Below are 56,698 nucleotides of genomic sequence, written 5' to 3'. Positions count from 1 at the left end.
CGCCACCTGCGCGGCCTGACCGCGGCGGGCCGCCCCCCGCGACGGGAGGCGGCCCGCCGGTCTCAGGACAGGTCGGCCTCGGCCAGCAGCAGCGGCACCGCCTCCGGGTCGCGCAGCAGCGCGGCCACGGCCAGCCGGTCGTTCCACTGGCCCGTGGCCCAGGCCAGCCCGCGGGCCAGCCCGTCGACGCCGGTGCAGTGGACCGCGCCCTCGAAGAACCGCCACGTGCAGGCGACGCCGTCGACCAGCAGCTTCTCGTGCTCGACGTACGTCTCGGGCGCAGTGGGCAGCAGCGAGCGCACCTGCGGCGGCACCGCGCGCACCTCGCCCTGCGAGGTCACCTCACCGCTGGCCAGCTCACCGGCCAGCGGCAGGTCGAGCAGCTCCGACAGCGCCTCGGCCAGGTCGTAGGAGGCCAGCACCAGCGGCCGGTCGGTGACGAGCTGCAGCAGGTCGGGGGCCTCGACCACCACGGCGTCCTCGGCGGCGGCCACCACGATGTCGCCGCCGAGCACCGCGCGCACCCGCGAGGGCGGCTCGACCCGGGCCGGATCGACGGCGGCCAAAGCGATCCACAACGCCCGCAGCTGCGCCCGGTCGACCTCGATCGCCGGGTCGGCCATCAGCTCCAGCAGCTCCTCGGGGCCGCCGTGGGCGGCCAGCAGCTCGGCGAGCGTGGTGCGCACGCCGAGCATCGACAGCGCCGCCGCGTCGAGCCCGGCCGGCGCGTCGGCGTAGAGGCCCTGCAGCAGCGGGTCGGCGCCGGGCAGCCGCAGCTCAAGCGGCTTGCGGCCGCCGAGCACCGGATGGTTGGCCAGCCACCACGCGGTGTAGGAGGGCACCTCCACGCCCTCGACGCGCAGCGGGTGCAGCGCGGCCCGCAGCGGCGGCCGGGTCAGCAGCGGCAGCGCGGCTTCCCAGTCGGCCACCAGCTCAAGGTCGCGCACCGCCGCGAACTCGGCCACCACCGGCGGCACCGCGAGGTCGGGCAGCAGGTCGAGCACGTGGTCGAGCCAGTCGGTCTCGCCGTCGAGGTCGTGGTCGCAGTCGTCGGGGTCGAGCAGCACGTCGGAGTCGTGGGCGACGGCGAACCCGTCGAGCACGCCCGCCGCCGCCAGCACCCGCGCCCCGTAGGTCTCCTCCAGCTCGGGCGCGGCCACGCCGAGGTGGGTGTCGGGGGCCAGCAGCCCGGCCAGGGCGCCGTCGGCGAGCATCAGCTCACCGGCCGCGTAGAGCTCGCCGTCGGCGCCGCGCAGCGCCAGCTCGGCCAGCCACGGCGCCTCGCCGGGAACCAGCCCGGACGCCGCCACCAGCGACAACACCGCCTGCGCGACCGGCTCGGGGTCGGCGCTGTCGAGGGACTGCGCGACGGCCGCCTTGGTCAGCGGGTCTTCGAGCACCGTGCGCGGGGTGGCCTCGGCGGCGCCCAGCCGCAGCAGCGCCGGATGGGCCGCCTCCGGATGCACGATGCGCAGCCCGAGCGGGGTGAGGTCGAGGTCGGCGCCGCCGTCGGTGAGGATCAGCGTGCCGCGCGGGCCGCGCACCACGCGGCCGTCGGTCAGCGGCACCGGCAGCGCGCCCAGCGACTCGGGGTCGTCGGCGGGCAGCACCGCGTACAGGGAACGCCACCAGGACGGCTCACGCGCCTCCACGGCCTCCCCGGACAGCAGGTCGACCACGTCGGCCAGCTCCACCCGGCGCACGCCCAGGGCGACCATGGCCGGATGCCTGGCCGGCCACCCGGCGGGCAGCAGCCCCGGCACGAAGTCGGCCACGGTGTCGAGCAGCTCGGCGGTGGCCCCGGCCACGACGGCCGCCTCCCGGCCCGCGACCACCCAGCCGTCGCCCTCGGGCTCGCGCGCCGGATGCTCGACCCGCCACTCGGCGTCGGGCTCGTAGACCTCGGCCTCGGCGAAGGACGGCGTCTGGACCGCGGGCGCGGGCGCCGACAACGCGGGCAGCAGCGGCGCGGACGGCAGGCGTTCGAGCACGGCCTGCCGGACGCGCGCGTCGAGCTCGCCCTTGCCCATGAGCGACGGCACCAGGTCGAGCAGCCTGGACGTGCGAGGCAGCTCGCCCAGCAGCCGGACGTAGGCGTCGGCCACCCGCTCGACCAGGAAGTCGGTGAGCGGCCCCTTGGCGACGTGCCGCCGGTCGGTGGCCATCGGGAAGGACGCGATCAGCAGCGCGGGCAGGTCGATGGGCTCGTCGCTCGGCGTCGGGGCGTGCACGACGGGCGGCACGGCGGCGGGCAGCGGGCCGGGCTCGCCGGTGCCGGTGACGGGCACCGCCCAGCGCAGCGACCAGAAGGGCCGCGCCCGCTCCTCGGTGGGCCGGTCGGCGAACAGCCTGGCGACCTCGTCGGGGGTGAACTCGCCGGAGTCCGACACGACGTGCCAGCCGTCGGCCACGACCGTGCGGGTGGCGCCGTCGAGGTCGATCTCGATGGCCTCCAGCGCGGGCAGGCCGAGCAGCAGCGCCGGGCTGGTCTCGGCCAGCATGACGCGGACGGCGTCGACCGCCGCGGCGTCGCGCAGCGGCAGCCGGACGAGCGTGTCGAACCCGCCCGGCACCTCCAGCGGCGGCGCGTCGAACGGCAGCCTGAGCAGCGGCACGTGGCCCGCCCGGTCGGCCAGCTCGCCCGCCAGCACGGGGATGCCCGCGACCAGCTCGGACGTGCCGGCCCGCGACCAGCGCACCGAGCCGCCGCCGCGCGAGCCGATGGCCGGCTCGTCGCAGACGGAGACGACGGCCGCGAAGCCCACGCCGAACCGGCCGGCCGCGCCGATCTCGTCGCGCTTGCCCGACACGCGCAACGTGGACAGGCCCTCCACGCCGGTCGCGTCGAGCGGGGCGCCGGTGTTGGCGGCCGTCAGCACGTCGCCGCGCAACGTCAGCCGCAACACCCCTGGCACCCCCGCGCGCAGCGCCGCGTCGGCGGCGTTCTGGGCGAGCTCGACGATCAGCCGGTCGCGGTAGCCGCCGAGCGCGAAGTCCTCCTCGGCGTTGGCGTCCTCGCGGAAGCGGGCGGGCGAGGCCGTCCAGGCGGAGAGGACGGCGGCTCGCATCCGGTCAGTGCCAAAGGTGTCGGTCATCGATCACGATCCTGGTCGAGTGAAGAGGGGCCAGGGTAGGTTAGCCCCCCTGACCGACGAAACCGCCGTGCTCGCGCCCGTGCTCCGTCAGGAGTGGCCGAGCTCCTCGGTGGCGGATCCGTCCACCGAGCCCTCTTCCTCCTCGATCAGGTCGTAACCCAGGTCGTCGAGGATCGGGATGGCCTGCTCGACCGGCGGGGGCAGCACGGCCGCCTCCGAGTGGGCGCCGCAGCCGTGGTCGGCGGCGACGACCTTGCCGTCGTCGGGGGCGTACTCGTTGGCGCAGACGCCGAACGACAGCCGCAGCTCACCGGAGAGCAGCCAGTAGAACCCGCAGGTGGAACACTGCGCGGGCGCGGCGTGTGCGATCGGAGTGTGCGGCCCGTGCTCGCCCGCGTGCCAGCGTCTGGCAGCCCGGTCTCTGCCGATGGCCGAGAGCACACGGGCTCGGCCCAGGCCGTACTCGAAAACCATCTGACGGTCGGCATCTTCGTCGAGCTCGGTGAAACCGGGCGCCAGCCTGTCGTCGTCGTCGGGGGACGGCAGCAGGTCGCCGACGCCCAGGTCGCCCGGCCGCAGCCGCTCGCTCCACGGCAGCCACTCGGGGGCGAGCAGCGCCCCGGAGCCGGGCAGCAGCACGGCCTCGCTGACCGTGACGTTCTTCGCGCGCGAGGCGCGGGTGACCGTGACGGCCCACCGCCAGCCGCGATAGGCCCGATCGAGGCAGGCGAAGTAGTGGGTGACGATCCGGTCGCCCTCGCTCTCGAAGCCGAGGTGCTCGCCGGCCTCGCCCGGGTGCGCCAGCTCCTGCGCCGCGGCGCGCGCCAGATCGACTGCGGCGACGCAGGCCTGGTCGGGAGCGGGGACGCGGGCCCGGGTGCGGCTCATCGGGCCGCCTCCGCCTGAAGGTGCTGTTCGCTCACACTTCATTCTCACCCATAGGCGGACCTGGCAGACCCACAACCGCCGATCCGAAGCTGAGAAGAGGGGTGAATCGGGTAAGACTGGTAGGCGTGGGGGGTGGCTGGGAGCAGGCTCGGGACATCTCGCGGCGGATGGGCCAGGCCATCGGCGGCGCGGGACGCGCCGGCGTGCGCGCGGGCCGGGCCACCGCGAGCGGCGCCGTCCGGGCCGGCCGCGCCACCGCCAGGGGGGCGCGCAAGGCGGGCAGGGCGACCAGGAAGCTGACGTACGCGGGCGGCGCGGGCCGTACCGGGCTCGGCCGGCTGATCGAGCTGTCGGCCGGCAACAGCGCCGCCGACGCGCTGGTCACGGTGGCCCTGGCCAGCACGGTGTTCTTCGGCGTGCCGGTCGGCGAGGCGCGCGGGTCGGTCGCGCTCTACCTGGTCATCACGATGTTGCCGTTCGGGCTGCTCGCGCCGTTCGTGGGCCCGATCCTCGACCGGTTCAGGTCGGGGCGCCGCTACGTGATGGCCGGCACGCTGTTCGGCCGGGGGCTGCTCTGCTTCGCCATGGCCGCCGCCGTGGGGGCGGGCGACCTGCCGACGCTGTTCATCGGCGCGCTGGGCGTGCTGGTGTTGTCGAAGGCGTACAACGTGTCCAGGGCGGCGATCATGCCGAGCGTGCTGCCCGCCGACATCACCCTGGTCTCGGCCAACGCGCGGGTGGCGCTGTTCACGCTGGTGGCGGCCGGGGTGGCGGTGCCGGTCGGGGCGGGCCTGACCGCGTGGCTGGGCAGCGCCGTGGTGCTGCGCGTGGCCATGCCGGCCTTCCTGCTGCTCGGCGTCGCCGCCGTACGCCTGCCGCGGCACGTCGACTCGCCCGATCAGGAGGAGGAGGGCGTGGCGCCGCGCTGGCGCACCCTGCTCAAGGTGGGCCCGGCCGTGGCCGAGGCGGTCTGGGCGAACGTGGCGCTCCGGATCTTCTCCGGTTTCCTGGTGTTCTTCCTGCTCTTCCTGGTCCAGGACAAAGCTGTGCCGTGGCTGGCCGCGCCGGCGGCGGCCGCCTCGTTCTTCGACGTGCCGAGGACGATCGCGCTGCTCGCCCTGGCCGCCGGGCTGGGCGGCCTGGCCGGGGCCGCGGTCGCCAACTGGACGCGCAACCACTCCCCCCAGGTGATCGTGCTGGTCACGCTGGCGGTGACGGCCGCGACCACGACCGCCACGGCCGTCCTGTTCGGCCTGTGGACCGCGCTGGCGGTCTCGCTGGTCACCGCGTTCGCCCAGGAGCTGGGCAAGCTCGCGCTCGACGCGATCGTGCAGCGGGAGATCGGCGAGGAGGTGCGCTCGTCCACGTTCGGGGTGGTGGAGGCGGTGCTGCAGTTCGCCTGGGTGTTCGGCGGCCTGCTCGGGCTGGTGTTGTCGCTGACCCGCAGCTCCCTGGCCGGCTTCGTCGCGCCGGCGGTCGCGCTGACCGGCGCGCTCGGCTGGCTGCTGGTCACCAGGCGGGGACGGGTGCGAGCGGCCGAGGCCAAGCTGGCCAGGCAGCGGGCCGAGGACCCCGATCAGCAACGGACCGAGACCCTCGACCGCACCAAACCCCTGACGAACCCGGGCGGCGGTTAGGCGTCGAGGTCGTCCGCGACGGCCCTGAGCACCTGGGCGATCTTCTTGGCGTGCGCCGCCTCGGGGTGCTTGCCCCGCTGGTAGGAGGTGGAGACGCCGTCGAGCAGCTTGATCAGGTCTTCGACGATGACGACCATCTCGTCGGGCGTCTTCCGCTTGCCCTTGGGCTTCGTCTTGGCCAGGGTCGGCGGCTGGTCCAGGATCCGGACCGACAGCGCCTGCTGGCCCCGGCGGCCCTCGGCCACGCCGAACTCCACCTTCTGGCCTGGTTTGAGCGGGCCGGCGTTTGTGGGAAGCGCGGAGGAATGCACGAAGACCTCACCGCCGTCGTCACGGGTGAGGAAGCCGAAACCCTTGTCGGCGTCGTACCACTTGACCTTGCCACTCGGCACAGGAGGACCTCGTTCAAACAGTCGAAAAGGATGAATGGATGTAGGTTATGCCCCGAAGCGCGCGGAGGCGACCGGGAAAATGCCCGGCAATTACCGTAGTTCGTCGCGCGCACGCCATCCGGCGAACCAGTCGGCGAATTCGGTCAGGTCGGCGAGCGCCACATCGGCTCCGTGCTCACGCAGCTCTCCCACCGTGTAAGGGCCCGTCGCGACGGTCACGCTCATGGCGCCGCCCGCGCGTGCCGCCTCGATGTCGGCGACATGGTCACCAACATAAGCCGCCGCGCCGAAGCGCGCGAGTGCCGTTCCCTTGGCGGCTCCGAACACCGATCCGACCACTTCGTCCACGGCCAGCCCGAGCAGTTCGACGGTGCCGGCGGCGTCGCGCGGGTTCTTGCCCGTCACCACGATCACCCGGCCGCCGCGGGCCCGTACGGCGGCGATGGCCTCGTACGCGCCCGCCATCGCGGTGTGCACCGGAACGCCCACCGCGGGATAGATCTCCCGGAACAGCTCGGCGGCCGCGGGAATGGCCTCCGCCGGCATCCAGTTGGCCAGCTCGAACTCCAGCGGCGGCCCCAGCCGGGTGACGATCTCACCGCTGTCGATGTGCACGCCCAAACGGCTTGACAGCTCGTCGTAAACGGCCGCGATGCCTGATCGCGTGTCGGCCAATGTCATGTCCAGGTCGAAACCCACTGAGGTAGTCACCCGTGCAGGATGCCAAACGCCGCATCCACGTCGGTAACGACCCTTGTTGTGGGACTCTGGGAATGGGCAGAAAGGAATTACTTATCGGAGAGGAGCGACCGTGTCAGAGACCCCCCGCACGCCCGGCGCGGAAGACCGGCTCGTCGCCGCCGCTCCCCGTCCCCATCGGCCCGCCCGGCCGCGCGGCACGCCGGTGACGGCCCGGCGGCGGGTCGTGTCGCTCGTGGCGTACGCGGTGCGGCTCGCGTCCAGGCTGGCGGCGCTCTCCTTGGCGCTGCACGGCGTCTTCACGGCGTTCCGGGCCAATCCGGCCAACGGCTGGTACCAGCTCGTCGAGTCGCTGGCCTCTGGGCTCTCGCTGGGCCTGGCCGACCTGTTCCAGCTCGCCGACCCGCGCTGGACCACGCTCGTCAACGACGGGCTGGCCGCGCTGGTGTGGCTCGTGGCCGGTTCGGCGCTGGCGGGCCTGGTCAGGCGCACCGCGCCCTGACGACTACTCTCGTTGCGGAGGTATCTGCACAGACATGACCAGATCGACCCGTGAGCGGATCATCGACGAGGCCCTGCGGCTGTTCGCCGAGCGTGGCTACGCCGCCACCTCCGTGGCCGAGATCGAGGCCGCCTCAGGGCTCTCCCCCGGCGCGGGCGGGCTCTACAGGCACTTCAAGTCCAAGTACGAGGTGCTCGCGGCGGCGATCAACGAGCATGCCGCCCGTACCAGGAGCCAGGTCGCCGAGAGCCTGGCCGAGCTGAGCACCATGGAGGCCGCCGCCGGCCTGGAGGACCGCCTGTCGCTGCTGTGCCGGGCGGGCCTGGCCAAGGTGCGGGAGGAGTCGGAGCTCACCCGGGTGTTCTTCCGGGACCTGAGCCAGTTCCCCGAGCTGGTCGCGGTGGTCCGCGAGGGGCTGCTGCAGCCCATGTTCGACGCGATCACCACCTGGTTCCGCGCCCAGCCCGAGTACGCCGACGCCAAGGTCGACTGGACGGGCATCGCCGCGGTGCTCGGCGGCTCGGTGGTCCACTACCGGCTGTTCCAGGAGACCGTGGGCGAGATGCCGGGCCACGCGGAGAAGGACCAGTTCGTCGCCGCCTGGGTACGTCTGGCCGTCGGACTGCTCCCCAGCCCCGCGCCGGTCAGCTGACGTCGAGCAGCCGGTAGGCCAGCCAGGCGACGCCCAGGGCCGTACCGATCATGAACATGACCCCGCTGACCTCGAAGAACCGGACGACGAACGCCGCCGGCCCCGGCTCGGCCGCCTGGAACCCCCCGACGAGCACGCCGCCGACCGTGTAGCCGAACAGCGGCGCCCCGGCCCCGGCCAGCTTGTCGCCCGCCGTCCACGTGTCGCTGAACAGCACGGCAGCCGCCCCCCGCCGCCCACACCAGCACCGGCACCTGGAAGATCGCCACGGCCGGCAGCCCCACCGGCACCAGCAGCGCGGCCAGCGCCAGCACCACGAGGGCGGCGAGGTCGCGCGGCCGCCCCCTGACCACGCTCCCGACGCCCCTGTGGCCGGTCGCCGCCGGACCGGTCGCCGCCGGACCGGTCGCCGCCGGACCGGTCGCGGCCAGGCGGCGGGCCTCGTGTTCCACCAGGGCCACCGGGTCGCCGAAGCGCGTCAGCACCCTGGCGACGTCCCGGGCGTCCTGGCTGCCCCGCCGCTCCGCTTCGATCCTGGCCCGCAGCCGCCGGGCGAAGTCGAGCCGCTGGTCGGGCCTGAGCACGCCGTGCGCCGCGTCGGCCGCCCTGCTGACGTAGTTCAGCACCATTTGGTCCGCGCGCTCTATCACGTCTGGCAATGCTGCCCCGATCAGGCGGGACATACCATGGCAACGATGGAGTTCACGGAGTGGATCAGGGGGCGCACCGACGAACAGCTTCGGGCGCTTGTCTCCGCGCGGCCTGAGTTGATCACTCCGGTGCCCGCGCATCTGGAAGGGCTGGCCGCGCGGGCCGCCAGCCCTTCGGCGATCGGCAGGGTGCTCGACCGGCTCGACCGGTTCACGCTGGCCGTCGTCGAGACGCTGGCCGTACAGGACGGGCCGGTGACGAAGGCGGCGCTGCGCGGCTTGATCGGGCGGGCGCTGGCGGCGGGCAGGCCCGAGCCCGCGCTGACCGCGGCCCTCGACCGGCTGCGTGACCTGGCGCTGGTCTTCGGCCCCGACAACGCGCTCGACCTCGGGCCGGGCGTGCGCAAGGTCCTGGAGGAGCCCGCCGGGCTCGGCCCCAGGGTCGTCGACGTGTTCCGGCACCACCCGCCCGAGCAGCTCGACGAGATGGCCGACGACGTCGCGCCCGGCACCGACGGGCCCGGCAAGGAGCGGCTGGCCGCCGCGCTGTCCGCGCCCGAGGCCCTGGTGGCGGCGGTCTCGCCCGAGGCCAGGGGCGCGCTCGACCAGCTCGTGTGGGGGCCGCCGACCGGACGGGTGCCCAATGCCAGGCGCGAGGTGCGCGTGGCCTCGGCCCGTTCGCCCATCGAGGAGCTGCTGGCGCGCGGGCTGCTCGCGGCCACCGGCGAGGAGAGCGTGACGCTGCCCCGCGAGGTGGGCCTGCACCTGCGCGGCGGGCGCGTCCACCGCGACCTGCTCGCCGTGCCGCCCGCGCTGGGCGGGGCCGCGCGCGACCGCCAGCTTGCCGACCGTACGGCGGCGGGCCAGGCGTTCTCGTTCGTCAGGTCCGTGGAGGAGCTGTGCGAGCGCTGGAGCATCGATCCGCCGGGGGTGCTGCGCACCGGCGGGCTCGGCGTACGCGACATGAAGCGCACCGCGACCGACCTCGACCTGCCCGAATGGGCGGCGGCGCTGGTCGTCGAGGTGGCGCACGCGGCGGGGCTGGTCGCCGCGGGCGGCGGCGTCGACGGCGAGTGGCTGCCGACCTCCGGCTACGACCTGTGGCGGGTCAGGGCCACCGCCGACCGCTGGGTGACGCTCGCCGCGACCTGGCTGCACATGGACCGCGTGCCCGGCCTGGTCGGCGAGCGCGACGACCGCGACCGGCCGCTCAACGCCCTGCACACCGACCTGCGCCGGGCCTCCGCGCCGGGGGTGCGCACGGCGGCCCTCGGCGTGCTGGCCGCCGCGCCGGGCCTCGCGCCCGACCGCGACTCGGTGCTCGAACGCCTGGCCTGGGAGCAGCCGCGCCGGCGCGGGCCGCTGCGCGAGCAGCTCACCGAGTTCGCGCTGCGCGAGGCCGAGCAGATCGGCGTGACCGGGCTCGGCACGCTGTCCGGCCACGGACGGGCGCTGCTCGACGGCGGCGACGCGGCCGGCCTGCTCGCGCCGCTGCTGCCCGAGCCGGTCGACCACGTGCTGCTGCAGGCCGACCTCACCGCCGTCGCCCCCGGGCCGCTGACCAGCGAGCTCAACCGCTGGATGACGCTCACCGCCGACGTCGAGTCCAAGGGCGGGGCGACCGTCTACCGGTTCGGCGAGGGCTCGATCCGGCGCGCGCTCGACGCCGGGCACGGCGGCGAGGAGCTGCTGGCGATGCTGGCCCGCCATTCGGCCACGCCGGTGCCGCAGGCCCTGTCGTACCTGGTGACGGACGTGGCCCGGCGGCACGGGCGAATCCGGGTGGGCACGGCCAGTGCCTACGTCCGGTGCGACGATCCGGCGCTGCTCGACCAGATCACCGCCGACCGCCGCGCCGCCGCGCTGCGCCTGCGCCGGCTGGCCCCCACGGTGATCGCCTCGCGCTCGTCCAGGGCTGCGCTGGTGGACTCGCTGCGGGCCATGGGGTACGCGCCGGTCGCCGAGTCACTCGACGGCGACGTGATCATCTCCCAGCTCGACAGCAGACGCACCGAGGGGGTGGCGCCCGTACGCGCCGTGGCCTCGGTCAGCGGGCTCGATCCCGAGGTGGCCTCGGCGGCCGTCCGCGCGCTGCGCGCGGGCGACGCGGCTCACCTGGCGCGGCGCGAGCCGGTCGACGCCCCGGGCGGCGCGGTGCCCCGGGGCCCCGCCACCGCCACGATCTCGGCCCTCCAGGACGCCATCAAGCAGGGCGTACGGGTGTGGATCGGTTACCTCGACTCGCAGGGCAACGCCACCTCGCGCATCCTGGAGCCGGCCCGGATGGAGGGCGGCTACCTGACCGCGTACGACGAGACCAGGGCGGCCGTCCACCGCTTCGCCCTCCATCGCATCACCGGCGTCGCCGGCCTCTGATCCGCCTTCCCGGCCCGCGCCCGGGTCAGGGGTGGCGGGTGAGCGCGTGGGCCGCGAGCCGGGCCGCGGGGCCGTCCCCGGCGGCCAGGCGGCGCAGGTGGGCCGCCGCGTCGGCCGGGTAGCGCAGGGACAGCCCGCCGCACAGCCCGGCGACCGCCGCGGCCGCCCGCGGGTCGGCCGGGTCGCGGGCCCAGGTGAGCGCCAGGCGCAGGGCCTCGGGGGCGAGGGCGTCGTCGGCGCACATGTACGACAGCGCACCGCCCGCCGCCAGCCGTTCGCCCGCCCGCCCCCGGGCCCACACCTCCAGGAACTCCTGCCGCGCCTCCCTGAACGACCAGGCGGCCAGCAACGCCACACCCTCGGCCGCCCGCGCGCGCACGTCGTCCCCCTGGAGGGCCAGCGAGCGCACCCACTCGCGCAGCGGCTGCCACAGCCAGTAGCCGTACCGGGCGACCAGCTCGCCGAGCACCTGGGCGCGGTGGTCCGGAACGCGGAAGACGACCAGACCGTCGTGCACGGCGATCAGCGGGTGCGGCGCGCCGGTCGGCCCCGGCCCCGGCTCGTGGGTCTCCCGGCTCCGCTCGAACGCGGCCAGCCGGCGGGCGAACTCCGGCTCGGGCAGCCCGTGCGCGAACGCGAGCGCCGCCACCGCCCGCACCTCGCGCATCGGCGGCTTGGTGTCGAACCAGGCGGCCACCTCCTCGCCCGCGGGCTCGTCGTCCCGCACCAGGCGCGTGGCCAGGCGGACGACCTCGGCGGGCGTGCGCAGCGCCAGCGCGCGGACCCGGGCCGTGGCGGCCCCGGCCGGGGCGCTCCGGCCGCCGAACGCGCTCAGGTACAGGTCGAACAGCTCGCCGGGGTCGGGCGCGCACCACGGCTGCTCCACCTCGACCGCCTGCGACGGGACGCCGTTCCGGGTGATCACCAGGTACGACCCCAGCTCGGCGAGCTTGCGGGCCAGGTCGAGCAGCTCGCCGGGGTCGGTGCTCCCGGCGATCCAGTCGTGCAGCAGGTACGCCCGCCCCGGCCCGTACTCGGTCCTGGCGAGCAGGTCGGCGGCGCTGCCGGCCGGCGAGAGCATGGTGATCCTGCCCTCGGCCAGCGACATGCGCGACAGCAGGGCGATGGCGCCGAGCCGCTTGCCCATGTCCGCCTCCCCCACCAGGACGAGCAGATGCCGCATGGACAGCCGGCGCACCGCGTCGGCGAAGCCGGCGGGCTCCAGGTAGGAGCGCAGCAGGGTGTCGGCCGCGCGCCGGTCGAGGTCGCGGGCCACCGGGACGACCAGAGGCCGGAGCTGCTCGTTGACGGCGATGACAAGCTCGGTGAGCGTTTTGTCGTCGAGGTCGCTCTCGCCTGCTTCAGGCGTGTCGATCACGAAGTCACCTCGGGCCTGACTGGGACGTTGACTGTGGAAAATGTCTTTCGCGAACTTCTTTGTCCGGCGACTTGTTTCCCCGGCTTATGGATTGACCGTGCGCCGCCCGGCAGCCACCGCTCTGACCAGGCATTCCTCGCGAAGCTCGCGGCCACGGCCGCCGGCGCGCGCATGTCGATCATGTCCTCCATTGCTCTGGGCGACGGGCCGGTGACAAGAATCGCGACAGGCCATCTGGTAGCACGGAACCCTAGTTGTCCCACCAATACACGATCTAGCGCCACCCGAAAACTCGAATGACCTTCTAGGCCGATATTGGACATTTACTCGGCATGAGAGCATCGTCCACAATCGTCAGTCAAGGGTGGACGTGAGAACGTTCAGGGTTGACTGCGCGCGGCGCCTCCGATCAGGTTGTGCATGTGACCGAGCAAACGCTGGGCCAGCTGGCCGAGGAGTCATGGAACCGCTTCGACGACCACGACTCGGTGTTCTACGAAGGGGTCTGGCACCGCAGCCACGCGCTGGCCGGACGCGCGCGCCGGATGTGCGGCGGGTTCGTCGAGGCCGGGGTCCGGCCGGGCGACCGGGTGGTCGTGATGATGGCGACCTCCCCCGAGGTCCCGATCGTCTACCAGGCGTTGTGGGCGGCGGGCGCGGCGGTGACGCCCGTGGTCTTCCTGGTGGGGGCCGAGGAGCTGCGGCACATCCTGCTCGACAGCGGCGCGGCCGCCGTCGTCACCTCGCCCGAGCTGGTGGAGACCGTACGGGCCGCCGCGGTGGACGTCCCGATACATGTGGACACGGCCGAGCTGGAGAGCGCCACCGAGCACGGACCGGTGCGAAGGGACCCCGGCGACCTGGCCGCGCTCATGTACACCGGCGGCACCACGGGCGTCGCGAAGGGGGTCATGCTGAGCCATCGCGGACTCTGGCAGGTGGCCAAGGACGCGTACGAAATATCCCATCAAGAGGGGAAAAATCGTGCGATCGTGCCTGTGCCGCTCTCGCACGCGTACGGGTTGATCATCACCGTGGCCGGCCTGCACGCGACCGAGCCCCAGCAGGCCGTGCTCATGCGCTGGTTCGAACCGGAGGCGTTCCTGCGACTGGCCGCCGAGCAGCACGTCCAGTACGGCACCGTGGTGCCCGCCATGATCCACATGCTCCTGGCCCAGCCGCTGGAGTCGCACCCGCTCCCCGACCTGGCCTACCTGACCTGCGGCGCGGCGCCGCTGGGCCGGGAGGCGCTGCAGGAGTTCGAACGCCGGATGCCGGGCACGCAGATCCTGGAGGGCTACGGCCTGACCGAGACCAGCGCCGTCACCACCTTCAACCCGCCGGGCAGGCGCCGGCCGGGCAGCGTCGGCCTGCCGCTGGCCGGCTACACGATCACCATCCGCGACGCCGCGGGCGAGGCGGTGGAGTGCGGCGACGTCGGCGAGATCTGCGTCAGCGGCGACTCCCTGATGCTCGGCTACTGGGGCGAGCACGAACCCGACCCCGAGGGCACCGCGCTGGTCGGCGACGAGCTGCGCACCGGCGACATCGGCTGCGTGGACGACGACGGCTACCTCTACATCGTCGACCGCAAGAAGGACCTGATCATCCGCGGCGGCTTCAACGTCTTCCCGCGCGACGTCGAGGACGCGCTCAACCAGCACCCCGACGTGGTCATGTCGGGCGTCGTCGGCCGTCCCGACCCGCGGCTGGGCGAGGAGGTCGTGGCGTTCGTGCAGCTCAGACTAGGGGCCGAGGAGAACGCCGAGGAGCTCATCGAGTGGGCGCGCGACCGGGTCGGACGGGTGAAGTACCCGCGCGAGGTGCGTTTCGTCGAGTCGATCCCGGTCACCAGCGTGCTCAAGCTCGACAGGAAGGCCCTGCGCGAGCGGTTGTGACCGTCCGCGCACACCGGGTCGGGCGCGCCCGTATTCCGTGATAAACGTTGACCTGTCTGGAGGTGAACGTGAGTCAAGAAGATCCGTCCGGCTACCCGCAGCTGCCTTACGGGGCGCCCTACGGCGAGCAGCCGCCTCCGCAGTACGGCTACGGCTACGGCGTGCCGCCGCGGCGCGACGAGGGCCCGCAGGCCGCCGCGATCGTCGCCGTCGTGCTCAACTTCCTGTCCCTCGCCTCCTGCCTCAACGTGCTGGGGCTGCCCGGCGGCATCCTGGCCGCCGTGGCGCTGACGCGGGTCCGCGAGCAGCCGAGGAGCGCCCGTTCGCTGCTGGTCTGGAGCTGGGTGCTGTTCGGCGCCGGTTTCGTGCTGAACGTCGGGCTCTTCCTCTTCCTGGGCCTCACCGGCCGCCTGGACGACTGATCGATTACCCGTTCCGGGACTGTTCCTGCCGTCGTGTGTGTTGGATAAGGGTCAACCGTAGGAAGGGATGTCCGTGAACGACGGCCCGCTCATCGTCCAGTCGGACAAAACGCTGCTGCTCGAGGTCGACCACGAGAAGGCCGACGCGTGCCGCAAGGCGATCGCGCCGTTCGCCGAGCTCGAACGAGCGCCTGAACACGTCCACACCTACCGCGTCACGCCGCTCGCCCTGTGGAACGCGCGTGCCGCCGGCCACGACGCCGAGCAGGTCGTCGACGCGCTGATCGGCTTCAGCCGCTACCCGGTGCCGCACGCGCTGCTCGTCGACATCGCCGAGACCATGGCCCGCTACGGGCGCCTGCGCCTGGAGAAGGACCCGGCCAACGGGCTGGTCCTGACCTCGACCGACCGCGCGGTGCTCGAAGAGGTGCTGCGCTCGAAGAAGATCCAGCCGATGCTGGGCGAGCGCCTCGGCGCCGACTCGGTCATCGTGCACCCGAGCGACCGCGGCAACGTCAAGCAGGCGCTGCTCAAGCTGGGCTGGCCCGCCGAGGACCTGGCCGGCTACGTCGACGGCGAGGCCCACCCCATCAAGCTGCTCCAGGACGGCTGGGAGCTGCGCCCCTACCAGCGCGAGGCGGCCGACGCCTTCTGGCACGGCGGCTCCGGCGTGGTCGTGCTGCCCTGCGGCGCGGGCAAGACCATCGTGGGCGCGGCGGCCATGGCCCACGCCCAGGCCACCACGCTGATCATGGTGACCAACACGGTCAGCGCCCACCAGTGGAAGACCGAGCTGCTCAAGCGCACCTCGCTGACCGAGGACGAGATCGGCGAGTACTCCGGCAACAAGAAGGAGATCCGCCCGGTCACCATCGCCACGTACCAGGTGATGACCACCAGGCGGAAGGGCGTCTACAGCCACCTGGAGCTGTTCGACGCGCGCGACTGGGGCCTGATCGTCTACGACGAGGTCCACCTGCTGCCCGCGCCCATCTTCCGGATGACCGCCGACCTCCAGGCCCGCCGGCGGGTGGGCCTGACCGCGACGCTCGTGCGCGAGGACGGCCGCGAGGGCGACGTGTTCTCCCTCATCGGCCCCAAGCGCTACGACGCGCCGTGGAAGGAGATGGAGAACCAGGGCTGGATCGCGCCGGCCGACTGCGTCGAGGTGCGGGTCACGCTGACCGACGAGGAGCGCCTGGCGTACGCGATGGCCGAGGCCGAGGAGCGTTACCGCTACTGCGCCACCACGCCGTCCAAGACGTACGTGACCGAGGCGCTGGTCCGGCGGCATCTGGGCGAGCAGGTGCTGGTCATCGGCCAGTACATCGACCAGCTCGACGAGCTCGGCGAGCATCTCAACGCGCCGGTCATCAAGGGCGAGACCAGGGTCAAGGAGCGCGAGCGGCTCTACCAGGCGTTCCGCGACAAGGAGATCCAGGTCCTGGTGGTGTCGAAGGTGGCGAACTTCTCCATCGACCTGCCCGAGGCGGCCATCGCGATCCAGGTGTCCGGCACGTTCGGGTCGCGGCAGGAGGAGGCCCAGCGGCTCGGGCGGGTGCTGCGGCCCAAGGCCGACGGCGGTGGCGCCCGGTTCTACACGGTGGTCAGCAGGGACACCGTCGACCAGGAGTTCGCCGCCCACCGGCAGCGATTCCTGGCCGAGCAGGGATACGCCTACCAGATCATCGACGCCGACGACGTGCACGGCGAGGTGTGACCGGTTGAATGCCCGGCCGCTCGTTGCCTGAGCGGCCAGGCACGGCGTTTATGTCACGTCCACGAGACTCCACGGGTCGTCGACATCGAACCACCCCCCTCACCTGCGTACTATCACGCCGCCTGCGACATACCCCCATGATCCGACAAACGCACCTGAAATGCCCGACTTTTTCGGTATTCCCACGTTCACTCAGAGATACGGTCTTTGCCGGGTTCGCTAGCCGGCCAGCAGGCCGCCGAGGAACAGCACCGCGCCGGCGACGATCCACGCGGCGACCCCCGTCCCCATGAGGCGGCCGAACGTGCGCGGGTCCTGCCGGGACGCCGGCACCAGCCAGGCGGCCAGCGTGGCGCCGGCGGCCGGCACGGCGAACACCCCAGACACCGCGCAGACCGCGCCGAGACGCCGGGAGCACGCCGCCGGGGACTCGCCGCCCGCGCAGAACGCCTCCAGCCCCCAACCGGCGAAGACCGACATCCCCCAGAGCGCCGCCAGCAGGAAGCTCGCGACCGTGGGGATCATCGGCGAGAGGACCAGGCGAAGCCGCGCCACCTTCCCTCCGTACCCCGCCGCGCGCCGGTAAATGCTTTGGAGGCGCCGCGCGGCCGCCGTTAAACTAGTCGATTCGCTGCCTTGACCACCTCCGTTTTCCAGCATGGGAGGCGCTTTCGCATGCCCACACATCAACTGGCTCCCGACATACCCTCCGACGTGCTCGCCGCCGAGCAGGCCCACCTGGCCGAGTCCAGGGCCGCGCTCAAGGCGATGCGGGCCCACGCCCAGTCGTTGTCGGCCGACGCGGCCGGCGACTGGGTCTCGCAGCAGATCCTCCAGTCGCTGCTGGACCAGCGCGTGGCCGCCCTGGCCGACCATCCGGACACCCCGCTGTTCTTCGGCCGCCTCGACCGCGAGGGCGGCGACGACCTGCCGGGCACCCTCTACGTCGGCCGCCGCCACGTGCACGACGGCACCAGCCGGCCGCTGGTCATCGACTGGCGCGCGCCGGTGTCCCGCGCGTTCTACCAGGCCAGCCCGGCCGACCCGATGGGCGTCGTCCGCCGCCGCCGCTTCGGCTACCACGGCGGCGCGCTGACCGCGTTCGAGGACGAGCCGCTCGGCGAGGGCGGCGAGGTCGGCCCCTCGAAGATCCTGACCGAGGAGATCGAACGCCCGCGCACCGGCCCGATGCGCGACATCGTGGCCACCATCCAGCCCGACCAGGACGAGATCGTCCGCGCGACGCTGGCCCAGACCGTGTGCGTCCAGGGCGCTCCCGGCACCGGGAAGACCGCCGTGGGCCTCCACCGGGCCGCGTACCTGCTGTTCACCCACCGCGAGCGGCTGGCCAGGTCGGGCGTGATGATCGTGGGCCCGAACCGGGCGTTTTTGTCCTACATCTCCTCCGTCCTGCCCGCGCTGGGCGAGGTCAAGGTCGACCAGACCACCGTGGCCGGGCTGCTCGGCGAGCACGCCGCCGAGGAGGACCCGATGGTCTCCGCGGTCAAGGGCGACGCCCGGATGGCCGCGGTGCTCGAACGGGCGCTGTGGATGCACATCGTCAAGCCCGAGGACGGCCTGGTGTTCACCAAGGGCGCCTACCGCTACCGGGTCGCCGACCACGAGGTGCGCGAGATGGTGGCCTCCCTGCGCGGCACCACCCGCTACTCGCCGGGGCGGGCCGCGCTGGCCCAGCGCCTGGCCCACCAGGTGCTCGTCCGGATGGAGCAGCGCGGCGAGTCGCCCGACGACCGGGTCCAGGACGCGGTGGCCAGGTCGAGGCCGGTCAAGCAGCTCGTCGACGCGGTGTGGCCGAAACTGACGCCGGAACAGGTCCTGCACCGCCTGTTGTCCGATCCGGAATTCCTCACAAAAGCTGCCAAAACTGATTTGTCGCCTGACGAGCAGGAAATGCTGCTTTGGCGGAAGCCTTATCGGAGCTGGAAGTCCGCCAAATGGTCGGCCGCCGACGCCGCGCTCCTCGACGAGCTGCGCGACCTCATGGAGCGCACCCCGTCCCTCGGCCACCTCGTCGTGGACGAGGCGCAGGACCTGTCCGAGATGCAGCTGCGGGCGCTCGGCCGGCGCTGCCGCAACGGCTCGGCCACCGTGCTCGGCGACCTGGCCCAGGGCACCACGCCGTGGTCCACCACCTCGTGGGAGACCGTGCTGAAGCACCTCGGCCAGGACGAGGGCGAGGTGACCGAGCTGACGCTCGGCTTCCGCGTGCCGCGCGAGGTGCTCGACTACGCGGCCCGCCTGCTGCCCTCGATCGCCCCCGCGCTGGCCGCCCCGCGGTCGCTGCGTCCGGGCGCCGGCTCGCTCACGGTCCGGCCGGGCGCCACGGTCGCCGAGGCCGCCCGGGAGGTCCTGGCCAGGGAGGGCTCGATCGGGGTCATCGTCCCCGACGCGATGGTGGCGGCGGTCTCCGAGTCGCTGTCCGGCCTGCCGCACGCGGTGCTCGACCCCGACGCGACGCAGGAGCACCGCCTGCTGATCGTGCCCGCCACGCTCGCCAAGGGCCTGGAGTACGACCACGTGATCGTCGTGGAGCCGGCCGCCATCGTCGAGGCCGAGCCCCGCGGCCTGGCCCGCCTGTACGTGGTCCTGACCCGCGCGGTCACCTCGCTCACGGTGCTGCACGACAGGCCGCTCCCGGCGCAGCTCGGAACCTGACGGAGGGCGGGCACGGCCGCTTCTAGGATGGCCTGAAGGAGCTGTCAACCTAGGAGGATGCCGTGCCCGCACCGCTTCCGCATGAACACCTGCCCCCGGTCCCCGCGCTCGTGGTGGAGAGCGACGACATCCGCGACGGCGAGCGGCTGAACGACCTCCACGTCTTCGACGACTGGGGGATGACCGGCGGGAACGTCTCGCCCCAGCTGCGCTGGTCGGGCGCGCCCGAGGGCACCCGCGGCTACGCCGTCACCTGCCACGACCCCGACGCCCCCACCGGCAGCGGCTTCTGGCACTGGGTGCTGTTCGACCTGCCCGGCGAGACCACGGAGCTGCCCAGGGGCGCGGGCACCGGCCCCGACTTCAAGGGCCTGCCCGCCGGCGCGGTCCACGCCCGCAACGACTACGGCACCAAGGACTACGGCGGCGCCGCTCCCCCGCCCGGCGCCCCTCACCGCTACGTCTTCACGGTGCACGCGCTCGGGGTCGACGAGCTGGGCGTCGGCGGCGACGCGAGCCCGGCCGTGGTCGGCTTCAACATCACCGCCAACACGCTGGCCCGCGGCCACATCGTCGCGCACTTCGGCGTCTGAGACCGGCACAACACCGCGGCGAAGGCGCCCCGTTCGCGTTCGGGGCGCCTTCGCCGTGGTGCCGCGTCGGGTTCCGTACGCCCGGCGCCACCAGACGGGGTTCAGTCGCCCTGCACCAGCTCGTCCGCGAACGTGAAGTCCCCGGGGGCGTTGGACGACAGGTCCTCGCTCTCGCCGCCCGACTCGCCCTCGAAGGCGTCCGAGACGTCCTCACGCTCGCCCGACATGTCCTGCCCCTCCTCCGAGACGTCCTCGCGCTCGCCGGACATGTCCTGACCCTCCTCCGAGACGTCCTCGCGCTCGCCGGACATGTCCACGCCCTCCTCCGAGGCGTCCCCGCGCTCGTCGGACCTCTCATCGGCCTCGTCCGACGACCGCTCGTCGGCCTGGTCCGACGACCTGTCCTCGGCTTCCTCCGACGACCTGTCCTCGCCCTCCTCCGACATCTCCCCGCGCTCGTCCTGCGACGTCCACCTGGACGGCGAGGCGCAGTAGTCGCGGTCGTACAGTTCCAGGTAGCCCGCGCAGTAGGGCACGTCGACGTACTCCAGGGCCTCGTCCAGGTAACCGTGGTCGTCTGCCTGGGCGGGCATCGTCATGGCGGCCGCGGCGGCCAGCATGACGGCTCCGAGCCCGAGAACGCGCGCGGTGCGGGAATTCATGTAACTACTCCTTTGTGCGGTGAATCGTCACTTCGTTTCGTTACTGTCCGTAGTCAATAACTACTAAACGTGACGGGACCGGACACAACAAAAGGCGGCCGGATCCTTGGAGATCCGAACCGCCTTCTGATGCGTCAGCGACCAGGCGAGGCCTAGAAGTCCATGTCGCCGCCGCCGGGCATGCCGGCCGGAGCAGCAGGGGTCTTCTCGGGCTTCTCGGCGATGACGGCCTCGGTGGTGAGGAAGAGCGCCGCGATGGAGGCGGCGTTCTGCAGCGCGGAGCGCGTCACCTTGGCCGGGTCGATGATCCCGGACTCGAACATGTTGACGTACTCGCCGGAAGCGGCGTTGAGGCCCTCGCCCGGGGTCAGGTTGCGCACCTTCTCCACAACGACGCCGCCCTCAAGACCGGCGTTGACCGCGATCTGCTTGAGGGGCTCCTCAAGAGCCTTCTTCACGATCGCCGCGCCGGTGGCCTCGTCGCCGTTGAGCTCGAGCTTGTCGAACGCCTTGGCGCCGGCCTGCAGCAGCGCCACGCCACCGCCGGGGACGATGCCCTCCTCGACGGCCGCCTTGGCGTTGCGCACGGCGTCCTCGATGCGGTGCTTGCGCTCCTTGAGCTCGACCTCGGTCGCCGCGCCGGCCTTGATGACCGCCACGCCACCGGCCAGCTTGGCCAGGCGCTCCTGCAGCTTCTCACGGTCGTAGTCGGAGTCGGTGCGCTCGATCTCGGCGCGGATCTCGTTGACCCGGCCGGAGATCGCCTCGGCGTCACCGGCGCCGTCGACGATGGTGGTCTCGTCCTTGGTCACCACGACCTTGCGGGCGCGGCCGAGCAGGTCGAGGGTGGCGGTCTCGAGCTTGAGGCCGACCTCCTCGGCGATGACCTGACCGCCGGTCAGGATCGCGATGTCGCCCAGCATGGCCTTGCGGCGGTCGCCGAAGCCCGGGGCCTTGACGGCCACGGAGCGGAACAGGCCGCGGATCTTGTTGACCACCAGGGTCGCCAGGGCCTCGCCGTCGACGTCCTCGGCGATGATCAGCAGCGGCTTGCCGGACTGCACGACCTTGTCGAGCAGCGGCAGCAGGTCCTTGTTGGCCGAGACCTTGCTGTTGACGATCAGGATGTACGGGTCTTCGAGAACGGCCTCCATGCGGTCGGAGTCGGTCACGAAGTACATCGACGTCATGCCCTTGTCGAAGCGCATGCCCTCGGTGAGCTCAAGCTCAAGGCCGAAGGTGTTGCTCTCCTCGACGGTGATGACGCCTTCCTTGCCGACCTTGTCCATCGCCTCGGCGATGAGCGAGCCGATCTCGGGGTCGGCGGCGGAGATGGAGGCGGTGGAGGCGATCTGCTCCTTGGTCTCCACGTCCTTGGCCAGCTTGGAGAGCTCCTCGCTGACCCGCTCGACGGCGGCCTCGATGCCCTTCTTCAGGGCCATCGGGTTGGCGCCGGCGGCCACGTTGCGCAGACCTTCGCGCACCAGAGCCTGGGCGAGCACGGTGGCCGTGGTGGTGCCGTCGCCGGCGACGTCGTCAGTCTTCTTGGCGACTTCCTTGACCAGCTCGGCGCCGATCTTCTCCCACGGGTCCTCGAGCTCGATCTCCTTGGCGATGGAGACGCCGTCGTTGGTGATCGTGGGAGCGCCCCACTTCTTCTCCAGCACGACGTTGCGCCCCTTGGGGCCCAAGGTCACCTTGACGGCGTCGGCGAGCTGGTTCATACCGCGCTCGAGACCGCGCCGGGCGTCCTCGTCAAACGCGATCATCTTGGCTGCCATAAGGCTAGACCTCCCAGATGCAGGGTGGCGTGTCCTGGACCGAGCCGACGCCCGCGACGGCATAGGCCTGCATCTCCGTTCGGCAGACCCCATCGTCTCGATCCGAGTTGTTGGCACTCTGCCACACAGAGTGCCAACGAACTGTTTAGCACTCTACCCTGCCGAGTGCAAGCCACGGGCACCCCACCCCAGCTCATCGGGCAGGTCATCGGGTGCGCCGGTTCGCACGGCGAGCCGCCCCTGAGGCGCGGCCCGCCGTGCGAAGCCGACGGAGGAAACAGTGGCGAGCCCGTACGGACTGCGCTGCCGCACGTCCCGCCTTGGTGCATACCAGCGAGGGTGAATCAGACCGTGCGGACGGACTCCGCCTGCGGCCCCTTCTGGCCCTGCGTGATCTCGAACTCGACGCGCTGTCCCTGTTCGAGAGAGCGGTACCCGTCCATCATGATCGCTGAGTAATGGACGAATACATCCTTACCACCGTCTACCGCGATGAAGCCGTAGCCCTTGTCCGCGTTGAACCACTTGACGGTGCCCTGCGCCACTTCCGACTCCTCTTACTGGGCTCGCAGATCTCGCCCATTCCTTCGCGAGACCCGTAATCGCATGACTTTTGGGAAAATCAGCCAGACGATCGCCCTCGACCATACCTGTGGCACGGGGTTTGGCAACAGAGTCAACCGACAAAACGCTAATTTCATCGAAGGCTGAGTCGTTCGAGGTTGAATTTGGTTCTAAAACAAGAAGGCGCCCACAAGGGGCGCCTTCAAGAGTCGGTGGTCCGGCGGTCAGCCGCCCGCGACGGCGGGGATGATGGAGATCTGAGTGCCTTCAGGGGCGGGAGTGTCCAGGCCCTCGGCGAAACGGACATCCTCATCACCAACGTATACGTTGACAAAACGACGAATCTTGCCCGATTCATCCAGAATTCTCGCGCCGATCCCCGGGTAGTCGGAGTCAAGCCTGGCGAGAACGTCACGAAGAGTCGCCCCTTCGCCACTCACCTCGGCGTTACCCCCGGTGTAAGTGCGCAGAATGGTGGGAATCCGCACAGAAACGCTCATGGTTTTTGTTGCCTTTCCTGGATTGTCAGACAGTCGCGCGGAACGCGTCGAGAGAGGGCCGGATCACGGCGGTGGGCCGCGCGTCGTCGCTGATCGCGTCGAGCGTCTTCAGGCCGTCGCCGGTGTTCAGGACCACCGTCTCGGCCTCGGGGTCGAGCCTGCCCGTCTCGACGAGCTTCTTCAGCACGCCCACCGTGACGCCGCCCGCGGTCTCGGCGAAGATGCCCTCGGTGGAGGCCAGGAGCTTGATGGCGGCGACGATCTCGGGGTCGGTGACGTCCTCGACGCCCCCGCCCGTGCGCCGGGCGATGTCCAGCACGTACGGCCCGTCGGCGGGGTTGCCGATGGCCAGCGACTTGGCGATCGTGTCCGGCTTGACCGGCTGGACGACGTCGTGCCCCGCCTTGTACGCCGTCGAGACCGGCGAGCACCCGGCCGCCTGGGCCCCGAACACCTTGTAGGGGGTGTCCTCGACCAGCCCGAGCGCGATCAGCTCCTTGAACCCCTTGTCGATCTTCGTGAGCTGGGAGCCGGAGGCGATGGGGATGACGATCTGCTCCGGCAGCCGCCAGCCGAGCTGCTCGGCGATCTCGTACGCGAGCGTCTTGGACCCTTCGGCGTAGTAGGGCCGCAGGTTGACGTTGACGAACCCCCACCGCTCGCCCAGCGGGTCGCCGATCAGCTCCGAACAGAACCGGTTGACCTCGTCGTACGTGCCGTCGATGCCGATCAGCCGGCCGCCGAACACCCGGGCCATGGCGATCTTGGCCGCTTCGAGGTCGGCCGGGATGAACACGCACGCGTCGAGGCCGGCCCGCGCGGCGGCGGCGGTGACCGCGCCGGCGAGGTTGCCCGTGGAGGAGCAGGAGAGCGTGTGGAAACCGAAGTTCCTGGCCGCCTCGACGGCGATGGCGACCACCCGGTCCTTGAAGGAGTGGGTGGGGTTGCCCGAGTCGTCCTTCACGAACAGGGACCGGATGCCGAGCGCCTTGCCGAGGTTGCCGGCCTTGACCAGCTTCGTCCAGCCCGGGTTCATGTTGGGCTTGCTCGCCACGTCGGCGGGGACCGGGAGCAGGGAGCGGTAGCGCCAGATGTTGGCGGGGCCGGACTCGATGTCCGCGCGGGTCACCTGGCCGAAGGAGTAGGCCGCTTCGAGCGGCCCGAAACACTCCAGGCAGGCGAAGCTGGGACCCAGGGGGTAGCGCGTGCCGCACTCGCGGCAGGACAGGGCGACGGCAGGACCAAAGTCGAGCGACATGAAGCGAGGCCTTCCCTCATCTTCGCCCGCGGCCACCTTGACCGCGAACCGGAATTGGCACCTTGTCCCGGTCGGCCTCGCCAGGTCGCGAGCACAAGCCGGGAGGGTTGCCGGGGCTTCGCAGGGCCGGTCCCTCCACCCCTCTGGATGAGCAATATGCAGTTGTCGAAAAGGACTCTACCTTCTCAAGTGGCGGAAACAACCACCCGTCTCACCATGCGAGAGGACACGTCTCACCGATAGTCCTCCCCGAGGACTCCCTGCACGTACTTGCGGGCCTGGTGGATGCGGGACTTGGCGGTGCCGAGCGGGATGTTGAGCTGCTCGGCCACCTCGTTGTAGTCGAGCTGGACGATGTCGCGCAGCACCAGCGCCTGGGCCAGGTCGGGCTTGTCGGCCTCCAGCGCCTCCATCGCGTCGAGCAGGTCGAGCCGCGAGCCGGCGATCACGCTGACCCGCCGCGCGTCGGGCTTCTGCATCGGCAGCTCCTCCGACGTCTGCTCGGCGGCCCTGCGCTTCAGCGAGCGGTACGTGGTGCGCGCGCAGTTGGCGGTCACGATGTGCAGCCAGGTGCTGAACCTGGCCCGCCCCTCGAACCGGCCGATGTTGCGCGCCACGGCCAGCAGAGTGTCCTGCGAGGCTTCTTCCGCGTCCTGGTGATAGGGCAGGATCCGGGCGCAGTGGCGCATCACGTCAGGCTCGATCCTGGCCAGGAGCTCGCCGAGCGCGCGATGGTCTCCGGCCGCGGCCGAGCGGGCGAGTTCCTCGGTTAGCTCATCTAGCGCCATAGCTGGGATCCTATGGGCGAAGGGAGCCCAAATGAACAGCGTTCTCGTGGCGTCCAACCGCGGGCCGGTCTCCTTCACCGTCGACGACGACGGTGAGCTGACCATGAAACGCGGTGGCGGCGGCCTCGTCTCGGGCCTGTCGGGGGTGGCCAAGGAGCACGGCGTGCTGTGGGTGTGCGCCGCGCTGTCCGACGGCGACCGCAGCGCCGTGCGCCTGGCCCCGGGGGGCCGGCTCGACCGCTGCGGCTACGACACGGGCGCCCTGCGGATGCTCGACATCCCCGCGGCCACCTTCCACCGCGCCTACAACGCCGTGGCCAACTCGACCCTGTGGTTCGTCAACCACCTGCTGTACGACATCCCCAACTCCCCCAGTTTCGGCACCAAGTTCCGGCGCGAGTGGGAGTCCTACCGCGACTACAACGGCGCGTTCGCGCTGGCGCTGGCCGAGGAGGCCGGGCACGGCGCGCGCGTGATGGTCCAGGACTACCACCTGACGCTCACCCCGGCGATGCTCCGCGCCGAGCGGCCCGACCTGCGCATCGCCCACTTCAGCCACACGCCGTGGGCCCCTCCCGAGTACTTCTCCCTGCTGCCCGACGCGGTGACCAGGGAGGTGCTCGACGGCATCCTGGGGGCCGACCACGCGGGCTTCCTCACCGCCCGGTGGGCGGCGGCGTTCATGGACTGCTGCGAGGCGCTGCTGGGCGCGCGGGTGGACCGCGCGGCCGGCACGGTCACCCACGAGGGCAGGACGACCCGCGTCGGCGTGCACAGCCTGGGCGTGGACGGCGCGGCGCTGTGGGCGCGGGCCTGCGAGCCCGACGTCGAGTCGCACATGGCCGCGCTGGCCGAGCAGGTGGCCGGACGCCGGCTGATCGTCCGCATCGACCGCACCGAGCTGTCCAAGAACATCGTGCGCGGGCTGCTGGCCTACCGGGAGTTCCTGGCCGCCCATCCGGAGTGGCACGGCAAGGTGGTCCACCTGGCCTTCGCCTACCCCAGCCGGCACGACCTGCCCGAATACCGCGAGTACACCGCGTCGGTGCAGCGCTGCGCGCGCGAGATCGAGGACGAGTACGCCACCGAGGACTGGGACCCGGTCATCCTCAACGTCAACGACGACTACCCGCGCTCGCTGGCCGCCTACCGGCTGGCCGACGTGCTGCTGGTCAACCCCATCCGCGACGGCATGAACCTGGTCGCCAAGGAGGGGCCGGTCCTGTCGCCGCGCTGCGCCCTGGTGCTCTCGCGCGAGGCGGGGGCGGCCGCCGAGCTGGGCCCGTACGCGCTGGTGGTCAACCCCTACGACGTGAGCGGCACGGCGGACGCGCTGCACGAGGCGCTGGTGATGCCCGAGGACGAACGCCGGCGGCGCCGCGACCGGCTGCACGAGGCGGCCACCGCGCTGCCGCCGCACAAGTGGCTGGAATCCCAACTCGACGCCCTGCTTTAACATGAGAAGTCGGGTTCACTGCCAATGACGGAGGCTGCCGGGTGTCGACGGTCTCAGTGCCCATCAGACTCGTCCGGGACCGTCCGACCTGGCTCATCTACTTCCTGCTCGGCACGTTCGCCACGTTTGTGTACGGCCTGAGCGCCGCCCTCCCGCTGCTGCGCGCCGACCAGCGCACCACGGCCACCGTCGCCGGGCTGCACGGCACCGCGATGGCGGTCGGGACGATCGGCGCCGGGCTCGCGCTGCCCCTGCTCACCAGGCTGCTCGGCCGGCGCTCGACGTGCTGGCTCGGCCTGGCCGGGATGAACGCCGGCGTGCTGCTGGTCATGGCCGGCTCCGCGCTGCCCCTGACGCTGCTCGGCTACGGCGTGGCCGGCGGCTTCGGCTCGGTCATGCTCTACGCGGCGATGGCCGAGCTCAGCGACCACCACGGGGCCGCGGGGCCGGCCGCGCTCAGCGAGGCCAACGCCGTGGGCGTGCTGGTGGGGATGGTGGCCACGTTCGTGCTCAGCCAGGTGGCGCAGAGCGCGCTCGGCTGGCGGGCCGCCCTGCTGGTCACCCCGGCCGTCAGCGCCCTGCTGGCGCTGTCGCTGGGCCGCTCCTGGCCCGCGCCCCGGCGGGCCGGCGGAGGGCGGGCCGGCGCGGTCGCCGGGGAGGTCGTCCCGGCGCGGGAGGGCGGCGGGTGGCGCTTCCATCTGGCCGGGGGCGTGCTGTTCTGCTGCGTGGCGCTGGAGTTCACGTTCAACCTGTGGGCCGCCGACCTGTTCGCCCTCAGGACGGGCGTGCCTGCGGCCGTCGCGGCGACCGGGCTGACGGCGTTCGTCTGCGGCATGGCGGCGGGCAGGTTCGCGGGCGCGCAGCTCGCGCTGCGGCTGCCGGCCACGCCGCTGCTGGCCGGCGCTCTGGGGCTGATGGCCTTCGGCTGGGTGCTGTTCTGGGCGAGCACCGCGCCGATCCTGTCGTACGCGGGGCTGGCGCTGAGCGGGCTGGGCGCGTCGCTGCAGTTCCCGCTCGCGCTGAGCACGTTGATCGCCGCCTCCGGCGACCGGGCGGACCGGGCGGCGGCCGCCTCGCCCGTGTGGGCGGGCGCCGCCATGGCGATCGGCCCGCTGCTGCTCGGCGCGCTGGCCGACGGCTACGGCACCGGGAACGCGTTCCTGCTGGTGCCCGTGGTCATCGGCCTGGCGGTCGCCGGGGTGCTCATCTCCAGTCGGCGTACTTGAGCGTGTCGGCCAGGCCGGGGGTGTCCCACTGGTCGACGACGAGGATCCCGCTCTTCGGCAGGTACCACTCGCGCTGCGTGAAGCGGGCCTTGACGCCGCCGCCCGAGTAGCTGACGCACGTGGCCTGCCAGGCGTTGTAGGCGGCCTTGTGCCCGGCCCCCATCTGCCGGTAGCCCCTGGTGACCTTGGGGCCGACGACCTCGCCCCACTTGCGGTTGATCGGGCAGGGCTGCACGTCGCTGGCCGGATAGTACGGGTCCTTGCCCGTGTAGGGCCCGAACCCCTCGGCGCCCCGCTTGATCGCGGCGGGACCGAGGACGTAGAACGCGTCGCACTCCGGCGAGCCCCAGCCCTGCGGCTTGGCGCACCGCCCGGTGACCACCTGGACGACGTCGCCGCCCCTGCGGTGGACCACCCACTCGATCGGGATGTAGAGCGTCAGGCCGCCGCGCAGCCTGAGCTGCTGGGCGGGGGCGGCGGAGGCGGCGCCGGGGACGGCGAGCACGGCAGCCAGGGTGGCGAGAGCCGCGGCCGAGGCGGCGGCGAGAGATCGTCGTGACATGCGCACCAACGTAGGACCCGCCACTTGCAGCCCAATCACGAACGGCTGAAAGCCGCGAGCCGGCCCAGACGGCGCAAGGCCGCGAGCCGGCTCACGAACGGCTGGACCCTAGGGACGGGTGAAGGCCGTCGTCAGCTCCCGCAGCAGCGCCACCACGCCGTCGGGCCCGTCGACCACGATGTCGGCCCGCTCGGCCAGCGCGGTCACCTCGGCCGAGCCGCTGCACACGGTCACGCCGGGCAGCCCCGAGGCGCGTACGGCGTCGAAGGCGGCCAGGTCGCCGAGGTCGTCGCCGACGAACATGACGGACCTGGCGTCCCGCTCGGCCAGGAACAGCCCGAGCGCGTGGCCCTTGTCCATGCCGGGCGGGCGCAGCTCCAGGACCATGCGTCCCGGCTCGATCACCAGGCCGTGTCTCCCGGCCAGCTCGGCCAGCGGCTCGCGCAGCGCGGCGAGCGCGCCCTCGGGGTCGGGGGCGCGCCTGGTGTGCACGGCCACCGCCCTGCCCTTGTCCTCGATCACCACGCCGTGCAGGCCGAGCGCGTCGAGCAGCAGGGGCAGCTCGGCCCGCACGCGCGGCACGCCGGGCGGCGGCGGCGGCGCCGAGACGCGTCCGTGCTCCCACCGTTCGAAGCCGTAGTGGCCGAGCACCACGAGGCCGGGCACGTCGGCCAGGCCGGGCCCGAGTTCGAGCGCGGTGGCCGCCGGCCTGCCGGTCACGATGGCCACGGCGCCGACGTGCGCGCCCAGGTCGGCGAGCACGGCGGGGGCCTCGGGGTGGATCTTGGCGGAGGCGGGATCGGGCACGATCGGCGACAGGGTTCCGTCGAAGTCGAGCCCGATCACGGCGCCGGACGGATCTTTAAGGATCGCTTCCATACCAGGGATGTTCCTCACGCGGCTGCCGTACCCAGCCGGTCAGGGGCGCATGCCGAGCCGTCTCGCCGCACGGTCGCGCTGACGGGTTGAGCGCAACCTTCGCAACCGTTTGACCAGCATCGGGTCCTGCTCCAGCGCCTCCGGTCTGTCGATCAACTCGCCGAGCAACTGGTAGTAGCGCGTGGCCGAGAACCCGAAGGTCTCCTTGATGGCCTGCTCCTTGGCGCCCGCGTGCCGCCACCATTGGCGTTCGAAGGCGAGGAGTTCGAGATCGCGGTCGTTGAGGGATGTCCGGGACGGTTCCTGGGCAGCACTGTCACCGCTGAGCGGTGCTCCCATGATGTCCTCCTCGGGAAGGGGCGTGCGACGATCACATCGCACGCTTCGCGGCCCGTGGCCAATCGTAATGTGCGATCTGCGGCTGTTCACGGCGGATTGCCGGACGTACAGTCACGAAATGTGACCCCAGTCATCACGCTCCTCACGGACTACGGGCTCGAAGACGGCTATGTGGCCGCCTGCCACGGAGTGATCGCCGGGATCGCGCCCGAGGCGCGGGTGATCGACGTGTGCCACCTCGTCCCGTCCGGCGACGTACGGCGGGGCGCGGCGATCCTCGCCCAGACCATCCCCTACCTGCCTGAGGGCGTCCACATCGGCGCGGTCGATCCCGGCGTGGGCGGCGCGCGGCGGTCGGTGGCGGTCGAGGCGGGCGGCCGGGTGTTCGTCGGCCCCGACAACGGGCTGCTGTCCTGGGCGGTGCACGCCAGCGGCGGCGCGCGGGCCGCGTACGCGCTCAGCAACGAGGAGCTCTTCCTGCGGCCGGTGTCGCCGACCTTCCACGGCCGGGACGTCTTCGCGCCGGTCGCCGGGCGGCTGGCCGGCGGCCTGGACCCGGCCGAGCTGGGCCCCCGGGTGCCGGTCGAGCGGCTGGTCACGCTGCCCGCGCCGACCTCGCTGCTGCGGGAGGGCTCGGTCGAGGGCGAGGTCGTCTCGGTCGACCGCTACGGCAACACGCAGCTGTCGATCGCGGCCGGCGACCTGCAGGCGCTGGGCGTCCAGGTGGGCGACACGCTGGGGGTGTGGCTCGGGCGGCGGCAGCTCGCGATGCCCTTCCGGGCGACGTTCGCGGCGGTGCCGCCGGGCGAGCTGGTGGCGTTCACGGACTCGGCGGGGCTGATCGCCATCGCGGTCAACTACGGCGACGCGGCGCAGCGGCTGGGGCTCCCACCTGGGGCGCATGTCCGACTTTCGCCGACACCCTAGGGCGAATAGCCGCATAACGTCAATTACTCCGCGTATCGGCCTGTTTACCGAAGCGTCGGAACGAATCATCGTCGGCGTGCCAGAATGCACGGCAGATCGGGCGTCCCTCCCCTCCCGTTCGAGGTTGACGTGTACCAACTGTCCGTCGTGCTGCTCTCCATCCTGTCCGTGTTCTGGCCGCAGGCCGACGCGCCCGTGCCGGAGCGCTGGCACGCCTGGCCGGTGACGCGGATCTTCCCCCTGGTCGTGCCGGGCCTCAGCCCGTCGGGGGCCAGGGTGACGTACGTGCTGGCGGGCGTGGCTCCCGAGGCGCCGTGCCGGGTGGCGTTCCAGCCCGCCGCGGTGCGGCCCGGCTGCCTGACCGCCCTGCGGGCCACGTACGCCGACAGCACCCAGACGTACGTGGCCACCGTCGGCATCGCCGTGCTCGGCGGGCCGGGCCCCGGGACGTACCGCGGGGCGCGCCCGGCCACCGTGCGGCCCGTCGCCTTCCCCGGCGGGCCTGCCGAGCGGTTCGGCCGGCGGCAGTACGTCACCGGGGCGGTGGCCGGGACGGGTGACCCCTACCTGGTGGCGACGGCCGCGGGGTACGCCGACGGGCGGGCGTACCGGCCGGGCGACCGCGCCGCGCCGCGGCTGCGCGCGGTCGCGCGGCAACTCGCCGAGGCGTTGTACCGGGCGCTGACCCGATGAGGGTGCTCGCGTCCCTGCTGCCGGCTCTGATCCTGGCGGCCGGGGTCGCGGGCGTGGCGTCCAGCGCCACCGACGACGTGCGGACGGCGGCCTCCCCGAGCGTCCCCGGCGGTGTGGGGGCGGCCGCGCGGGCCCGGCAGTGGCAGCTCGGAGCGCTGCGCGCGCCCAAGGCCTGGAGGGAGAGCCGGGGCGCGGGCGTGCTGGTGGCCGTGCTGGACACCGGCGTGAACGGCCGCCACCCCGACCTGCGGGGGGCCGTCACCCAGGGCCCCGACCTGACCGGCGCGCCCCCGCGGCTCTGGGGGCACCACGGCACCGCCATGGCCGGCCTGATCGCCGGCCGCGGGCACGGCCGGGGGCGCGCGGAGGGCGTGGTCGGCGTGGCCCCCGCGGCGCGGGTGTTGTCGATCAGGGTCACACTGGAGAACACCGACCCGCTGCGCGCCGAGCAGCGCGCCGGCCGCCGCGACGCCCTGGCCGCCGGCATCAGGTACGCGGTCGACCACGGCGCGGACGTGATCAGCATGTCCCTCGGCGGCGGCAGCGGCGCGTGGGAGGGCTCGGCGGCCGAGGAGGAGGCCGTGCAGTACGCGCTCGCCCGCGGCGCGGTCCTGGTGGCCTCGGCGGGCAACGACGGCGACACGGCCAACAGGAAGAACTTCCCCGCCGCCTACCCGGGCGTGATCGCCGTGGGCGCGGTGGACCGGCGGCTCAGGGTGGCGCCCTTCTCCAACCGCCAGGACTACCTGTCGGTGGTCGCGCCGGGCAAGGACGTCGTCACGGCCGACGGCGGCGACGGGTACGTGGTGGGCGACGGCACCAGCTCGGCGGCGGCCATGGTCGCGGGCGTGGCGGCCCTGGTGCGGTCGGCCCGCCCGGAGCTGTCGCCGTACCAGGTGCGCACGGCCATCGAGCGCGGCACCAGGAGACGGCCCGCGGGCGGCCACAGCCCCGCCTACGGGCACGGGGTGGCCGACGCGCCGCTCGCCCTGCGGGAGGCCCGGCGGCTGGCCCACGGAAGGGTCTCACCGGCCGCCCGGCCCGGCCCGTACTTCGGGCGGGGCCCGGCCCGGCCGCCCGCCTCCAGGGCGCCGGTCGTGGCCGGGATGGTGGTGCTGGCGGCGGCCATGTCGGCACGGGTGGTCGCGACCCGGCGGCGCCGGAGGGATTCACCCTAGCAAGCGCTTGTGTAATACTCCTGGCTATGACCTTAGCGATCGACGGCTGGTTCGCCATCGACGGGGACGGCGCCACCCACCTCATCGGCACGGCCTGCCTGACCTGCGGGACCGTCGCCTTCCCGCCGCAGCCCGGCCTGTGCCGCAACCCGCGCTGCGAGGGCGAGGAGACGGCCGAGGTCCGGCTGCCGCGGCGCGGGCGCGTCTGGTCCTACACCGAGGCGTGTTACCCGCCGCCGGAGCCGTACGTGGCGGCGGAGCCGTACCGGCCGGTCACGCTGGCCGCCGTCGAGCTCGACGACGCCGGGCTGGTGGTGCTCGGCCAGGTCAGGGACCTCACGGCCGGTGACCTGGAGGTGGGCATGGAGCTGGAGCTGGTGCACGGGCCGCTGGCCGACGGGCCGCTGGTGTGGATGTGGGGGCGGACCTCGTGAGCGCGGTGGTGGTGCTCGGCGCGGGCATGCACCCGTGGGGCAAGTGGGGACGCCCCTTCGCCGAGTACGGCGTCGCCGCCGCCCGCGCCGCCCTCCGCGACGCCGGCGTGGCCTGGACCGACGTCCAGTACGTGGTGGGGGCCGACACGATCAGGAACGGCTACCCCGGCTTCGTCGCCGGCGCCACCTACGCCCAGGCGCTCGGCTGGACGGGCGCCAGGATCGCCTCCTGCTACGCGGCCTGCGCGTCGGGGGCCCAGGCCGTGGACATCGCGCGGACCAGGATCATGGCCGGGCTGTGCGACGTCGCGCTCGTGGTGGGCGCGGACTCCACCCCCAAGGGCTTCTTCAAGCCGGTCGGCGGCGACCGGCACGACGACCCCGACTGGCTGCGCTTCCGCCTGCTCGGCGCGACCAACCCCGCCTACTTCGGCCTGTACGCCCGCAGGCGCATGGCCCTGTACGGCTCCACCGCCGACGACTTCGCCGCCGTCAAGGTCAAGAACGCGCGCGCCGGCTCGCTCAACCCCATGGCCCGCTACCGCCGCCCGGTCACGGCGGAGGAGGTGCTCGCCTCGCCCATGGTGGCAGACCCGCTGCGCCTGATGGACATCTGCGCCACCTCCGACGGCGGAGCCGCGGTCGTGCTGGCCTCGCGGGCGTACGCCAGGCGGCTCGGCGCGACGGCCCCGGTGCGCCTGGCCGCCGTCTCCACGGTGACCCCGACCTTCCCCAACACGATCCTGGAGCTGCCGAACTTCGCCACCGAGTCCTGCGCCGCCGTTCCCGCGCCCGAGAGGCCCTTCAGGGCCGCGATCGCGCACGCGGCCTACGAGGAGGCCGGCCTGGGCCCCGAGGACGTCTCCTTCGCCGAGGTGTACGACCTGTCCACCGCCCTGGAGCTGGACTGGGTCGAGGACGTCGGCCTGTGCCCGCCGGGCGAGGCGGACAAGCTGCTGCGGGCGGGCGAGACCGCGCTCGGCGGCCGGGTGCCGGTCAACCCGTCGGGCGGCCTGGCCTCCTTCGGCGAGGCGATCCCGGCCCAGGCGATCGCGCAGCTGTGCGAGCTGACGTACCAGCTGCGCGGCGCGGCGGGCGGGCGGCAGGTGCCGGGCGCGCGCGTGGGCCTGGCGGTCAACCAGGGGCTGTTCGGCCACGGCTCGGCGATCGTGGCCACCACGTGACGAGGCCCTCCGGGAGCGTCTCCCGGAGGGCCTCACGATCGCTCGCGGTCAGCCCGCGTGCACCACGTCGTGCGTCTCGGCGAAGTGACAGGCGCTCTCGTGCCCGGTCCCCGTCCGGATCTGCAGCAACGGCTCCTCCTCCGCGCAGATCTCCTGCGCCTTCCAGCAGCGGGTGCGGAAACGGCAGCCCGACGGCGGGTTGGCGGGCGAGGGCGGGTCGCCCTGCAGGATGATCCGCTCGCGCTGCTCCCGGCCCTCGGGGTCGGGAACCGGCACCGCCGACAGCAGCGCCTGCGTGTACGGATGAGCGGGCTTGTCGTAGATCTCGACGTCCTTGCCGAGCTCGACGAACTTGCCCAGGTACATCACGCCCACCCGGTCGGAGATGTGGCGGACCACCGACAGGTCGTGGGCGATGAAGATGTAGGCCAGGTTGAACTCGTTCTGCAGCCGCTCCAGCAGGTTGATCACCTGGGCCTGGATCGACACGTCCAGCGCCGAGACGGGCTCGTCGCAGACGATGATCTCCGGCTGCAGCGCCAGGCCGCGGGCGATGCCGATGCGCTGCCGCTGGCCGCCGGAGAACTGGTGCGGGTAGCGGTTGATGTGGTCGGGGTTGAGCCCGACGACCTCCAGCAGCTCCTGCACCTTGCGGCGGCGGTCGCCCTTGGGCGCCACCTCCGTGTGGATCTCGTACGGCTCGCCGATGATGTCGCCGACGGTCATCCGGGGGTTCAGCGAGGTGTACGGGTCCTGCATCACCATCTGGATGTTGCGGCGCATGCGCTTGAGCTCGCCGCCCCTGGCCTTGGCGATGTCCTTGCCGTTGATCTTCACCGACCCCGAGGTCGGCCGCTCCAGCGCCATCAGCACCTTGGCCAGCGTGGACTTGCCACAGCCCGACTCGCCCACGATGCCCAGCGTCTCGCCCCTGTTGAGGTCGAACGAGACGCCGTCCACGGCCTTGATCGCGCCGATCTGCTTCTTGAGGACGATGCCCTGGGTCAGGGGGAAGTGCTTGACCAGGTCGCGAACCTCAAGGATGCGCTCACTGCCGTTCGCCATCGAGGACCTCCCTCCAGTAGTGGCAGGCGCTGCCACGCGTGCCGCTGATCTCGTAGAGCTGGGGGGCGGCGGTCACGCAGTTGTCCTGCCGGTACGGGCACCGGGGATTGAACGCGCACCCGCTCGGCAGGTCGAGCAGGTTGGGCGGCAGGCCCTTGATCGCGTACAGCTCCTGGCCCTTGAGGTCCACCCGGGGGATGGACTCCAGCAGGCCCTTCGTGTACGGGTGCGCCGGCGCCCGGTAGATGTCGTGCACCGGGGCGTTCTCCACGATCCGGCCGGCGTACATGACCGAGATCTTGTCGGCCACGTCCGCCACGACGCCCAGGTCGTGGGTGATCAGGATCATGCCCATCTGGCTCTCGCGCTGCAGCTCGGCCAGCAGTTCCATGATCTGCGCCTGGACGGTCACGTCCAGGGCGGTGGTCGGCTCGTCGGCGATCAGCACCTCGGGGTCGAGCGCGATCGACATCGCGATCATGATGCGCTGCCGCATGCCGCCCGAGAACTGGTGCGGATAGTCGTTGACGCGCTGCCGGGCGGCCGGGATGCGGACCTTGTCCATCAGCTCGACGGCCTTGTTCATGCCGTCGCGCTTGGACATGCCGCGGTGGACCCGGAACATCTCGCTGATCTGCCAGCCCACGGTGAACACCGGGTTGAGCGCCGAGAGGGCGTCCTGGAAGACCATCGCGATGCGCTGGCCGCGCACCTGGGTGCGCGCGTCCTCCGAGAGCTTGAGCAGGTCGGTGCCCTTGAAGCGGATCTCGCCCTTGGGGATGACGGCCGGCGGCATGTCCAGGATGCCCATGATCGCCTGAGCGGTCACGGACTTGCCCGAACCCGACTCGCCGAGCACCGCCAGCGTCTCACCGGGGTTGACCGTGTAGCTCACGCCGTTCACCGCGCGCACGACGCCCTGACGCGTACGGAACTCCACGTGCAGATCGTCAACCGCGAGCAGCGGTTCGTCGCCCAGCCCTCCCTCGGCGGGCAACACGTCTGTCGACGTCTTCTTCACTTGATCCCCCCTTCTACCTGAGCTTCGGATCGAGAGCGTCGCGCACGGCGTCGCCCAGCATGATGAACGCGAGCACCGTGATGCTCAGGAACAGGGCCGGGAAGAACAGCGGCAGCGACGCGTCGAGGAACCGCGGCCGGGCGTCGGCGATCATGAGGCCCCACGAGATGTCCGGCGACTGCACGCCGACCCCGAGGAACGACAGCGCCGCCTCCGCCGCGATGAAGCCGCCCAGGTTGATCGTGCTGACCACGATCACCGGCGCCAGCGAGTTCGGCAGCAGGTGCTTGAACATGATGCGCCACTGGCCCGCGCCCACCGACCGTGCGGCGACCACGAAGTCCTGGCTCTTGGCCGTGATCACCGAGGCCCGCATGATGCGGAACACCATCGGCCAGCCGAGCACCGCCAGCGCCGCGATGACCAGCAGGATGCTGTTGATGCCGCTGTCGCGGAAGGTGGCGGCGATCAGCAGGGCGCCCAGGATCGGCGGGATGGCGAAGAAGATCTCGGTGACCCGGGAGGAGACCGAGTCGATCAGACCGCTGCGGAAGCCGGCGAACAGACCGAGCAGGCCGCCCACGATCATCGTGATGATCGTGGTGGTCACGCCGATCACGATCGAGTTGCGGGCGCCGTAGATCGTCCTGGCGAACACGTCACACCCCTGGCTGTCCTTGCCGAACGGGTGCCCCACGCTGGGGAGCTGCCGGGCGGTGGACAGGTCGCAGGTCTGGGCGTTGGTCGGGTCGATCGAGGTGAACAACGACGGCCAGAACGCCATGACGAGCAGGATCGCGATCAGCACCGCGGAGATGATGAACATCGGCCGGCGGCGCAGGTCGTACCAGGCGTCGGTCCACAGGCTGGCGGGCTTCTCCTGCTTCTGCTTGCCGCGCCTGCCCTGCTTGTCGGGGGACGGTGGCGCCGGGGCCTCCGTGACCAGCGACTTCGCTTCCGGCAGCATGGGCCCGACGTTTGCTTCGTTACTCATAGCGGATCCTCGGGTCGAGCACTGCGTACAACATGTCGACGACCAGGTTGGCCAGGATGTAGATCAGCACCAGCACGGTCACGATGCCCACGACGACCGGCTGTTCTCGCAGCAGGATCGAGTTGAACAGCTGGTTGCCGATGCCCGGCAGGTTGAAGATCGTCTCCGTGATGACCGCGCCGCCCATCAGGTTCCCGAGGTCGGCGCCGAGGTAGGTGACCAGCGGGATCAGGGCGTTGCGGAGCCCGTGCCTGCCGATGACGCGGCGTTTGGCCAGACCCTTGGCGGTGGCCGTGCGGATGTAGTCCGCGCGCAGCGTCTCCACCAGGCTCGTCCGCGTCAGCCTGGTGAGATAGGCGATCGACGTGCCGGCGAGCACGAAACCGGGCAGCAGGTAGCTGCGGAACCCGGCCGAGATGCCGGCCACGGGGAAGATGTCGCTTCCCGTCCACAGCTTGAGCTTGACTCCGAGCACGAGCTGCAGCACGAAGCCCGTCACCAGCGTGGGGACGGAGATCAGCAGCAGCGTCGAGGCGAGGATGGCGGTGTCGGAGGCCCTGCCGCGGCGCAGCGCCGCCCACAGGCCGAGGCCGACGCCGATGATGGCCTCCATGACGAGCGCGGTCAGCGCGAGGTTCAGCGTGACCTGGAACTTGCCGGCCATGAGCTGCGAGACCGGGATCCTGGAGAAGGTGGTCCCGAAGTCCCCGTGGAGGAGCACGCCGCTGAGGTAGTACCAGTACTGCAGCAGCAGCGGATCATTCAGGTGGTATTGGTCGCGCAGGACCTCGGCCACCGCCGGGTCCAGGCGCTTCTCGCCCGCCAGTGCCTGGATGGGGTCGCCGGGCAGGGCGAAGACGATCGAGAAGATGAGTAGCGTGGCGCCGAGCAGGACGGGTATCGCCTGCAGCAGTCGCCTGATGACATAACGGCCCATTCAAGCCCTCCGGTACATGCGTGGAGGCAGTCACCCTCGTAGCCGCGGTTTGCCCGGCCCCAAAGTGACTGCCTCCAAGCTCAGTCCTCCGATGGGCGGACGGCAAGAGCCGCCCGCCCGGCGAATGACGTCAGGCCTTCTCGACGTCAGACCACTGAACCTGGTTGAGCAGGTTCAGCTTGACGCCCTTGACCTTGGTGGAGTGGCCGAAGTTGCTCCGGTAGAAGTACACCGGGATGTACGGCATGTCCTTGATCAGGATGTCGTCGGCCTGCTGGTAGAGCTTGAGGCCCTCGGCGGCGTCGGCGGCCTGGTCGCCCTTGGCGACGATGTCGTCGAACTCCTTGTTCTCGTAACCGCCGTAGTTCGAGCCGGTCGAGATGGCCTGGGTGCCGAAGATCGGCGTCAGGTAGTTCTCGGCCGACGGGTAGTCGATCGACCAGCCCATGCGGAACAGGCCCTTGTACTTCTTGGCGTCCAGGTCGTCCAGGATGGCCTTGAAGTTCTCGAACGGCTTCGGCGTGACCTCGATGCCCAGGTTGGCGCGGAGGTTGTTGGCGACGGCCTCGATCCACTCCTTGTGGCCGCCGTCGCCGTTGTAGCCGAGCTCCAGCTTGGCCGGGCCCTTGGCGTCGGCGTAGAGCTTCTTCGCCTCGGCCGGGTTGTACGTGCAGGCCGTGCAGGCGCCCTGACGGTAACCGGGGATGGCCGGGTTGATGAAGTCGTCGGCCGGGGCGCGGGTGCCCGCGAAGACCGTCTCGGTGATGGTCTTGCGGTCGATGGCCATGGAGATGGCCTTGCGCACGTCCGGGTTCTTGAACTCGGGGTTGTACTTCAGCGGGACGCCGATGTAACCGACAGAGGCGTCGGGCTCGTCGAAGTAACGGTCGCCGAGGACGGACTTGGCGGTCGCGATCGCCGAGGCGGGCAGCGAGTCGTCCACGTCCAGGTTCTCGGCCTGGAGGTCCTGGAAGGCGGTCTCGGCCGAGCTGTAGATCTTGAACTGCAGCTTGGTCCAGTTCTTCGGCTTCTGGCCGGGGAACTTGTCGTAGACCGTCATGTCGATGGTCTGCGCGCCGCCCTTCTTGTAGGGCTTGTCGACCTTGAACAGGCCCTGGCCGATCGGCTGCTCGCCGTAGGCCTGGGTCACCTTGCCGTCGGCGCCGAGCGCGGAGGCCGGCAGCGGGTAGAAGGCGGTGTACCCGAGCATCGTCTTGAACTGCGAGAACGGTGCGGACAGCGTCACCTCAAGGGTGCTGTCGTCGACAGCCTTGAGGCCCTTCATCTCCTTGGCCGTCGGCGTCTTGCCCTCGCCCGGGTGGACGTCGGCGAAGCCGTCGATGCGGGAGAAGAAGGCGGAGGAGCTCATGGCGTTGTCCTGGTTGGCGCCATAGTTCCAGGCCCGCGCGTAGTCAGCCGCGGTGACCGGCTTGCCGTCGTGCCAGGTGTAGCCGGACTTGAGCTTGATCGTCCAGACCTTGCTGTCCTGGGTGGTGATCGACTCAGCGGCCTCTTCAACCGGCTGCTTGTTCTCGTCGTACTTGACGAGCGGCGAGAACACCGCGGCGAGGACTTCGGAGCCCTCGGTCTCGGTGGTGTTCAGCGGGTTGAGGAGCTCCTGAGGCTCACCGATCTCCATGCGGACCGGCGTTTCGCCGCCGCCCGCGGCAGTGCCGCCGTCCGAGGCACCGCCGCCACACGCGGCAACCGCGAGGGCGAGCAGCGCGGTACCGGCGACGATCTGTGCGCCCTTAGTAACACGCATGGTGAAAAAAATCCTCCCTCTACAGGTGGGCGACAGCGCTGAGCTGCGGTGATGGTAAGCAGCCTGACGGGGGGTTCCTGGTATCCCCCGGATTTGGCTGACATGGTCAAACCAGCCGACGCCCTGCCAGTCGATCGCGACTATCCCTTACTACTTGCCACCAGCGAGTCTCTGGCGCGTTGCAGTTCGGTCACACGTGCGCCAATCCAGCGTCACAGACATTCTTCCTATAAGACTACAAACACCCCAGGGATGCTCAAACAGGTCAAGCCTCGACGTGAACAGCGGATGAAAATTACCCCCTACAGGACCGTGGTCGCGCCCTTCCCGCCATGGCCCGCCTCGCTGGGCTACGGTTGAGCGAGTCTTGACGGCACCTTGGAACCTGGCGCCCCAAGACTCCGTCCAAGCATCTGCCGCGTCCCTCGCGGCAGGCACCCCACCGACCTGGATCCAATAGAGTCCTAGCCATGAGCCAGCCGGAATCCGCTGTCGCGGACGCCCAGGCGGGCGGCCGAAGCGGGCAGGAGCCGCTGGCCAAGCTCGCCGAGAGATACGGACTTCGCCGTGCCATCGCGCGGCCGAGGTTCCCTGTCTATCTGCGCCAGCTCTGGGAGCGGCGACACTTCATCCTGACGTACGCGACGTCCCGCAACGTCTCGAAGTACTCCAGCTCGGCCCTGGGCCAGCTGTGGCAGGTGCTGACCCCCCTCCTGAACGCCGGCATCTACTACGTGATGTTCGGCGTCATCCTGGGCGGCCGGGGCGGCATCGAGAACTACCCGGCCTTCCTGCTGACCGGGATGTTCGTCTTCACCTACACCCAGCGCGTGGTCACGGCGGGCGCCAAGTCGATCTCCGGCAACCTGTCGATGATCCGCGCCCTGCACTTCCCGCGCGCGTCGCTGCCGCTGGCGTACACGATCCAGGAGCTGCAGCAGCTCGCCATCTCCATGGGCGTGCTCCTCGTCATCGTGACGGCCACCGGCGAGTGGCCCACCTGGTTCTGGCTCATGATCCCGGTGGTGCTGGCGCTCCAGACGATGTTCAACATCGGGGCCAGCCTGGTGATCGCCCGGATGGGCGCCCAGATGCGCGACCTCAACCAGTTGCTGCCGTTCATCACCCGCACCTGGCTCTACGCCTCGGGTGTCTTCTTCTCGATCCAGGACAAGGTGGTCGGGTCCGCGAAGCTGCCCCAGTGGGTCGCCGACGTGATGTACCTGAACCCGACGGCTTCCTACATCGAGTGGATGCGCGACATCCTGATCAAGAGCTACCACCCGCAGAACGGGCACTACCCGCCGACCATGGTGTGGGTGTCTTGCGTATTCTGGGCAGTGTTCTCACTCGGCTTCGGCTTCTGGTACTTCTGGCGGTCCGAGGAGAGGTACGGGCGTGGCTGAACTGACCGAGGAGCTGTCACAGGTGAAGGGCGAGGAGCCCGGCGTCCCCGGCAAGGACGTGAGGGTGCACCCCAACCCGGAGCCCCGGGGCAAGAGTCCGCTCGACGTTCCCACGGGCACCCCGACCGTCATCGTCGACGACCTGCACATCGTCTACCGCGTCTACGGCACGGCCACCGACAACGAGAAGGGCAACGCGGTCAACGCCCTCACGCGCCTGCTGAAGCGCCAGGGCCGCCCGCAGATGAAGGAGGTCCACGCCGTCAAGGGCGTGACCTTCGTGGCCTACCACGGCGACGCCATCGGCATCGTGGGCCGCAACGGGTCGGGCAAGTCCACGTTGCTGCGCGCCATCGCCGGCCTGCTCCCGCCGCACGAGGGCGCCGTCTACACCGACGGCCAGCCCTCGCTGCTCGGCGTCAACGCCGCGCTCATGCGCGAGCTGACCGGTGAGCGCAACATCGTCCTCGGCTGTTACGCCATGGGCATGACGCCGGCGGAGGTCAAGGAGAAGTACCAGGAGATCGTCGACTTCTCCGGCATCGACGAGTTCGTCCAGCTGCCCATGTCCACGTACTCGTCGGGCATGGGCGCGCGGCTGCGCTTCGCCATCTCCTCGGCCAAGACCCACGACGTCCTGCTCATCGACGAGGCCCTGGCCACGGGCGACCGCGAGTTCCGCAAGAAGAGCGAGGCCCGCATCCGGCAGATCCGCGAGTCGGCCGGCACGGTCTTCCTGGTCGCCCACGACCTCAAGGTCATCGAGGAGACCTGCAACCGGGTCATCTGGCTGCACAAGGGCAAGATCCGGATGGACGGCGACCCCAAGGAAGTCATCGCCGCCTACAACAAGGGCTGAGCCCGCCCGCTTTTCGATCACCTGCGCGAAACGTGGGTGACTCGCGCGCCGAAACACTGACAGCGTGACTGCCGTTCCGATAGTATTCGAACGCGAATTCGATCCAAGGAACGCTGATGGAGTGGGGGCGCGCGATGGGAGAGCTTTCGGCCGCGATCGACCACCTGGCCATCGAAGACGTGGCCGAGATCCCCAGGATGCAGCTCGCCGAGCAGCTGCTTGAGCTTCACTGGCAGATGGCCCGGTTGCAGGCCCAGATAGCCCGGCGCACCGGCGTCCGGCTGCCCTAACGGCCCGCGCCGGACAAGGGGGGACAAGAGAAGGCCGCCGACCCCGTGGCGGGGCCGGCGGCGGGCTCGGCGCGGCGCCGCTGCCCTGCAGTCAGCGGCGGCTCGCGCGCGTGAACCTCCGGGCTGGAGCGCATCCGCCCAGACCCGTGGCGGGCCCGTCCGCCCGAGCGGCGGACCCGCGACCGACGCGCGGCAGTGCCGTCGGGGCGCTCGGCACCTTGTGAGCGCACCCCATCGGCCTGTCCTGTCGGTGCGACGACGCCCCCGTGGTTCCGCGGGCGTCCACCGACGCCGGGGAGAGCGGGAACCCGCCGTCGCGGGAACAACCTGGCACCTGAACGCGGGCCACCTCACGGCCGTCACGGCCGGTTCGCGAGCGTCGGCACCTTGGACGCCGGCGAACCGTCGCACGGCCCTCGGCGGGGCCGCGTGCGCGCGTCGTCACGTCATGTCCGGGACGCGCCCGCGCGGGTCACGTCCGCGACACGTCCGGGACGCGCCGCGCTCGCCTCAGTCGCGCACCCAGGAGCCCCGCACCGAGCTCGTCAGCGCGTCGCTGCTCCAGCCGAGGGCGGAGACCATGTCGCTGTAGGAGCCGGCGGCCTTGGAGCCGTTGGCCGAGACGAAGCCCGCGGTGTCCTGCATGAGCGGGGTGATCTCGTCGACGGAGGCGGTCCGGGTGGTGCCCGGCAGCGCCTCGACGACCGGCGCGGCCTCGACGGGGGCGACCTGCCCGACCATCGGCGCCAGCTCGCCGCCGGACGCGTGCGGCAGGGCCATCCTGGCGGCGCGGGTGAGCCCGCCCATCCCGGACTCCATGGACAGGTCGCGCAGGCCCTTGGTGGCGCCCGTCATGCTCGTGGTGGCGGTGCCGGCCGTGCCGGAGCCCGTGCCGGGCAGCAGCGCGCCGCCGCCCACCTTGCCCATCGCGCCGCCGACCGAGGCCCCGGCCAGGGCGGTCATCGTGTCCATGGCGCCGCGCAGCGGGGCGCTCGTGCCGGTGAGCCCGCCGTTGCTCTGGGGCGCGCCCTTGACCAGCGGCTGCGCCATGCGGGCGCCGCCGAGCAGCGGCAGCGACTTGGCCAGGCCCCGGCCGCCGCCGCCGATCGCGCCGCTGCCGAGGATGGGCGACAGCTCGGGCAGCGGGCCGCTCTGCTGGGTGACGTCCTCGGCCGCGTTCGGCGTCATCGCCAGGCTGGCGCGCCGGTTCTCGTCGGCGATGTCGCGCGCCCTGGCCTCGCCCGCGGCGTCCGCCGACTTGGCCTTGGCGGCCCCGGTCAGGCCGCCGAGGCCGCCGCCCAGGCTGCTGAGCAGCCCGCCGCCGAGCAGCCCGCCGAGCAGGTCGAGCGGGCCTCCGCTGGTGCCCCCGCCCAGGCCGTCCAGCGGGACGATCTTGGCGGTGTGAGTGAATTGAACTTCTGCTTGAGCTGGCACGGCCAAAGCCGCCGCCAAGCCGAATGCTGTGACGGCAACGGCCGCCTTGACTACTCGATTCATGATTGCCTTCCCGGCTCGTGATCGATCGCTCTCGAATGCGGTGGAAATGCGAATCGATAACCCCCGAATGCCGTGGCGCACACGCTATGGGCACCACACGAAGCGTGCTGTCACGGCTGAGCTACGGAAGCAGTTGTATCACTGACGGTGATCGCCCGCAGGCGGCCGGAAAGCCCATGTAGCAGGGTTTGCAGCCCGGTTACCGAGTAAAGGGGGAGCGTTGAGCGGAGAGACAAAACGGGAAATACCCCGGTTTTGATTTCGATTCCGCGCGGACCCGATCGCCATCGGGACCGCGACACCGACGTGCGCCCGCACGGCCCGCGAACAAGTGGTCGCATTAACAAATGTCACGGGCCGGGGGCGCACAATTCAGGGACGGTGGCGCGAGAACGCGACCACTCAGATGGGCAGCAAGGCGTCGGCCGGCTCGAACGGAAAACGCTCGGCGAACGCCGGCCGCAGATCCGTCAGCCAGACCGCCGACGGGTCGTACCGGGCGAAGAACGGCCGCCCGACCAGCTCCGGGTCGCGGGCCTGGATGAGATGCAGCACGAAGACGCGCTCACCGGCGATCTCGGTCACGCCGTCCACGCACACCTTGCCCGGCGTGGCCGACATGGACGGCCCCCGGACCGTACGGCAGAGCCCGGAGACGGTCGAGTAGGCGTCCCTGAAGATCTCGTACGCGCGGGCCAGCGGGACCGCGAAGTAGTCCTGCGGCCCGGTGTCGCGCTCGACGAACATGTAATAGGGAATCAGCCCCATCCGAAGCTGCCGCCGCCACATCGACGACCACACGGCTGGATCGTCGTTGATGGACCTGATCAGCGGCGCCTGGGTCCTGATGGTGGCCCCGCTGCCGAGGATGCGTTCGACCGCCGACTCCACCAGCGGCGACTCCAGCTCCCGCGGATGCGAGAAGTGGGCCATGAACGCCAGGTTCTTGCCGGCCTTCACCACCTCCTGGAACAGGCCGAGCGTGGCGTCGGCGTCGGGATCGGTGGTGAAGCGCTGCGGCCAGTAGGCCAGCGCCTTGGTGCCGATGCGGATCGATTCGAGCTGGTCGAGGCCGAGCAGCGGCTCGATGTAGCGCCTGATGACCGGCTCACCCATGATCATGGCGTCGCCGCCGGTGATCAGGACGCTGGTGACCTCGGGGTGGTGGCGGATGTAGGACACCATCCGGTCGATGTCGTCGGAGGCGAACTTCAGGTCGGCGTCCCCGATGAACTGCGCCCACCGGAAGCAGTAGGTGCAGTAGGCATGACAGGTCTGCCCCTGTTTAGGGAAGATCAGCACTGTCTCTGGATATTTGTGCTGCATGCCGGGCACCGGCTCGTCGCCCATCCGCGGGACGTTGAGCTCCTTCTGCCCGGCGGGATGCGGGTTGAGCTGCGCGCGTACGCGGTTGGCCTCGGCCTGGACCTCGCTGTTGGGCGCCTCGGCCTTGAGCAGATCGGCCAGCCTGGCCACGTCCGCGGCGGGAAGCATGTCCTCCTGTGGGAAGACGAGGCGGTAGATGGGATCGTCGGGCGCCGCCGACCAATCTATGAGTTCATCCACGACATAGGCGTTCGTCCGGAAGGGCAGCACCGTGGCCACGGCGCGGACCCTCAGCCGCTCCTCGTCGTCCAGCCCCGCCCGTCGCAGGAGCTCGTCGAGGTGCTTGGACGTGTACGCCTTGAAGCGTCGGGTACCTGCCTGGTTCAAGATCACTAGGCCTTTCCCATCTTTTTTGTTCGATCGCGTGTAAACCTCACGACCCAGTCGCGCGTCTACGGTTCTTAATATCCGGACGCGACGCGCCGCGTCCCCGGTTCCACTGGGCTCCAAGTTTCCTTGCAGGTTTGACACTCGCGACATATCGCGATTCGACATACACTGATTCATCGTGACCGAGGATCTCGACCTGCGCGCCTCCGACGCCGACCGCGACCGCGTCGCGGCCCTGCTGGGCGACGCGCTCGCCACCGGAAGACTCACCAGCGTCGAGCACGCCGACCGTCTGGAGATCGCCTACACGGCGAAGACGATCGGCGAGCTCGTCCCCCTCACCCGGGACCTGCCCCAGGTGTCCGCCCCGTCCGCCCTGCCCGAGGCCATCGAGCACCAGGTGATCAGCTCGAAGTTCAGCAAGATCGTGCGCAAGGGGCGCTGGGTCGCCTCCCGGCGCACCAAGCTGTCGGCCCGCTTCGGCGCCCTCGTCATCGACCTGTCCGACGCCGTGCTCCCCGGCCGGGAGATCACCATCGAGACCGACGCGAAGTTCAGCAAGATGATCGTCCGGGTGCCGGAGAACGCCCACGTGATCGACGAGGGCAGCTCGATCTTCGGCAAGCGGAACGTCAGCGGCGGCTCGGCGGGCGACGGCCCGCTGATCCGGGTCACCGGCTCGTCGAAGTTCTCCAAGGTCGTCGTGACCCGCGGCCTCGACGACTGGAACCTCCACTGACGGGCCCCCGCGACTGGAACCGCCGCGCCGGGGAAGCAGGGAGGTCCACCCGCCGGTCGACCTGACATCCGGCCTGCCTACGATGCGGACATACACGAGCCCGCGTACCGGCCCGGCCGGGCGACGGCGGGCTCGTCTGTCCCACGAGGTGACCATTGTCCGACAGCAGGCCCGTCGCGCTCGACGCCATGGGCGGCGACCACGCTCCCCACGAGATCGTGGCCGGCGCGGTCCACGCCGTACGGGAGCGCAAGCTGCCCATCGTGCTCGTCGGCTCACCCCGCATCCTGTACGAGGCCCTGGCCGACCACGACGCCACCAAAGAGGTCCCCATCGTCCGGGCTGAAGAGGCCCTGGCCATGGACGAAGGCGCCCTGGCCAGCCTGCGCCGCCCGCGCTCCAGCATCGCCATCGCCTGCCACCTCGTCCGCCGCGGCGACGCCTCGGCCGTGGTGTCGGCCGGCTCGACCGCGGGCATCGTCGCCACCGGCCGCCTCCGGCTCAAGGCCCAGCAGGGCGTCCTGCGACCGGCCATCGCCGTGGCGCTCCCGACGCTCCCCACCCCCACCCTCCTGGTGGACGCCGGCGCCAACGCCGAGGTCAAACCGGAGATGCTGGTGCAGTTCGCCCACCTCGGCGCGGCCTACGCCGAGCTGGCCTACGACATCCCCGAGCCCCGGATCGGCCTGCTCACCATCGGCAGCGAGGCGGAGAAGGGCAACAAGCTCGTCAAACGCGCCCACGAACTGCTGCAGTCCTCCCCCGGCATCCGCTTCACCGGCAACGTCGAGGGCCACGACCTGCTCACCGGCAAGGTCGACGTCGTCACCACGGACGGCTTCACCGGCAACGTCGCCCTCAAGACCATGGAAGGCGCGGTCCGGTACGCCTTCGGCGAGCTGGCCGAGACCATCGGCGAGAGCAGGATCGCCAAGTTCGGCGCGCTCATGCAACGCGGCCGCCTGCGCGAGCTGCGCCGGCGCCTCGACGCCGAGGCCCACGGCGGCGCCGTCCTGCTCGGGCTGAACGGGACGGTGGTGATCGCCCACGGCTCCTCCAGGGCGCCCGCGATCAGCGCCGCCTGCCAGGTCGCCGCCGACCTCTCCGCGGGCGGCGTCGTCGCCAGGATCGGCGACCGGATCGCCGCCACGCATCGCTCACACAGACTCTGGTGACGCCGTAGTGTGTGAGACCGATCCACAGGAACGGGGGAAATGTGGACGGCCTCACCTCAGCACAGGTCGCGGGGGCGAAGACCAACGAGGTGCCGCGGCGGTCGAGCAGATCGCTCAGCGCGATCATCAGGGCGAACGTGTTCACCCTGTTCAACCTGGTCATCGGCGTGCTCTGGGCGCTGATCCTGATCTTCGGCGAGTGGCAGGACGGCCTGTTCGGCCTGGTGATCGTGGCCAACGCGCTGATCGGCATCGTCCAGGAGCTGCGCGCCAAGCGCACCCTCGACAAGCTCGCCGTGATCAACGAGGCTCCGGTCCGCGTCCGCCGCGACGGCCGTGAGCAACAGGTCGAGCCGCACCGGGTCGTCCTCGGCGACCTGGTGCTGCTCGGCTCCGGCGACCGCCTGCTGGTCGACGGCGAGGTCGTCGGCTCCGACGGCCTGGAGGTCGACGAGTCGCTGCTGACCGGCGAGGCCGACCCGGTGCACAAGAAGCCCGGCGACCAGGTGTTGTCGGGCAGCTTCGCGGTCGCCGGCGCCGGCGCGTACGTCGCCACCCGCGTCGGCACCGACGCCTACGCCGTACGGCTGGCGGAGGAGGCCAGCAAGTTCCACCTCGCCCACTCCGAGCTGCGCGAGGGCGTGGCGAACTTCATCAAGTACATCACCTGGCTGGTCGTGCCGATCGGCGCCCTGCTGATCTACAGCCAGCTGCACAACTCCGCCGACTTCTCCACCGCCATCACCGGCGCGGTCGCCGGCATCGTCACCATGATCCCCGAGGGCCTGGTGCTGATGACCTCGATCGCGTTCGCCGTCGGCGTCATCCGCCTCGGCCGGCGCAAGTGCCTGGTCCAGGAGCTGCCCGCGATCGAGGGCCTGGCCAGGGTCGACGTGCTCTGCCTGGACAAGACCGGCACCCTCACCGCCGGCGGCATGGACCTCGACCAGGTGCTCCCGCTGCGCGACGGCCAGCCGGTCGAGCCCGCGCTGGCCGCCCTGGCCCACCTCGACGCCCGTCCGAACGCCACCGCCCAGGCCATCAGGGCCCGCTACCCCGCCCCCGCCGACGGCTGGTCGGCGACCTCGTCCGTGCCCTTCTCCTCGGCCCGCAAGTGGAGCGGCGCCGACTTCGGCGGGCACGGCGCCTGGCTGCTGGGCGCCCCCGACGTGCTGCTGCACGACGGCGACGGCTACGACAGGGCCGCCGAGCTGGCCGCCACCGGCACCCGCGTGCTCGTCCTGTGCCGCACGCCCGATTTGCGAGCCGCCCAGGACGGCGGGCCCGTCGAGGCCGTCGCGCTGGTCACCCTCAGGCAGCGGATCAGGCCCGACGCGCTCAAGACCCTCGGCTACTTCGCCCAGCAGGGCGTCACGGTCAAGGTGATCTCCGGCGACAACCCGGAGGCGGTCTCCGCCATCGCCATGAGCCTGAAGATCCCCGGCGGCGACCGTTCCATCGACGCCAGGACGCTCCCCCACGACGACCCCGTCAAGCTCGGCGAGCTGCTCGACTCCCACACCGTGTTCGGCCGGGTCAGCCCGCAGCAGAAGCGGCAGTTCGTCGGCGCGCTGCAGGCCCGCGGGCACACCGTGGCCATGACCGGCGACGGCGTCAACGACGTCCTCGCCCTCAAGGACGCCGACCTCGGCATCGCCATGGGCGCGGGCAGCCCGGCCACCAAGGCGGTGGCCCAGGTGGTGCTGCTGGACGACAAGTTCGCCACGCTGCCGCACGTCGTCGGCGAGGGCCGCCGGGTGCTGGCCAACATCGAACGCGTCTCCAACCTCTTCCTCACCAAGACCTTCTACGCGATCGTGTTGTCGCTGGCCGTCGGCGTGGCCGGGGTGATGTTCCCGTTCGCGCCCCGCCACTCCACCCTCACCAACGCGCTGACCATCGGCATCCCGGCGTTCTTCCTGGCGCTCGCGCCCACTGTCGAACGGGCGCGGCCGGGGTTCGTCCGGCGGGTGCTGCGCTTCGCCGTGCCGGCGGGGGTGTTGTGCGCGGTCGCGGTGCTGCTGTCGTTCTGGGCGGCGCACAGCGGCACCTCCACCCTGACCGAGGACCAGACGTCCGCGGTGATCACTCTCTTCCTCACCACGTGGTGGGTGCTCGTGCTGATCACCAGGCCGCTCAACTGGTGGCGGATCACGCTGCTGGCGTCCATGGCGGGGCTCTTCGCGCTCGCACTGTCGCTGCCGCCCGTCCGGCGCTTCTTCGCCCTCGCCCCCGGCGACCTCAGCAACGACCTGACGGCCGTCGGCATCTCCCTGGTGGCCGCTGTTGCGATCAGCATCGCGGTCAAGGTCGCCGGTACCCTTAGAACATGACCGACCCGCAGATAGTGCTCACCGAGCGCGTCCAGCAGGCGCTGGCCAACGCGTTCGGCGCCGAGCACGCCGACGCAGACCCGCTGATCCGGCCCTCCCAGTTCGCCGACTTCCAGGCGAACGTCGCGATGAGCCTGGCCAAGCGCCTGCGACGGTCCCCGCGGGAGGTCGCCGAGGCGATCAAGGCCGAGCTGTCCGACTTCCCCGGCACGGTCGAGGTCAGCGGCCCCGGCTTCCTCAACATCACGCTCGCCGACTCCTGGATCGAGTCCCAGGCCGCGGGCATGCGCGACGACCAGCGCCTCGGCGTCGGCACCAGCACGCCCGCGCAGACCATTGTGATCGACTACTCCGCGCCCAACGCGGCCAAGGAGATGCACGTCGGCCACCTGCGCACCACCATCGTCGGCGACTCCCTGGCCCGCCTGCACGAACACCTCGGCAACAAGGTGATCAGGCAGAACCACCTCGGCGACTGGGGCACCCCGTTCGGCATGCTCATCGAGCACCTGCTCGACATCGGCGAGCCGGCCGCGGTCGCCCAGCTCGAAGCGGGCATGGGCACCGAGTTCTACCAGGCGGCGCGGGCCAAGTTCGACGCCGACGAGGGGTTCAAGCAGCGCGCCCGGGTCCGGGTCACCACCCTCCAGTCGGGCGACCCGGCCACCATGCGCCTGTGGCACGTCTTCATGGACGCCACCGTCCGCTACTTCAACAAGGTCTACTCCCTGCTCGGCGTCACGCTGACCGACGCCGACCTCGCCGGCGAGAGCATGTACAACCCCATGCTGGAGAAGACCTGCGCCGACCTCGAGTCGTCGGGCGTCGCCGTCCACAGCGAGGGCGCGCTCTGCCTGTTCCCGCCCGGCTTCACCGGCTCCGACGACAAGCCCCTGCCGCTCATCATCAGGAAGAGCGACGGCGGCTACGGCTACGCCTCCACCGACATGGCGGCGATCCGCTACCGCGTCCACGACCTGAAGGCCGACCGCATCCTCTACGTGGTGGGCGCCGACCAGGCGCTGCACTTCCGCATGGTGTTCGCCTCCGCGCAGATGGCCGGCTGGCTGCCCGACACCGTCTCGGCCGAACACGTCCAGATCGGCATGATGCTCGGCAAGGACGGCCGCCGCTTCAAGACCAGGTCGGGCGAGTCCATCAAGCTGATGGACCTGCTCCAGGAGGGCGTCGAGCGGGCCTCGGCGGCCATCGCCGAACGCGGCTACGACGAGGCCACCCGCAACGAGATCGCCCTCGCCGTCGGCATGGGCGCGGTGAAGTACGCCGACCTGTCGGTCAGCCACGACAGCGAATACGTCTTCGACTACGACCGCATGCTGGGCTTCACCGGAAACACCGGCCCCTACATGCAGTACGCCACCGCCCGCATCCGATCCATCTTCCGCAAGGCGGACATGGAGCCGGCGGCCGCCACGTCCCCGATCCTGCTGGCCGAGCCCGCCGAGCGCGCCCTGGCCCTGCACCTGCTCGGCTTCGGCACGCTCATCGAAGAGGTCACCGCCCGCTCCGAGCCCCACCGGCTGTGCAACTTCCTCTTCGAGACGTCGAGCCTGTTCAGCACCTTCTACGAGCAGTGCCCGGTGCTGCGGTCCGACGTCGAGCCCGAGACCCGCGCCTCGCGGCTGGCCCTGTGCGCGCTGACGCTGCGCGTGCTCGAAACCGGCCTCGACCTTCTGGGCGTCCCCGTCCCCGACCGTATGTAACAGGCAGTTGGCTCAAAGTCTCCCGTTCCGTCATGGGCGCGCCTCCACCGGGTTGGCGCGCCCTAACGGCTAGGCTTTACGCGGTCATGAACTGAGGCCGAAATGGGGGAGTTCTCTGCCTTGAGCACGGACCTGACTGCGAGCCCCCAAGCAGCGACGGAGTTGCAACGCTACGCCGAGGCGCTGCTGGCGCACCTCGCCGCCAATGGCACCGCTCCTCCCGCCGCTCCGGGCTTTCGCGACATACCCGGCCACTGGCTGCCCCCTGCCGTCGAAGCGCTGGTCGCCATCCTCGCCGGCGACGACCCGCTCGAACCGCTGAGCAGGGCCGCCGGCCGCGACCAGCAGCAGACCGCGCTCTTCCTGTGCCTGGCCCTGGCGGTGTCCGGGCAGGGCAGCCGGATCCACGCCTCCTGGCTCGGCACGGCCTTCGGCGAGCTGTCGCTCGACCGTCCCGTCACCCACGGCCAGCGCTCGCTCTGGCTGGCCGCCGCCCGCGGCGCCTACGGCCCGGCCGGCAAGATCTTCGTGCTGCGCAAGCTCGACGCGCTGGCCGTGCAGGAGCACGCCGACGTCGAGGAGTGGGTGCAGGCGCTGGTGCCCGGCGAGCCCGCGGTCGTCGTCCCGCCGTCGCTGGCCGACTTCCCCGAGATGGCCGAAATCCCCGACCTGGCCCGTCCGGCGGTCGCGGCCGCCCGCCTGGCCAGGCTGCGCGGCCGCTGCGCCGAGATCACTTCGGCCCGGCAGGCCGACCACGACTCCGCCGCCCCGCTCAGCAACAGCTCGGCCAGCCCGGCCGCGTCCTGGGCCGAGGACGAGCCGCTGGCGGTCCTGCGCGCCCAGATCGGGCAGGGCGGCCCGGCCGGCCCGATGGCCTCGCTCATCTCCCACCTGCTCGACGACCTGCGTCCCGGCGCCGACCCGCACCTGGCCGCCATCGCCCTGCACGTCGCCGCGCCTATCCTGCGCGGCCTGGCCGAGGAGCTCGAAGCCGACAGCCGGCTGACGCCGCCGGCCACGCTGACCGTCCCGCTGCTCGGCCACCGCATCCACCTGCGCCCCGAAGGCCCCGACGAGACCTCGATCGCCACGGCGGAGCACGCCATCCTCACCGAGGGCGTCGTGCCGCGCGGCCGGCCGTGGGCCGCGTTCGTGCTGATCGTGGCGGGTGTCGCGTGCCTGGCCGGAGCGGCGTTCAGCGCCTCGCTCCTGCTGGCCGCCGCCGGGGTGGCCATGCTCGGGCTGGGCGGCTGGCAGCTCTGGCAGCGCCACAAGACCATCGTCGCCGACGCTCGTTACGTGGCCGGCCAGGTCAACGAGCTGAAGGAGCTGGCCGAGGGCGCCGTCTGGGCCCTGCACGCCTACGCCAGAGAAGCGGACGCACGCGCGAAACAGGCCGCTGACGATGCAGCCGAGCTCACCCGGCTGATTCGTCGCGGCCCGCGCGCTGCTTAGACCCGATCAGGTCGTCTCGATCTCCACGTGCGCCGGCGCGAGCAGGAACACGCGATCGGCGATGCGCTCGATCCGACCCTCGCAACCGAACGCGAGCCCGGCGGCGAAGTCGACCATCCTCGTCGCCTCGGGCATCGCCATGCCCGTGACGTCCATGATCACCGTCTGCCCGTCACGGAAGTGCTGACCGATCAACGGTGCGTCGTTGTACTTGAGCGGCTGGACCATGACGATTCGCGACGCGTCGACGTTCGCGCGCCACCGCCGGGCGGCCCGCTCCGTCGCCGGAACGTACTCGTCCTCGTAGTGCTCGTCGTCGTCATAGCCGTCGTCGTAGTGATCGACCCCGCTCAGGCCAAGGTAGTTCACCACCTTGCGCACTGCCCCCATCGGCTTGTCCTTTCCTCAGGAACTCACCGTAATCGGCACGTCCCTACACATTGGACGGTAACCGACGATTCCGCATTCGCCACGCGACACGCCCAGCCCTAATTCCATTTTGTACGGCTTGCAACCCGCTTGCATCTGGATATCCGTCCCCCCGTATAGCATCGGCCACATGCGCCTGTTCACTGTAGACGCCTTCACCGACACAGCTTTCAAGGGTAATCCCGCAGGTGTCTGCCTGCTGGACTCTCCGGTTACTGATGGGTGGATGCAGAGCGTAGCCGCCGAGATGAACCTCTCCGAGACCGCCTTCCTGCTCGGCGATTCCCTGCGGTGGTTCACCCCTGTGGTCGAGGTCACTCTCTGCGGTCATGCCACGCTGGCGACCGCTCACGTTCTGTATTCGACCGGCGCCGCGACCGGCCCTGTCGAATTCCGCACAGCCGGCGGAACGCTAACGGTGAATCGCGCCGCCGGAGACCTCATCACGATGGATTTCCCGGCCAAGGAGGTGACGCCCGTCACGGTTCCCGACGGCCTGGAGAAAGCGCTCGGAGCCACCCCGGTCCGGGTCGGGAAAAGCGACCTGGACCTGCTGGTCGAGGTCGATTCAGAGGAGACGGTACGCACCCTGCGCCCCGACATCCCGGCCCTGTCGGCAGTGGAGGCGCGCGGCGTCATCGTCACCGCCCGCGGCACCGGCACGGATTTCGTCTCACGATTCTTCGCTCCCCAAGTGGGCGTCGCCGAGGATCCGGTGACGGGTTCGGCCCACTGCGCCCTGTCGCCGTACTGGTCCGCGCGGCTCGGCCGCACGGCTCTGACCGGTGCGCAGCTCTCCGCCAGAGGCGGCCTGGTCCACACCCGCCTCGACGGCGACCGCGTCCACCTCGCCGGCCATGCCGTGACCATCCTCACCGGCACACTCCTCACGCCCAGGTAAAAACTTCCTTACCCTCCTTGCTTCCCTCCACTCGGCTGTCTAACCTACAAATCGAGTTGGAGGTTAGCTACCACGACAGAAGCAGGAGGTTCGGAACCATGCTGCTGACTACGATCGACCCGTTCTTCCAGGAGTTCGAGCGCCAGTTCAACCGGCTGGCCCGCCAGACCTTCGACAACGGCGGCGCCGCCACGATGCCGATGGACGGCCTGCGCCGCGACGACGACGTCGTCCTGCGCTTCGACCTGCCCGGCATCGACCCGGACTCCATCGAGGTGACCGTCGACCGGGGCGTCCTCACCGTCAGCGCCCGTCGCGAGGAAGAGATCGCCGAGAACGAACGGCTGTTCGTTCGCGAGCGCCCGATGGGCACGTTCACCAGGCGCGTCTACCTCTCGGAGCACCTTGACAGCGACCGCATCGACGCCGGCTACGCCAACGGCGTGCTCACCGTGCGCATCCCGGTCCTCGAACGCGCCAAACCGCGCAAGGTGGAGATCCGGCGCAACGACACGAAGGCCATCCGGGCCTGACCCGGCACCGGGGGCGGGCATCCCGGCCCCGCCCCCGAACCCCGAGGAGGCCACGATGCCCGCGCTGCCCTTCGACGACGAACACGCCCCGCTCTACTCCCTGGGCCAGGTCGCCGAGATGCTCCAGGTCCGCCAGGCCTACCTCCGCCGCCTGGACGAACACGACGTCATCAGCCCGAGCCGCTCGTCCGGCGGCCAACGCCGCTACTCCCGCAGCGACATCCTGATCGTCCAGCACGTGACCGACCTCGCCGACCAGGGCATGACCCTGATCGCCATCCGCCGCATCCTGGAACTCGAACGCGAACTCGCCGACGTCCGCCGGCAACTCAAAGAAGCCCGCGCCCGCCTCGGCGACCCCGCCTAGCATGCGGCGCCCCTGAGCGAGGTGCGCTTCCTCTCCTCTCCTCCACAAGGCCAGCGGACCCCCTGGGCGATCGCGACGACGAACACCAGCCCTCCAGAGCCTGCCCAGACCGCCAGCGCCGAGCTGCCCGCCCTCCACCATCCCCACCGCCTGCCGCATCACCGCAGGTAGTCACGACCCCCGCCCACCGGCTACCGCCCACCGGCTACCGGCTACCGGCTACCGGCTACCGGGTCAAGCATCGCCCCCAGCCCCCCGCCACCGGGTCGCCCCAGGCACAAACGCCACCCCGTCTTGTCGGGCATAGGATGCGCCCTTACCGCACCGCCGCCGGACCCCGACAGGACTCGCCCGCCATGAACCCCCACCACGAACACCTTCGCACCCGGTTCCGAACCGCTCCGCTCCAACCCCCGCCCCCACCCTGGCGCCCCCTGCCGCCAGTAGCAGTCGGAGGCTTGACCGGCGTCGGCTTCGCCGTACACCCCGAATCGGGCGAGGACCTCATCCTCGTGACCTCTCACCAGGGACGCGGCGTCCTCAACTGCGTCACCGGCCAGCGCACAGCACGCGACCCCGACCCAGAACCAGCCTGGCCGGACGACTACACCCTCACCTGCCAAGGCATAGGACCTCTGACAGGCACCCCCATCAAGATCTCCGGCCTCCTGGGCGGCGGACTGCACACGACCACCACGAATGGATGGTCCATCGATGTGGTCACCCCCGACTGGCCCATCGAAAGCGTCCTGCTGTCCAGTGGCGGTGACCCCTACCGCGACGAACCCGGATCAACCTGGTGGCACATCCACCGCGAAGAGGGCTGCGAGCTCCGCACAGCCGGCTTCTCCCCCACGGGCCGCACACTGGCCATCGCCTCCAGCTGCACACTGACCCTCTTCGCCCACCCCTGACATCCAGCCAACTGCCATGGCCTCAGAACGGCCAGTCTGCCGAGCCTCAGCAAGCTCGCGCTGACACCCAGCCCAGGTCCCATGCCAACACCAGCCCGGCTCCTGGAGTGCACAGCTACGCCACCAGTCCGGACAGTTGAGTGGGGACATCCGACAGGCCGGCAACAGCACTGATGGGCGTGGCCGACAGAGACAAAGCCCCAGGCATGAGCAGGACTTCGGCGACAGCACCTCGTTCCGGTCATCGCGCAGTCCCGGTCACCGCCGAAGGCAGGTCTGCCTCTATGGCGCGGCCCCCACGGCTCGCTATTGGCTGTTGCAGCTGCCAGGAGCCGCTCGTAGGGGCGCGCAACACCCTGACAGTGTCTCCTCCCCCGCAGAGTGACGCCGAAGTGTCAGCGTACTCATTGGTGTGCAGACCTGAGTACGGACAAGCGTGCAGACCCTAAGTCTCCAAAACGGGCCGGCTCGGATTGACCAGAGGCGGAACCGACTGGAATCCACCGAAGGCGCCACCTGCCCCTTGCGACAGCGCACCCTCCAGCGCCGCAAGCCGATTTACTGACCCA

Annotated in this window: 52 protein-coding genes and 1 riboswitch; of the genes, 28 read left to right on the top strand and 24 right to left on the bottom strand. The window is 71.1% G+C overall.

Features of this window, described 5'->3' with window-relative positions; all coding sequences use genetic code 11:
• Positions 1–62: 62 nt before the first annotated feature.
• A complete protein-coding gene (locus tag AB0C33_RS42460; protein WP_358298766.1) occupies positions 63–3,095 on the bottom strand; it encodes a hypothetical protein in 3,033 nt (1,010 codons plus the stop codon).
• Positions 3,096–3,182: 87 nt separating this feature from the next.
• Positions 3,183–3,983 (bottom strand): DUF3027 domain-containing protein, encoded by an 801-nt coding sequence (locus AB0C33_RS42455; protein ID WP_358298764.1) that lies wholly within the window; start codon positions 3,981–3,983, stop codon positions 3,183–3,185.
• A gap of 125 nt (positions 3,984–4,108) precedes the next feature.
• Between AB0C33_RS42455 and AB0C33_RS42450 the strand changes: the two genes are divergently transcribed.
• Positions 4,109–5,620 (top strand): MFS transporter, encoded by a 1,512-nt coding sequence (locus AB0C33_RS42450; RefSeq protein ID WP_358298762.1) that lies wholly within the window; start codon positions 4,109–4,111, stop codon positions 5,618–5,620.
• On the opposite strand, the gene AB0C33_RS42445 is transcribed toward AB0C33_RS42450, so the two are convergent.
• Both AB0C33_RS42445 and AB0C33_RS42440 read right to left on the bottom strand, forming a co-directional pair.
• Positions 5,617–6,012, bottom strand: coding sequence for a cold-shock protein (locus tag AB0C33_RS42445; RefSeq protein ID WP_352320910.1), 396 nt, complete (start codon positions 6,010–6,012; stop codon positions 5,617–5,619). The genes AB0C33_RS42450 and AB0C33_RS42445 overlap by 4 nt on opposite strands.
• A gap of 90 nt (positions 6,013–6,102) precedes the next feature.
• Positions 6,103–6,711 carry a haloacid dehalogenase-like hydrolase gene (locus AB0C33_RS42440; protein WP_358298760.1) on the bottom strand — a complete coding sequence of 203 codons (609 nt, stop codon included), beginning with the start codon at positions 6,709–6,711 and terminating at the stop codon, positions 6,103–6,105.
• Between the two features lie 112 nt (positions 6,712–6,823).
• Between AB0C33_RS42440 and AB0C33_RS42435 the strand changes: the two genes are divergently transcribed.
• Positions 6,824–7,213, top strand: coding sequence for a hypothetical protein (locus tag AB0C33_RS42435; protein ID WP_358298758.1), 390 nt, complete (start codon positions 6,824–6,826; stop codon positions 7,211–7,213).
• 34 nt (positions 7,214–7,247) lie between these two features.
• Positions 7,248–7,865, top strand: a complete 618-nt coding sequence (locus AB0C33_RS42430) for a helix-turn-helix domain-containing protein (protein ID WP_357976178.1) — start codon at positions 7,248–7,250, stop codon at positions 7,863–7,865.
• On the opposite strand, the gene AB0C33_RS42425 is transcribed toward AB0C33_RS42430, so the two are convergent.
• A complete protein-coding gene (locus AB0C33_RS42425) occupies positions 7,858–8,082 on the bottom strand; it encodes a hypothetical protein (protein WP_358298756.1) in 225 nt (74 codons plus the stop codon). The two genes, AB0C33_RS42430 and AB0C33_RS42425, sit on opposite strands and share 8 nt — an antisense overlap.
• 478 nt (positions 8,083–8,560) lie before the next feature.
• Here AB0C33_RS42425 and AB0C33_RS42420 point away from each other — a divergent pair, with 478 nt between their 5' ends.
• The gene (locus tag AB0C33_RS42420; RefSeq protein ID WP_358298754.1) at positions 8,561–10,891 is read left to right on the top strand and encodes a helicase-associated domain-containing protein; all 2,331 of its coding nucleotides are present in this window, start codon (positions 8,561–8,563) and stop codon (positions 10,889–10,891) included.
• A 25-nt stretch (positions 10,892–10,916) separates the two neighbouring features.
• On the opposite strand, the gene AB0C33_RS42415 is transcribed toward AB0C33_RS42420, so the two are convergent.
• Positions 10,917–12,269 carry a hypothetical protein gene (locus tag AB0C33_RS42415; protein WP_358298752.1) on the bottom strand — a complete coding sequence of 451 codons (1,353 nt, stop codon included), beginning with the start codon at positions 12,267–12,269 and terminating at the stop codon, positions 10,917–10,919.
• 422 nt (positions 12,270–12,691) lie between these two features.
• Between AB0C33_RS42415 and AB0C33_RS42410 the strand changes: the two genes are divergently transcribed.
• The 3 genes from AB0C33_RS42410 (at position 12,692) to AB0C33_RS42400 (ending at position 16,309) form a co-directional block, all read left to right on the top strand.
• The gene (locus tag AB0C33_RS42410; protein WP_358298750.1) at positions 12,692–14,167 is read left to right on the top strand and encodes an AMP-binding protein; all 1,476 of its coding nucleotides are present in this window, start codon (positions 12,692–12,694) and stop codon (positions 14,165–14,167) included.
• A gap of 68 nt (positions 14,168–14,235) precedes the next feature.
• Positions 14,236–14,589 carry a hypothetical protein gene (locus AB0C33_RS42405; protein ID WP_358298748.1) on the top strand — a complete coding sequence of 118 codons (354 nt, stop codon included), beginning with the start codon at positions 14,236–14,238 and terminating at the stop codon, positions 14,587–14,589.
• A 67-nt stretch (positions 14,590–14,656) separates the two neighbouring features.
• Positions 14,657–16,309: a DNA repair helicase XPB gene (locus AB0C33_RS42400; RefSeq protein WP_358298746.1), complete on the top strand. Its 1,653-nt coding sequence runs from the start codon at positions 14,657–14,659 to the stop codon at positions 16,307–16,309.
• A gap of 219 nt (positions 16,310–16,528) precedes the next feature.
• Here the strand turns inward: AB0C33_RS42400 and AB0C33_RS42395 are convergent, their stop codons facing one another.
• The gene (locus AB0C33_RS42395; protein WP_358298744.1) at positions 16,529–16,864 is read right to left on the bottom strand and encodes a hypothetical protein; all 336 of its coding nucleotides are present in this window, start codon (positions 16,862–16,864) and stop codon (positions 16,529–16,531) included.
• Positions 16,865–16,984: 120 nt separating this feature from the next.
• Here AB0C33_RS42395 and AB0C33_RS42390 point away from each other — a divergent pair, with 120 nt between their 5' ends.
• Both AB0C33_RS42390 and AB0C33_RS42385 read left to right on the top strand, forming a co-directional pair.
• Positions 16,985–18,985, top strand: coding sequence for an AAA family ATPase (locus AB0C33_RS42390; RefSeq protein WP_358298743.1), 2,001 nt, complete (start codon positions 16,985–16,987; stop codon positions 18,983–18,985).
• Between the two features lie 62 nt (positions 18,986–19,047).
• Positions 19,048–19,578, top strand: a complete 531-nt coding sequence (locus tag AB0C33_RS42385; RefSeq protein WP_358298742.1) for a YbhB/YbcL family Raf kinase inhibitor-like protein — start codon at positions 19,048–19,050, stop codon at positions 19,576–19,578.
• Positions 19,579–19,679: 101 nt separating this feature from the next.
• On the opposite strand, the gene AB0C33_RS42380 is transcribed toward AB0C33_RS42385, so the two are convergent.
• The 6 genes from AB0C33_RS42380 to AB0C33_RS42355 all read right to left on the bottom strand — a co-directional run bounded on the left by AB0C33_RS42380 (position 19,680) and on the right by AB0C33_RS42355 (position 25,131).
• A complete protein-coding gene (locus AB0C33_RS42380) occupies positions 19,680–20,240 on the bottom strand; it encodes a hypothetical protein (RefSeq protein WP_358298741.1) in 561 nt (186 codons plus the stop codon).
• A 152-nt stretch (positions 20,241–20,392) separates the two neighbouring features.
• Positions 20,393–22,021, bottom strand: a complete 1,629-nt coding sequence (gene groL / locus AB0C33_RS42375; RefSeq protein WP_357696638.1) for a chaperonin GroEL — start codon at positions 22,019–22,021, stop codon at positions 20,393–20,395.
• A gap of 344 nt (positions 22,022–22,365) precedes the next feature.
• On the bottom strand, positions 22,366–22,566 hold the full coding sequence (locus AB0C33_RS42370) for a cold-shock protein (protein ID WP_106250594.1): 201 nt from the start codon (positions 22,564–22,566) through the stop codon (positions 22,366–22,368).
• Positions 22,567–22,809: 243 nt separating this feature from the next.
• Positions 22,810–23,085: a MoaD/ThiS family protein gene (locus AB0C33_RS42365; protein ID WP_358298740.1), complete on the bottom strand. Its 276-nt coding sequence runs from the start codon at positions 23,083–23,085 to the stop codon at positions 22,810–22,812.
• A gap of 25 nt (positions 23,086–23,110) precedes the next feature.
• Positions 23,111–24,343 carry a threonine synthase gene (thrC, locus tag AB0C33_RS42360; RefSeq protein WP_358298739.1) on the bottom strand — a complete coding sequence of 411 codons (1,233 nt, stop codon included), beginning with the start codon at positions 24,341–24,343 and terminating at the stop codon, positions 23,111–23,113.
• Between the two features lie 13 nt (positions 24,344–24,356).
• Positions 24,357–24,497, bottom strand: a riboswitch (SAM riboswitch).
• Positions 24,498–24,576: 79 nt separating this feature from the next.
• Positions 24,577–25,131: an RNA polymerase sigma factor gene (locus AB0C33_RS42355; RefSeq protein WP_189654051.1), complete on the bottom strand. Its 555-nt coding sequence runs from the start codon at positions 25,129–25,131 to the stop codon at positions 24,577–24,579.
• A gap of 31 nt (positions 25,132–25,162) precedes the next feature.
• On the opposite strand from AB0C33_RS42355, the gene AB0C33_RS42350 reads away from it, so the two are divergent.
• Both AB0C33_RS42350 and AB0C33_RS42345 read left to right on the top strand, forming a co-directional pair.
• Positions 25,163–26,587 (top strand): trehalose-6-phosphate synthase, encoded by a 1,425-nt coding sequence (locus AB0C33_RS42350; RefSeq protein WP_358298738.1) that lies wholly within the window; start codon positions 25,163–25,165, stop codon positions 26,585–26,587.
• A gap of 41 nt (positions 26,588–26,628) precedes the next feature.
• The gene (locus tag AB0C33_RS42345; protein WP_358298736.1) at positions 26,629–27,813 is read left to right on the top strand and encodes a hypothetical protein; all 1,185 of its coding nucleotides are present in this window, start codon (positions 26,629–26,631) and stop codon (positions 27,811–27,813) included.
• On the opposite strand, the gene AB0C33_RS42340 is transcribed toward AB0C33_RS42345, so the two are convergent.
• The 3 genes from AB0C33_RS42340 to AB0C33_RS42330 all read right to left on the bottom strand — a co-directional run bounded on the left by AB0C33_RS42340 (position 27,791) and on the right by AB0C33_RS42330 (position 29,593).
• The gene (locus tag AB0C33_RS42340) at positions 27,791–28,375 is read right to left on the bottom strand and encodes a hypothetical protein (RefSeq protein WP_358298734.1); all 585 of its coding nucleotides are present in this window, start codon (positions 28,373–28,375) and stop codon (positions 27,791–27,793) included. The two genes, AB0C33_RS42345 and AB0C33_RS42340, sit on opposite strands and share 23 nt — an antisense overlap.
• A gap of 108 nt (positions 28,376–28,483) precedes the next feature.
• A complete protein-coding gene (otsB, locus tag AB0C33_RS42335) occupies positions 28,484–29,254 on the bottom strand; it encodes a trehalose-phosphatase (RefSeq protein ID WP_358298733.1) in 771 nt (256 codons plus the stop codon).
• 39 nt (positions 29,255–29,293) lie between these two features.
• The gene (locus tag AB0C33_RS42330) at positions 29,294–29,593 is read right to left on the bottom strand and encodes a DUF3263 domain-containing protein (RefSeq protein ID WP_352320870.1); all 300 of its coding nucleotides are present in this window, start codon (positions 29,591–29,593) and stop codon (positions 29,294–29,296) included.
• 120 nt (positions 29,594–29,713) lie between these two features.
• Between AB0C33_RS42330 and AB0C33_RS42325 the strand changes: the two genes are divergently transcribed.
• The 5 genes from AB0C33_RS42325 to AB0C33_RS42305 all read left to right on the top strand — a co-directional run bounded on the left by AB0C33_RS42325 (position 29,714) and on the right by AB0C33_RS42305 (position 34,009).
• Positions 29,714–30,520 (top strand): SAM-dependent chlorinase/fluorinase, encoded by an 807-nt coding sequence (locus tag AB0C33_RS42325; protein WP_358298731.1) that lies wholly within the window; start codon positions 29,714–29,716, stop codon positions 30,518–30,520.
• Between the two features lie 129 nt (positions 30,521–30,649).
• Positions 30,650–31,213, top strand: a complete 564-nt coding sequence (locus tag AB0C33_RS42320; RefSeq protein ID WP_358298730.1) for a hypothetical protein — start codon at positions 30,650–30,652, stop codon at positions 31,211–31,213.
• Entirely contained in the window at positions 31,210–32,391 is a 1,182-nt protein-coding gene (locus tag AB0C33_RS42315) for a S8 family serine peptidase (RefSeq protein WP_358298728.1), read from the top strand. Before AB0C33_RS42320 ends, AB0C33_RS42315 begins: the two co-directional genes overlap by 4 nt.
• 26 nt (positions 32,392–32,417) lie before the next feature.
• Positions 32,418–32,825 (top strand): OB-fold domain-containing protein, encoded by a 408-nt coding sequence (locus tag AB0C33_RS42310; protein ID WP_358298726.1) that lies wholly within the window; start codon positions 32,418–32,420, stop codon positions 32,823–32,825.
• Complete coding sequence (locus AB0C33_RS42305; RefSeq protein ID WP_358298724.1) at positions 32,807–34,009, top strand: lipid-transfer protein; 1,203 nt, start codon at positions 32,807–32,809, stop codon at positions 34,007–34,009. Before AB0C33_RS42310 ends, AB0C33_RS42305 begins: the two co-directional genes overlap by 19 nt.
• 48 nt (positions 34,010–34,057) lie before the next feature.
• Here AB0C33_RS42305 and AB0C33_RS42300 read toward each other — a convergent pair whose 3' ends face one another.
• The 5 genes from AB0C33_RS42300 to AB0C33_RS42280 all read right to left on the bottom strand — a co-directional run bounded on the left by AB0C33_RS42300 (position 34,058) and on the right by AB0C33_RS42280 (position 39,791).
• Complete coding sequence (locus tag AB0C33_RS42300) at positions 34,058–35,074, bottom strand: dipeptide ABC transporter ATP-binding protein (RefSeq protein WP_352361743.1); 1,017 nt, start codon at positions 35,072–35,074, stop codon at positions 34,058–34,060.
• Entirely contained in the window at positions 35,058–36,095 is a 1,038-nt protein-coding gene (locus tag AB0C33_RS42295; protein ID WP_352361745.1) for an ABC transporter ATP-binding protein, read from the bottom strand. The genes AB0C33_RS42300 and AB0C33_RS42295 overlap by 17 nt, the downstream gene beginning before the upstream one ends.
• Positions 36,096–36,108: 13 nt before the next feature.
• Complete coding sequence (locus tag AB0C33_RS42290; protein WP_358298721.1) at positions 36,109–37,089, bottom strand: ABC transporter permease; 981 nt, start codon at positions 37,087–37,089, stop codon at positions 36,109–36,111.
• Positions 37,082–38,026: an ABC transporter permease gene (locus tag AB0C33_RS42285; RefSeq protein ID WP_358298719.1), complete on the bottom strand. Its 945-nt coding sequence runs from the start codon at positions 38,024–38,026 to the stop codon at positions 37,082–37,084. The genes AB0C33_RS42290 and AB0C33_RS42285 overlap by 8 nt, the downstream gene beginning before the upstream one ends.
• Before the next feature lie 130 nt (positions 38,027–38,156).
• On the bottom strand, positions 38,157–39,791 hold the full coding sequence (locus AB0C33_RS42280) for an ABC transporter substrate-binding protein (RefSeq protein WP_358298717.1): 1,635 nt from the start codon (positions 39,789–39,791) through the stop codon (positions 38,157–38,159).
• A 470-nt stretch (positions 39,792–40,261) separates the two neighbouring features.
• Here AB0C33_RS42280 and AB0C33_RS42275 point away from each other — a divergent pair, with 470 nt between their 5' ends.
• The 3 genes from AB0C33_RS42275 (at position 40,262) to AB0C33_RS42265 (ending at position 42,346) form a co-directional block, all read left to right on the top strand.
• Positions 40,262–41,197: an ABC transporter permease gene (locus AB0C33_RS42275; RefSeq protein WP_352320850.1), complete on the top strand. Its 936-nt coding sequence runs from the start codon at positions 40,262–40,264 to the stop codon at positions 41,195–41,197.
• Complete coding sequence (locus tag AB0C33_RS42270) at positions 41,190–42,056, top strand: ABC transporter ATP-binding protein (protein WP_352320848.1); 867 nt, start codon at positions 41,190–41,192, stop codon at positions 42,054–42,056. Before AB0C33_RS42275 ends, AB0C33_RS42270 begins: the two co-directional genes overlap by 8 nt.
• A gap of 134 nt (positions 42,057–42,190) precedes the next feature.
• A complete protein-coding gene (locus tag AB0C33_RS42265) occupies positions 42,191–42,346 on the top strand; it encodes a hypothetical protein (protein WP_185845322.1) in 156 nt (51 codons plus the stop codon).
• Between the two features lie 510 nt (positions 42,347–42,856).
• Here AB0C33_RS42265 and AB0C33_RS42260 read toward each other — a convergent pair.
• Positions 42,857–43,780, bottom strand: coding sequence for a hypothetical protein (locus AB0C33_RS42260; RefSeq protein WP_358298715.1), 924 nt, complete (start codon positions 43,778–43,780; stop codon positions 42,857–42,859).
• 465 nt (positions 43,781–44,245) lie between these two features.
• Entirely contained in the window at positions 44,246–45,562 is a 1,317-nt protein-coding gene (locus tag AB0C33_RS42255; protein WP_358298713.1) for a lysine 2,3-aminomutase, read from the bottom strand.
• Between the two features lie 175 nt (positions 45,563–45,737).
• On the opposite strand from AB0C33_RS42255, the gene AB0C33_RS42250 reads away from it, so the two are divergent.
• The 5 genes from AB0C33_RS42250 (at position 45,738) to AB0C33_RS42230 (ending at position 52,985) form a co-directional block, all read left to right on the top strand.
• On the top strand, positions 45,738–46,298 hold the full coding sequence (locus AB0C33_RS42250) for a DUF1707 domain-containing protein (RefSeq protein WP_352361759.1): 561 nt from the start codon (positions 45,738–45,740) through the stop codon (positions 46,296–46,298).
• Positions 46,299–46,453: 155 nt separating this feature from the next.
• Complete coding sequence (gene plsX, locus AB0C33_RS42245) at positions 46,454–47,473, top strand: phosphate acyltransferase PlsX (RefSeq protein WP_358298711.1); 1,020 nt, start codon at positions 46,454–46,456, stop codon at positions 47,471–47,473.
• A gap of 41 nt (positions 47,474–47,514) precedes the next feature.
• Positions 47,515–49,806, top strand: a complete 2,292-nt coding sequence (locus AB0C33_RS42240) for an HAD-IC family P-type ATPase (RefSeq protein ID WP_358298709.1) — start codon at positions 47,515–47,517, stop codon at positions 49,804–49,806.
• Positions 49,803–51,530: an arginine--tRNA ligase gene (gene argS, locus AB0C33_RS42235; protein ID WP_358298708.1), complete on the top strand. Its 1,728-nt coding sequence runs from the start codon at positions 49,803–49,805 to the stop codon at positions 51,528–51,530. Before AB0C33_RS42240 ends, argS begins: the two co-directional genes overlap by 4 nt.
• A 120-nt stretch (positions 51,531–51,650) precedes the next feature.
• On the top strand, positions 51,651–52,985 hold the full coding sequence (locus AB0C33_RS42230; RefSeq protein ID WP_358298706.1) for a hypothetical protein: 1,335 nt from the start codon (positions 51,651–51,653) through the stop codon (positions 52,983–52,985).
• A gap of 6 nt (positions 52,986–52,991) precedes the next feature.
• On the opposite strand, the gene AB0C33_RS42225 is transcribed toward AB0C33_RS42230, so the two are convergent.
• Positions 52,992–53,375 (bottom strand): cell division protein SepF, encoded by a 384-nt coding sequence (locus tag AB0C33_RS42225; protein WP_352320833.1) that lies wholly within the window; start codon positions 53,373–53,375, stop codon positions 52,992–52,994.
• Between the two features lie 169 nt (positions 53,376–53,544).
• Here AB0C33_RS42225 and AB0C33_RS42220 point away from each other — a divergent pair, with 169 nt between their 5' ends.
• From AB0C33_RS42220 to AB0C33_RS42205, 4 genes are all read left to right on the top strand, one after another.
• A complete protein-coding gene (locus AB0C33_RS42220) occupies positions 53,545–54,315 on the top strand; it encodes a PhzF family phenazine biosynthesis protein (RefSeq protein ID WP_358298704.1) in 771 nt (256 codons plus the stop codon).
• Between the two features lie 98 nt (positions 54,316–54,413).
• Entirely contained in the window at positions 54,414–54,848 is a 435-nt protein-coding gene (locus AB0C33_RS42215) for an Hsp20/alpha crystallin family protein (RefSeq protein WP_358298702.1), read from the top strand.
• A 55-nt stretch (positions 54,849–54,903) separates the two neighbouring features.
• Complete coding sequence (locus AB0C33_RS42210) at positions 54,904–55,215, top strand: MerR family transcriptional regulator (RefSeq protein ID WP_358298700.1); 312 nt, start codon at positions 54,904–54,906, stop codon at positions 55,213–55,215.
• A 458-nt stretch (positions 55,216–55,673) separates the two neighbouring features.
• Entirely contained in the window at positions 55,674–56,129 is a 456-nt protein-coding gene (locus AB0C33_RS42205; protein WP_358298698.1) for a hypothetical protein, read from the top strand.
• Positions 56,130–56,698: the final 569 nt, after the last annotated feature.

It is taken from the genome of Nonomuraea sp. NPDC048881 (assembly GCF_040649795.1).
Classification (GTDB): domain Bacteria; phylum Actinomycetota; class Actinomycetes; order Streptosporangiales; family Streptosporangiaceae; genus Nonomuraea.
Note: the sequence above shows the minus strand (reverse complement) of the source record. Positions and strands in the feature narration are given on the sequence as shown.

Bases quoted from the DNA above. Each gene is read 5' to 3' on its own strand.
- AB0C33_RS42455 (WP_358298764.1), bottom strand. From the start codon at position 3,983: ATGAGCCGCACCCGGGCCCGCGTCCCCGCTCCCGACCAGGCCTGCGTC.
- AB0C33_RS42380 (WP_358298741.1), bottom strand. From the start codon at position 20,240: ATGAATTCCCGCACCGCGCGCGTTCTCGGGCTCGGAGCCGTCATGCTG.
- AB0C33_RS42350 (WP_358298738.1), top strand. From the start codon at position 25,163: ATGAACAGCGTTCTCGTGGCGTCCAACCGCGGGCCGGTCTCCTTCACC.
- AB0C33_RS42420 (WP_358298754.1), top strand. From the start codon at position 8,561: ATGGAGTTCACGGAGTGGATCAGGGGGCGCACCGACGAACAGCTTCGG.
- AB0C33_RS42365 (WP_358298740.1), bottom strand. From the start codon at position 23,085: ATGAGCGTTTCTGTGCGGATTCCCACCATTCTGCGCACTTACACCGGG.
- AB0C33_RS42225 (WP_352320833.1), bottom strand. From the start codon at position 53,375: ATGGGGGCAGTGCGCAAGGTGGTGAACTACCTTGGCCTGAGCGGGGTC.
- AB0C33_RS42300 (WP_352361743.1), bottom strand. From the start codon at position 35,074: ATGGCGAACGGCAGTGAGCGCATCCTTGAGGTTCGCGACCTGGTCAAG.
- AB0C33_RS42400 (WP_358298746.1), top strand. From the start codon at position 14,657: ATGTCCGTGAACGACGGCCCGCTCATCGTCCAGTCGGACAAAACGCTG.
- AB0C33_RS42275 (WP_352320850.1), top strand. From the start codon at position 40,262: ATGAGCCAGCCGGAATCCGCTGTCGCGGACGCCCAGGCGGGCGGCCGA.
- thrC (WP_358298739.1), bottom strand. From the start codon at position 24,343: ATGTCGCTCGACTTTGGTCCTGCCGTCGCCCTGTCCTGCCGCGAGTGC.
- AB0C33_RS42280 (WP_358298717.1), bottom strand. From the start codon at position 39,791: ATGCGTGTTACTAAGGGCGCACAGATCGTCGCCGGTACCGCGCTGCTC.
- AB0C33_RS42355 (WP_189654051.1), bottom strand. From the start codon at position 25,131: ATGGCGCTAGATGAGCTAACCGAGGAACTCGCCCGCTCGGCCGCGGCC.
- AB0C33_RS42210 (WP_358298700.1), top strand. From the start codon at position 54,904: ATGCCCGCGCTGCCCTTCGACGACGAACACGCCCCGCTCTACTCCCTG.
- AB0C33_RS42390 (WP_358298743.1), top strand. From the start codon at position 16,985: ATGCCCACACATCAACTGGCTCCCGACATACCCTCCGACGTGCTCGCC.
- groL (WP_357696638.1), bottom strand. From the start codon at position 22,021: ATGGCAGCCAAGATGATCGCGTTTGACGAGGACGCCCGGCGCGGTCTC.
- AB0C33_RS42340 (WP_358298734.1), bottom strand. From the start codon at position 28,375: ATGTCACGACGATCTCTCGCCGCCGCCTCGGCCGCGGCTCTCGCCACC.
- AB0C33_RS42330 (WP_352320870.1), bottom strand. From the start codon at position 29,593: ATGGGAGCACCGCTCAGCGGTGACAGTGCTGCCCAGGAACCGTCCCGG.
- AB0C33_RS42315 (WP_358298728.1), top strand. From the start codon at position 31,210: ATGAGGGTGCTCGCGTCCCTGCTGCCGGCTCTGATCCTGGCGGCCGGG.
- AB0C33_RS42220 (WP_358298704.1), top strand. From the start codon at position 53,545: ATGCGCCTGTTCACTGTAGACGCCTTCACCGACACAGCTTTCAAGGGT.
- AB0C33_RS42265 (WP_185845322.1), top strand. From the start codon at position 42,191: ATGGGAGAGCTTTCGGCCGCGATCGACCACCTGGCCATCGAAGACGTG.
- otsB (WP_358298733.1), bottom strand. From the start codon at position 29,254: ATGGAAGCGATCCTTAAAGATCCGTCCGGCGCCGTGATCGGGCTCGAC.
- AB0C33_RS42310 (WP_358298726.1), top strand. From the start codon at position 32,418: ATGACCTTAGCGATCGACGGCTGGTTCGCCATCGACGGGGACGGCGCC.
- argS (WP_358298708.1), top strand. From the start codon at position 49,803: ATGACCGACCCGCAGATAGTGCTCACCGAGCGCGTCCAGCAGGCGCTG.
- AB0C33_RS42285 (WP_358298719.1), bottom strand. From the start codon at position 38,026: ATGGGCCGTTATGTCATCAGGCGACTGCTGCAGGCGATACCCGTCCTG.
- AB0C33_RS42460 (WP_358298766.1), bottom strand. From the start codon at position 3,095: ATGACCGACACCTTTGGCACTGACCGGATGCGAGCCGCCGTCCTCTCC.
- AB0C33_RS42430 (WP_357976178.1), top strand. From the start codon at position 7,248: ATGACCAGATCGACCCGTGAGCGGATCATCGACGAGGCCCTGCGGCTG.
- AB0C33_RS42215 (WP_358298702.1), top strand. From the start codon at position 54,414: ATGCTGCTGACTACGATCGACCCGTTCTTCCAGGAGTTCGAGCGCCAG.
- AB0C33_RS42290 (WP_358298721.1), bottom strand. From the start codon at position 37,089: ATGAGTAACGAAGCAAACGTCGGGCCCATGCTGCCGGAAGCGAAGTCG.